This is a genomic window from Paenarthrobacter sp. PH39-S1 (assembly GCF_030063245.1).
Taxonomy (GTDB): Bacteria; Actinomycetota; Actinomycetes; order Actinomycetales; family Micrococcaceae; genus Arthrobacter_M.
Map to the genome: position 1 here is coordinate 1 of NZ_JASISR010000019.1, position 56,462 is coordinate 56,462.

Annotated in this window: 53 protein-coding genes, 4 tRNA genes and 1 pseudogene (1 of these 58 running past the window's edge); 33 read left to right on the top strand and 25 right to left on the bottom strand. The window is 64.6% G+C overall.

What is annotated here, in order from left to right; genetic code table 11:
* The 3 genes and pseudogenes from QMG52_RS13070 to valS all read left to right on the top strand — a co-directional run.
* Window positions 1-309, top strand: a 309-nt coding sequence (locus QMG52_RS13070; RefSeq protein ID WP_283560839.1) for a transposase, incomplete at its 5' end; no start/stop codon positions are given.
* Window positions 310-372: 63 nt separating this feature from the next.
* Window positions 373-1,812 (top strand): annotated as a pseudogene (locus tag QMG52_RS13075) (HNH endonuclease signature motif containing protein); the annotation flags it as partial.
* 125 nt (window positions 1,813-1,937) lie between these two features.
* Window positions 1,938-4,586 (top strand): valine--tRNA ligase, encoded by a 2,649-nt coding sequence (valS, locus tag QMG52_RS13080; RefSeq protein ID WP_283560840.1) that lies wholly within the window; start codon window positions 1,938-1,940, stop codon window positions 4,584-4,586.
* Window positions 4,587-4,676: 90 nt separating this feature from the next.
* Here valS and QMG52_RS13085 read toward each other — a convergent pair whose 3' ends face one another.
* From QMG52_RS13085 to QMG52_RS13110, 6 genes are all read right to left on the bottom strand, one after another.
* Window positions 4,677-5,249: a mycothiol-dependent nitroreductase Rv2466c family protein gene (locus tag QMG52_RS13085; protein ID WP_283560922.1), complete on the bottom strand. Its 573-nt coding sequence runs from the start codon at window positions 5,247-5,249 to the stop codon at window positions 4,677-4,679.
* Between the two features lie 283 nt (window positions 5,250-5,532).
* Window positions 5,533-6,822: an ATP-dependent Clp protease ATP-binding subunit ClpX gene (gene clpX, locus QMG52_RS13090; protein ID WP_283560841.1), complete on the bottom strand. Its 1,290-nt coding sequence runs from the start codon at window positions 6,820-6,822 to the stop codon at window positions 5,533-5,535.
* Between the two features lie 186 nt (window positions 6,823-7,008).
* A complete protein-coding gene (locus QMG52_RS13095; RefSeq protein WP_283560842.1) occupies window positions 7,009-7,680 on the bottom strand; it encodes an ATP-dependent Clp protease proteolytic subunit in 672 nt (223 codons plus the stop codon).
* Between the two features lie 52 nt (window positions 7,681-7,732).
* Complete coding sequence (locus QMG52_RS13100; protein ID WP_283560923.1) at window positions 7,733-8,329, bottom strand: ATP-dependent Clp protease proteolytic subunit; 597 nt, start codon at window positions 8,327-8,329, stop codon at window positions 7,733-7,735.
* 381 nt (window positions 8,330-8,710) lie between these two features.
* A complete protein-coding gene (tig, locus tag QMG52_RS13105; protein WP_283560843.1) occupies window positions 8,711-10,114 on the bottom strand; it encodes a trigger factor in 1,404 nt (467 codons plus the stop codon).
* Window positions 10,115-10,193: 79 nt separating this feature from the next.
* Window positions 10,194-10,266 (bottom strand) — tRNA-Pro (locus tag QMG52_RS13110).
* Between the two features lie 198 nt (window positions 10,267-10,464).
* Between QMG52_RS13110 and QMG52_RS13115 the strand changes: the two genes are divergently transcribed.
* A tRNA-Gly gene (locus tag QMG52_RS13115) sits at window positions 10,465-10,538 on the top strand.
* A gap of 148 nt (window positions 10,539-10,686) precedes the next feature.
* Here the strand turns inward: QMG52_RS13115 and QMG52_RS13120 are convergent.
* Genes QMG52_RS13120 through QMG52_RS13130 form a run of 3 tightly spaced genes read right to left on the bottom strand, consistent with a single transcriptional unit; the run spans window position 10,687 to window position 13,317 of the window.
* On the bottom strand, window positions 10,687-11,784 hold the full coding sequence (locus QMG52_RS13120; protein ID WP_283560844.1) for an Fpg/Nei family DNA glycosylase: 1,098 nt from the start codon (window positions 11,782-11,784) through the stop codon (window positions 10,687-10,689).
* Window positions 11,785-11,787: 3 nt separating this feature from the next.
* Window positions 11,788-12,270, bottom strand: coding sequence for a ribose-5-phosphate isomerase (locus QMG52_RS13125; RefSeq protein WP_283560845.1), 483 nt, complete (start codon window positions 12,268-12,270; stop codon window positions 11,788-11,790).
* Window positions 12,271-12,312: 42 nt separating this feature from the next.
* Window positions 12,313-13,317 (bottom strand): hypothetical protein, encoded by a 1,005-nt coding sequence (locus QMG52_RS13130; protein WP_283560846.1) that lies wholly within the window; start codon window positions 13,315-13,317, stop codon window positions 12,313-12,315.
* Window positions 13,318-13,579: 262 nt separating this feature from the next.
* Between QMG52_RS13130 and pepN the strand changes: the two genes are divergently transcribed.
* Together pepN and QMG52_RS13140 are read left to right on the top strand one after the other, a co-directional pair.
* Window positions 13,580-16,153, top strand: coding sequence for an aminopeptidase N (pepN, locus tag QMG52_RS13135; protein ID WP_283560847.1), 2,574 nt, complete (start codon window positions 13,580-13,582; stop codon window positions 16,151-16,153).
* Window positions 16,154-16,159: 6 nt separating this feature from the next.
* A complete protein-coding gene (locus QMG52_RS13140; RefSeq protein WP_283560848.1) occupies window positions 16,160-16,630 on the top strand; it encodes an OsmC family protein in 471 nt (156 codons plus the stop codon).
* Window positions 16,631-16,707: 77 nt separating this feature from the next.
* On the opposite strand, the gene QMG52_RS13145 is transcribed toward QMG52_RS13140, so the two are convergent.
* Window positions 16,708-17,148, bottom strand: coding sequence for a hypothetical protein (locus QMG52_RS13145; RefSeq protein ID WP_283560849.1), 441 nt, complete (start codon window positions 17,146-17,148; stop codon window positions 16,708-16,710).
* A 174-nt stretch (window positions 17,149-17,322) separates the two neighbouring features.
* On the opposite strand from QMG52_RS13145, the gene QMG52_RS13150 reads away from it, so the two are divergent.
* Together QMG52_RS13150 and QMG52_RS13155 are read left to right on the top strand one after the other, a co-directional pair.
* Complete coding sequence (locus QMG52_RS13150; RefSeq protein WP_283560850.1) at window positions 17,323-18,021, top strand: mechanosensitive ion channel family protein; 699 nt, start codon at window positions 17,323-17,325, stop codon at window positions 18,019-18,021.
* 14 nt (window positions 18,022-18,035) lie between these two features.
* Window positions 18,036-18,554: a globin gene (locus tag QMG52_RS13155; RefSeq protein WP_349361719.1), complete on the top strand. Its 519-nt coding sequence runs from the start codon at window positions 18,036-18,038 to the stop codon at window positions 18,552-18,554.
* Window positions 18,555-18,653: 99 nt separating this feature from the next.
* Here the strand turns inward: QMG52_RS13155 and QMG52_RS13160 are convergent, their stop codons facing one another.
* Complete coding sequence (locus QMG52_RS13160; protein ID WP_283560851.1) at window positions 18,654-19,322, bottom strand: DUF8185 domain-containing protein; 669 nt, start codon at window positions 19,320-19,322, stop codon at window positions 18,654-18,656.
* Entirely contained in the window at window positions 19,319-19,912 is a 594-nt protein-coding gene (locus QMG52_RS13165) for an acyl-CoA thioesterase (RefSeq protein WP_283560852.1), read from the bottom strand. The genes QMG52_RS13160 and QMG52_RS13165 overlap by 4 nt, the downstream gene beginning before the upstream one ends.
* Before the next feature lie 93 nt (window positions 19,913-20,005).
* Between QMG52_RS13165 and QMG52_RS13170 the strand changes: the two genes are divergently transcribed.
* The gene (locus QMG52_RS13170) at window positions 20,006-20,926 is read left to right on the top strand and encodes an acyl-CoA thioesterase (RefSeq protein ID WP_283560853.1); all 921 of its coding nucleotides are present in this window, start codon (window positions 20,006-20,008) and stop codon (window positions 20,924-20,926) included.
* A gap of 200 nt (window positions 20,927-21,126) precedes the next feature.
* Here QMG52_RS13170 and ettA read toward each other — a convergent pair whose 3' ends face one another.
* From ettA to QMG52_RS13190, 4 genes are all read right to left on the bottom strand, one after another.
* Window positions 21,127-22,809 carry an energy-dependent translational throttle protein EttA gene (gene ettA, locus QMG52_RS13175; RefSeq protein WP_283560854.1) on the bottom strand — a complete coding sequence of 561 codons (1,683 nt, stop codon included), beginning with the start codon at window positions 22,807-22,809 and terminating at the stop codon, window positions 21,127-21,129.
* A 119-nt stretch (window positions 22,810-22,928) separates the two neighbouring features.
* On the bottom strand, window positions 22,929-23,504 hold the full coding sequence (locus QMG52_RS13180; RefSeq protein ID WP_283560855.1) for a single-stranded DNA-binding protein: 576 nt from the start codon (window positions 23,502-23,504) through the stop codon (window positions 22,929-22,931).
* 250 nt (window positions 23,505-23,754) lie between these two features.
* Window positions 23,755-23,827 (bottom strand) — tRNA-Arg (locus tag QMG52_RS13185).
* Between the two features lie 805 nt (window positions 23,828-24,632).
* On the bottom strand, window positions 24,633-24,860 hold the full coding sequence (locus tag QMG52_RS13190; protein ID WP_283560856.1) for a VOC family protein: 228 nt from the start codon (window positions 24,858-24,860) through the stop codon (window positions 24,633-24,635).
* Window positions 24,861-24,967: 107 nt separating this feature from the next.
* Between QMG52_RS13190 and QMG52_RS13195 the strand changes: the two genes are divergently transcribed.
* The 6 genes from QMG52_RS13195 to QMG52_RS13220 all read left to right on the top strand — a co-directional run bounded on the left by QMG52_RS13195 (window position 24,968) and on the right by QMG52_RS13220 (window position 26,999).
* Entirely contained in the window at window positions 24,968-25,228 is a 261-nt protein-coding gene (locus QMG52_RS13195) for a hypothetical protein (protein ID WP_283560857.1), read from the top strand.
* Window positions 25,222-25,470 carry a hypothetical protein gene (locus QMG52_RS13200; RefSeq protein ID WP_283560858.1) on the top strand — a complete coding sequence of 83 codons (249 nt, stop codon included), beginning with the start codon at window positions 25,222-25,224 and terminating at the stop codon, window positions 25,468-25,470. Before QMG52_RS13195 ends, QMG52_RS13200 begins: the two co-directional genes overlap by 7 nt.
* Window positions 25,467-25,631, top strand: coding sequence for a hypothetical protein (locus tag QMG52_RS13205; RefSeq protein WP_283560859.1), 165 nt, complete (start codon window positions 25,467-25,469; stop codon window positions 25,629-25,631). Before QMG52_RS13200 ends, QMG52_RS13205 begins: the two co-directional genes overlap by 4 nt.
* The gene (locus tag QMG52_RS13210) at window positions 25,628-25,882 is read left to right on the top strand and encodes a hypothetical protein (RefSeq protein WP_283560860.1); all 255 of its coding nucleotides are present in this window, start codon (window positions 25,628-25,630) and stop codon (window positions 25,880-25,882) included. The genes QMG52_RS13205 and QMG52_RS13210 overlap by 4 nt, the downstream gene beginning before the upstream one ends.
* A gap of 102 nt (window positions 25,883-25,984) precedes the next feature.
* Entirely contained in the window at window positions 25,985-26,329 is a 345-nt protein-coding gene (locus QMG52_RS13215) for a hypothetical protein (RefSeq protein WP_283560861.1), read from the top strand.
* A gap of 247 nt (window positions 26,330-26,576) precedes the next feature.
* Window positions 26,577-26,999, top strand: a complete 423-nt coding sequence (locus QMG52_RS13220) for a hypothetical protein (RefSeq protein ID WP_283560862.1) — start codon at window positions 26,577-26,579, stop codon at window positions 26,997-26,999.
* A gap of 145 nt (window positions 27,000-27,144) precedes the next feature.
* On the opposite strand, the gene QMG52_RS13225 is transcribed toward QMG52_RS13220, so the two are convergent.
* A complete protein-coding gene (locus QMG52_RS13225) occupies window positions 27,145-29,352 on the bottom strand; it encodes a catalase (protein ID WP_283560863.1) in 2,208 nt (735 codons plus the stop codon).
* 499 nt (window positions 29,353-29,851) lie between these two features.
* Here QMG52_RS13225 and QMG52_RS13230 point away from each other — a divergent pair, with 499 nt between their 5' ends.
* The 7 genes from QMG52_RS13230 to QMG52_RS13260 all read left to right on the top strand — a co-directional run bounded on the left by QMG52_RS13230 (window position 29,852) and on the right by QMG52_RS13260 (window position 36,752).
* Window positions 29,852-30,145, top strand: a complete 294-nt coding sequence (locus QMG52_RS13230; protein WP_283560864.1) for a low affinity iron permease family protein — start codon at window positions 29,852-29,854, stop codon at window positions 30,143-30,145.
* Window positions 30,146-30,340: 195 nt separating this feature from the next.
* Window positions 30,341-32,869 (top strand): molybdopterin oxidoreductase family protein, encoded by a 2,529-nt coding sequence (locus tag QMG52_RS13235; protein WP_283560865.1) that lies wholly within the window; start codon window positions 30,341-30,343, stop codon window positions 32,867-32,869.
* Window positions 32,866-33,327, top strand: coding sequence for a hypothetical protein (locus QMG52_RS13240; RefSeq protein WP_283560866.1), 462 nt, complete (start codon window positions 32,866-32,868; stop codon window positions 33,325-33,327). Before QMG52_RS13235 ends, QMG52_RS13240 begins: the two co-directional genes overlap by 4 nt.
* A gap of 242 nt (window positions 33,328-33,569) precedes the next feature.
* Window positions 33,570-34,685, top strand: a complete 1,116-nt coding sequence (locus QMG52_RS13245; protein WP_283560867.1) for a YihY/virulence factor BrkB family protein — start codon at window positions 33,570-33,572, stop codon at window positions 34,683-34,685.
* 368 nt (window positions 34,686-35,053) lie between these two features.
* Window positions 35,054-35,716 carry a hypothetical protein gene (locus QMG52_RS13250; protein ID WP_283560868.1) on the top strand — a complete coding sequence of 221 codons (663 nt, stop codon included), beginning with the start codon at window positions 35,054-35,056 and terminating at the stop codon, window positions 35,714-35,716.
* Window positions 35,713-36,174 carry a phage holin family protein gene (locus tag QMG52_RS13255; protein ID WP_283560869.1) on the top strand — a complete coding sequence of 154 codons (462 nt, stop codon included), beginning with the start codon at window positions 35,713-35,715 and terminating at the stop codon, window positions 36,172-36,174. The genes QMG52_RS13250 and QMG52_RS13255 overlap by 4 nt, the downstream gene beginning before the upstream one ends.
* 2 nt (window positions 36,175-36,176) lie before the next feature.
* Window positions 36,177-36,752 carry a DUF3618 domain-containing protein gene (locus tag QMG52_RS13260; protein WP_283560870.1) on the top strand — a complete coding sequence of 192 codons (576 nt, stop codon included), beginning with the start codon at window positions 36,177-36,179 and terminating at the stop codon, window positions 36,750-36,752.
* A gap of 68 nt (window positions 36,753-36,820) precedes the next feature.
* On the opposite strand, the gene QMG52_RS13265 is transcribed toward QMG52_RS13260, so the two are convergent.
* A complete protein-coding gene (locus QMG52_RS13265; RefSeq protein WP_283560871.1) occupies window positions 36,821-38,014 on the bottom strand; it encodes a zinc-dependent alcohol dehydrogenase in 1,194 nt (397 codons plus the stop codon).
* A gap of 222 nt (window positions 38,015-38,236) precedes the next feature.
* On the opposite strand from QMG52_RS13265, the gene QMG52_RS13270 reads away from it, so the two are divergent.
* The gene (locus QMG52_RS13270) at window positions 38,237-38,758 is read left to right on the top strand and encodes a hypothetical protein (protein WP_283560872.1); all 522 of its coding nucleotides are present in this window, start codon (window positions 38,237-38,239) and stop codon (window positions 38,756-38,758) included.
* Here the strand turns inward: QMG52_RS13270 and malQ are convergent.
* Entirely contained in the window at window positions 38,721-40,994 is a 2,274-nt protein-coding gene (gene malQ, locus QMG52_RS13275) for a 4-alpha-glucanotransferase (protein WP_283560873.1), read from the bottom strand. The two genes, QMG52_RS13270 and malQ, sit on opposite strands and share 38 nt — an antisense overlap.
* A 119-nt stretch (window positions 40,995-41,113) precedes the next feature.
* Between malQ and QMG52_RS13280 the strand changes: the two genes are divergently transcribed.
* Window positions 41,114-41,767 (top strand): SDR family oxidoreductase, encoded by a 654-nt coding sequence (locus QMG52_RS13280; RefSeq protein WP_283560874.1) that lies wholly within the window; start codon window positions 41,114-41,116, stop codon window positions 41,765-41,767.
* A 255-nt stretch (window positions 41,768-42,022) separates the two neighbouring features.
* Window positions 42,023-42,241 (top strand): hypothetical protein, encoded by a 219-nt coding sequence (locus QMG52_RS13285; protein ID WP_283560875.1) that lies wholly within the window; start codon window positions 42,023-42,025, stop codon window positions 42,239-42,241.
* A 3-nt stretch (window positions 42,242-42,244) separates the two neighbouring features.
* Here QMG52_RS13285 and QMG52_RS13290 read toward each other — a convergent pair whose 3' ends face one another.
* On the bottom strand, window positions 42,245-42,808 hold the full coding sequence (locus tag QMG52_RS13290) for a GNAT family N-acetyltransferase (RefSeq protein ID WP_283560876.1): 564 nt from the start codon (window positions 42,806-42,808) through the stop codon (window positions 42,245-42,247).
* A gap of 83 nt (window positions 42,809-42,891) precedes the next feature.
* On the bottom strand, window positions 42,892-43,389 hold the full coding sequence (locus tag QMG52_RS13295; RefSeq protein WP_283560877.1) for an SRPBCC family protein: 498 nt from the start codon (window positions 43,387-43,389) through the stop codon (window positions 42,892-42,894).
* 289 nt (window positions 43,390-43,678) lie between these two features.
* Between QMG52_RS13295 and QMG52_RS13300 the strand changes: the two genes are divergently transcribed.
* Entirely contained in the window at window positions 43,679-44,524 is an 846-nt protein-coding gene (locus QMG52_RS13300) for an SDR family oxidoreductase (protein ID WP_283560878.1), read from the top strand.
* A 212-nt stretch (window positions 44,525-44,736) separates the two neighbouring features.
* Here the strand turns inward: QMG52_RS13300 and QMG52_RS13305 are convergent, their stop codons facing one another.
* The 3 genes from QMG52_RS13305 to mptB (QMG52_RS13315) all read right to left on the bottom strand — a co-directional run bounded on the left by QMG52_RS13305 (window position 44,737) and on the right by mptB (QMG52_RS13315) (window position 47,855).
* On the bottom strand, window positions 44,737-45,732 hold the full coding sequence (locus tag QMG52_RS13305) for an NAD-dependent epimerase/dehydratase family protein (protein WP_283560879.1): 996 nt from the start codon (window positions 45,730-45,732) through the stop codon (window positions 44,737-44,739).
* Window positions 45,733-45,834: 102 nt separating this feature from the next.
* A complete protein-coding gene (locus QMG52_RS13310) occupies window positions 45,835-46,032 on the bottom strand; it encodes a hypothetical protein (RefSeq protein ID WP_283560880.1) in 198 nt (65 codons plus the stop codon).
* 245 nt (window positions 46,033-46,277) lie between these two features.
* Window positions 46,278-47,855, bottom strand: a complete 1,578-nt coding sequence (gene mptB, locus QMG52_RS13315; protein WP_283560881.1) for a polyprenol phosphomannose-dependent alpha 1,6 mannosyltransferase MptB — start codon at window positions 47,853-47,855, stop codon at window positions 46,278-46,280.
* 280 nt (window positions 47,856-48,135) lie between these two features.
* Here mptB (QMG52_RS13315) and QMG52_RS13320 point away from each other — a divergent pair, with 280 nt between their 5' ends.
* Window positions 48,136-49,497 (top strand): glycosyltransferase 87 family protein, encoded by a 1,362-nt coding sequence (locus QMG52_RS13320; protein WP_502920525.1) that lies wholly within the window; start codon window positions 48,136-48,138, stop codon window positions 49,495-49,497.
* 25 nt (window positions 49,498-49,522) lie between these two features.
* Complete coding sequence (locus tag QMG52_RS13325; RefSeq protein WP_502920529.1) at window positions 49,523-50,794, top strand: glycosyltransferase 87 family protein; 1,272 nt, start codon at window positions 49,523-49,525, stop codon at window positions 50,792-50,794.
* Between the two features lie 59 nt (window positions 50,795-50,853).
* Here QMG52_RS13325 and mptB (QMG52_RS13330) read toward each other — a convergent pair whose 3' ends face one another.
* Complete coding sequence (mptB, locus tag QMG52_RS13330) at window positions 50,854-52,554, bottom strand: polyprenol phosphomannose-dependent alpha 1,6 mannosyltransferase MptB (RefSeq protein ID WP_502920530.1); 1,701 nt, start codon at window positions 52,552-52,554, stop codon at window positions 50,854-50,856.
* Between the two features lie 276 nt (window positions 52,555-52,830).
* Between mptB (QMG52_RS13330) and orn the strand changes: the two genes are divergently transcribed.
* The 5 genes from orn to QMG52_RS13355 form a co-directional block, all read left to right on the top strand.
* On the top strand, window positions 52,831-53,433 hold the full coding sequence (orn, locus tag QMG52_RS13335) for an oligoribonuclease (protein WP_283560882.1): 603 nt from the start codon (window positions 52,831-52,833) through the stop codon (window positions 53,431-53,433).
* 172 nt (window positions 53,434-53,605) lie between these two features.
* Window positions 53,606-53,681 (top strand) — tRNA-His (locus tag QMG52_RS13340).
* Between the two features lie 202 nt (window positions 53,682-53,883).
* The gene (locus QMG52_RS13345) at window positions 53,884-55,038 is read left to right on the top strand and encodes an acyl-CoA dehydrogenase family protein (protein ID WP_283560883.1); all 1,155 of its coding nucleotides are present in this window, start codon (window positions 53,884-53,886) and stop codon (window positions 55,036-55,038) included.
* A 51-nt stretch (window positions 55,039-55,089) separates the two neighbouring features.
* Window positions 55,090-55,662, top strand: a complete 573-nt coding sequence (gene def, locus QMG52_RS13350; protein WP_283560884.1) for a peptide deformylase — start codon at window positions 55,090-55,092, stop codon at window positions 55,660-55,662.
* Window positions 55,663-55,743: 81 nt separating this feature from the next.
* Window positions 55,744-56,462: the 5' portion of an acyltransferase domain-containing protein gene (locus QMG52_RS13355; protein ID WP_283560885.1), read on the top strand. The gene runs 154 nt beyond the window's last position; only the first 719 of its 873 coding nucleotides appear in the window; it begins with the start codon at window positions 55,744-55,746; its stop codon lies off the right edge, out of view.

The following is a 56,462-nucleotide window of genomic DNA, read 5'->3' on the forward strand; positions in this document are numbered from 1 at the left end:
GCCTTCCCCGCAGCAGTACGCCGCATCATTTACACGACCAACGCGATCGAGTCGCTGAATTACCAGCTGCGTAAAATCATCAAGAACCGCGGGCATTTCCCCAACGACACCGCGGTCGTGAAACTGCTCTGGCTGGCCATCCGCGACATCGAAGACAAACACGCCAGGCAACGAGGCAAGAAACAAAAGACCGACACGAACACGACCGGGCGGCACCTCGTTGAGGGGTCCTCCAGTCTCGGCTGGAACGCCGCCCTCGGCGCACTAGCCCTGGCCTACCCAGACCGGCTCGCCGGCCACCTGAACTAAACAAAAAATAAACTACTTACACAGAAAAATTGACAAGCTCCAGCGAGAACCCGCAACTGGCTCGACGCCCTTGAGGCCAGATTGTTGGCCAGGCTCAAGGACCAGGCGCTGAACGGGATCCGCACCGGTGACACCGGCCCCACCCAGGCCCACCTGAACCTGGCGGAGTCCGTGGCCATCATGGAAGCGGCGACCACACTCAAACTCTCCGAGGGCCAAACGCATAAACTCCTCGATACCTCCTGCGCCCTGGTCGACACGTTCCCGGCAACCCTGGCCCTGATGGAAACCGGGGCCCTCTCCCAGCCTTGCGCCGCCGTCCTGGTCGACCAGGGCCAGGGACTTGACGCCGCGGGCAGGGACATCTTCGAGACCCGGCTGCTCGAACGAGCCCCGGAACTGACCCGGGACCAGCTCAACGGCCGGGCGCACCGGCTGCGGTGCAGGCTCGACCCGGAATCCCTGAGCGTGCGCCACCGCAGGGCCCTCGCCGGACGGCGGATTTACCTGTCCCCGGGACCGGACGGGATGGCGTGGCTACATGCCCTGCTCCCGGCCGAGGCCGCGTTCTCCGCCCATAACCGGATCACCGCGGCCGCGGCCACCCTGCAGGGCCCCGACGAGGAACGCACCCCGGCCCAGCTGCGCGCCGATGTCCTCACCGACCTGCTCATCAACGCCGGGGTCAGCACGCTGGGCGCTGAAACCGTCCAGCTCCCCGAACCGTGCGGGAGCGCTCCGTCCAGAGGCGCGTTCCCGCGCTACCTGATCCGGCGGCCGGCCCCGAATCCCGGCCCGATCCCGGCCACAGGTCCCCGGATCCCGGCATCCCCACCCCATTTCCACAAGGACCAGCCCCCCGCCGGACACCCGCGCCCGGGCCGCTACCTACGCCCTGGCGCCCCCACCACGGCATCACGCAACAGCCCGCCACCGGGGACCAGCCCACCACCGGGGACCAGCCCACCACCGGGGACCGGTCCGGACCTGGGCCGGGAGAAGATTGACTACCGTAGGATCAAGGCCGAGGTATTCATCACCATCCCGGTCTGGACCGCGATGGGTAAATCCGACGAACCCGGATATATGGAGGGCTACGGACCCATCCCAGCCGAGACCGCCCGCAGGATCACCGCCGAACAACCGAGCTTCTACCGCGTCCTGACCCATCCCCACACCGGAGCCAGGCTTTCCGTGGGCCGAACAGCCTACCGGACCCCGGCCGATATACGCCGCGAAAACCGGCTCCGCCACCCCACCTGCGAATTCCCCGGCTGCCTGCGCCCGTCCCGGAACTGCGACAACGACCACATCTTCGACTGGTCCAAAAACGGTGTCTCCAGCGGCACCAACACCGGACCCAAATGCGGCCCCCACCACCTGATCAAACACAAGACCGGATGGGCCGACACCCGCCAGCCCGACGGCTCCCTGAAATGGCTCTCACCCGGCGGCAAAATCTACACCACCCGCACCGACGACCTCGACATCGCCCCCTTCTGAGAGACGGCCCCTGTCCTCACCTATCGGACGCTCTGATTGCAGCTCTGCCCGTCACCAGCCGTCCCGCCTGAATCCCGGATAGTCCGTGGTCCCTGGCCGAAGACAAACATGAAAGAATCTACGGTATGGCAGACCACATCCCGGGCACAGACACGCCCGCCACGACTTCGTCCAATGTTCCCGAGAAACCCGCATTGGAGGGGCTTGAAGCAGTCCTGAGCAAGCGCTGGCGTGAGGAGGGAACCTATAAGTTTGACCGGAACACCAGCCGGGAGCAGGTCTACTCGATCGACACTCCCCCGCCGACGGCCTCCGGATCCCTGCATGTAGGACATATGTTCTCCTACACCCAGACCGACGTACTGGCACGTTACCAGCGGATGCGCGGCAAGAACGTCTTCTATCCGATGGGCTGGGATGACAACGGGCTACCGACCGAACGGCGTGTACAGAACTATTACGGAGTCCGCTGCGACCCGAAACTGCCCTACGAAGCCGGTTTCACGCCGCCGGCCCAGCCGGCGAAGAATGAGCGCGACTTCATCCAGATCTCGCGGCGCAACTTCATTGAACTCTGCGAGGTCCTGGCGGTGGAGGACGAGAAGGTCTTCGAGGACCTGTTCAGCACCTTGGGGCTGTCGGTCGATTGGGAACTCACCTACCGCACCATTGATGATGCCTCCCGCGCCGTGAGCCAGCGCGCGTTCCTGGCCAACCTGGCCGCCGGCGACGCGTATATGGCCGAGGCCCCCACGCTCTGGGACGTCACGTTCCGGACCGCCGTGGCGCAGGCCGAGCTGGAGGACCGCGAGCGTCCCGGCGCCTTCCACCGCGTCGCGTTCCACCGGCACGACGGCGAAAAGGTCTTCATCGAGACCACCCGCCCGGAGCTGATTCCGGCCTGCGTTGCCCTGGTGGCGCACCCGGATGACGAGCGCTACCAGCCACTCTTCGGCACCACTGTCACCTCCCCGCTGTACGGCGTCGAGGTCGAGGTCAAGGCGCATCCGCTGGCCAAGCCCGACAAGGGCTCCGGCCTGGTCATGGTCTGCACGTTCGGCGACCTGACCGACGTCACCTGGTGGCGCGAGCTGCAGCTCCCCACGCGGGCGATTGTGGGCCGTGACGGGCGCATTCTGGCCGACACTCCGGCATGGGTTAAGGGCGACGGCGTCGCTCATTACGAGGCGCTGGCCGGCAAGACCACCTTCAGCGCCAAGGAGACGGTGGTCGCCCAACTGCGCGACAGCGGCGATCTGGACGGCGAACCGAAGCCGATCACGCATACAGTCAACTTCTATGAAAAAGGCGACAAACCACTGGAAGTCGTCACCAGCCGCCAATGGTATCTGCGCAATGGTGGCCGGGATGCGGACCGGCGTGAACGTCTGATCGGCCGGGGCAAGGAAGTCGCCTTCCACCCTGCGTTCATGCGCTCGCGCTATGAGAACTGGGTGCAGGGCCTCAACGGCGACTGGCTGGTGTCGCGGCAGCGCTTCTTCGGTGTGCCGATTCCGGTTTGGTACCCGCTCGACACCGCCGGCAATCCGGACTACGAGCAGCCGATCCTGCCCACGGACCAGGCGCTGCCCGTCGATCCGGCTGCCGAACCGGCCCCCGGTTATGAGGAGGCACAGCGCGATCAGCCCGGCGGATTCACCGGGGATGCCGATGTCTTGGACACCTGGGCCACGTCCTCGCTGACCCCGCAGATTGTGGGCGGCTGGAGCCGGGACGAGGACCTCTTCGCGAAAGTCTTTCCCTTCGACCTTCGCCCGCAGGGCCACGACATCATCCGGACCTGGTTGTTCTCCAGCGTGGTCCGGGCCGATGCCCTGCAGGGGGTTGCAGCGTGGAAGCACGCCGCCATTTCGGGCTGGATCCTGGACCCGGACCGCAAGAAGATGTCCAAGTCCAAGGGCAACGTGGTGGTTCCCACCGATGTTCTCAAGGACTTCGGCTCGGACGCGGTACGTTATTGGGCGGCTTCGGCCAAACTCGGCGCGGACACCGCCTACGAAATCGGACAGATGAAGATCGGTCGCCGGCTGGCGATAAAGCTGCTCAACGCCTCGAAGTTTGTGCTGAATCTGGGTGCCACCGAGGCCTCGGTACTCACCGGGACATGGGCGGCCGGTGACCATCCAGTGTCCAATCCGTTGGATGCTGCGCTGCTCGCTCAGCTGGCCGACGTCGTCGACCAGGCAACGTCGGCGTTCGAGACCTACGACTACGCCCGGGCGCTGCAGCTGACCGAAACGTTCTTCTGGTCATTCACCGACGATTATGTGGAACTCATCAAGGACCGTGCCTACGGTGCTGCCGGTGACGTGGAGCAGGCATCCGTGCTCGCGGCCCTCGCCACCACCTTGGAAGCACTACTGCGGCTGTTTGCCCCGTTCATCCCGTTTGCAACCGACGAGGTCTGGTCCTGGTGGCGCAAAGGGTCTGTGCACCGTGCACCGTGGCCGGCAGCCTACCGGCCCGCAACCGGCGCTGCGGGCGAGAGTGCCGGTGACATCACTATGCTGGCCACCGTCGGTGCGGCCCTCAGTGGGATCCGCAAGGCCAAGTCCGAGGCCAAGGTTAAGCAGCGCACAGAAGTCCTCAGCGCGACCATCGGCGCGCCGGCCGGTGCGCTGGCCCGACTGCAGGCAGGGATCGGCGACTTGAAGGCCGCCGGCAACGTCCGCGAACTCACGCTGATTGAGGGCGCCGAACTGTCCGTCGACGCCGTGGTCCTCGCACCGGCCGAAGAGCCCGCCCAGGCTTAGCCCACGCATCGACTAGGCAGTAGATGTCGTTCTCAGGCTCGAGAAGGACATCTACTGCGCGGTCGATGCGGTTTATGGGGCTAAACGGGCCTAACCGAACTGCGGGCTCTCCGTCCGGGTGCGCTTGATTTCAAAGAAGTATGGGAAGCCGGCCAGGGTGACCGTGGCATCCCAAAGACGCCCGGCATCCTCGCCACGCGGTATGCGGGTGATGACGGGGCCGAAGAATGCCGTCCGGTTGAAGGAAACAACCGGCGTTCCGACGTCCTGCCCGACCAGGTTGATCCCTGCTTCGTGGCTGGCACGCAGTTGCGCGTCGTAGCTGTCCTTCGAGGCATAACCGGCCAGGTCGGCCGGTAACCCTACCTCGGCAAGGGACTTGGAAATGACCTGATCCAGATCCTCAATGCCTTCGTGATGGATCAGCGTGCCCATGGCGTCGTAGAGCGGTTTGACCACCTGGTCGCCGTGGAGCTCTTGGGCGGCGATGACGACCCGGACCGGTCCCCACGCATTCTTCAGGAAATTCCGGTAGTCCTCCGAAAGCCCGTCGCGCCCATCGTTGAGGACGGCAAGGCTCATCACGTGCCACCGCGTGCTGATCCGCCGAACCTTCTCCACTTCGCCGATCCAGCGCGAGGTGGCCCAAGCGAACGGACCCATGGGATCAAACCAGAAATCAGCTGTATCGGTTCCGGGGTTGGCAGTACTGGCAGCTTCGGTCACAATTATCTCCTCGTCGGATGGTGGCGGGCAGGCAAACGCTTGTATCCCACCCGATTAAGAACAACCTTTCAGGACAACGTATTCCGGCGTGCCACGATTCCCCGTGCGGCGGGCCGGCTGTCATTTTCCGAAGGCGACCGCGCGGAATGCCCAAAGTCCGTCTGTCCCAAAGTCGTCTGTACTGATGCGAAGCGCGGGGCCAAAAAAAATCGAGACCGGATCAGGCGGATTTATTGCGGCGCTTGGCCACCACATCGTGCGGAATCAGCGTAGGCTCGGCCGACTTGTTGACCACCTCGGCGGTGATGACCACACTGGCAATGTCATCCCGGCCGGGCAGGTCAAACATCACCGGCTGCAGCACTTCTTCCATAATGGCCCGCAGCCCGCGGGCTCCGGTTCCGCGTTCCAACGCCTGGTCGGCAATGGAATCCAGTGCGTCGTTTTCAAAGACCAACTCCACGCCGTCGAGCATAAACATCTTCTGGTACTGCTTGACCAGGGCATTCTTGGGTTCGGAAAGGATCTGGATCAGGGCCGGCCGGTCCAGATGCGAGACCGTGGTGATCACCGGAAGGCGGCCGATGAATTCGGGGATGAGCCCGAACTTGAGCAAATCTTCCGGCATCACGTCGCCATAGCTGGCTTCCTCGCGCTTAAGCGCACTCAGCGGGGCGCCGAAGCCGATCCCCTTCTTGCCAGCCCGCGAGCCGATGATTTCCTCCAGCCCCGCGAAGGCCCCAGCCACGATGAACAGCACGTTGGTGGTATCGATCTGGATGAATTCCTGGTGCGGGTGCTTGCGGCCGCCCTGCGGCGGGACCGAGGCAACGGTTCCCTCGAGGATTTTCAGCAGTGCCTGCTGAACTCCTTCACCGGAGACATCCCGGGTGATGGACGGGTTTTCGCTCTTGCGTGAAATCTTGTCGATCTCATCGATATAGATGATGCCCTGCTCAGCCTTTTTGACATCGTAGTCGGCGGCCTGGATGAGCTTGAGCAGGATGTTTTCGACGTCCTCGCCGACGTAGCCGGCTTCCGTCAGCGCGGTGGCATCGGCGACGGCGAACGGCACGTTGAGCCGACGGGCCAGGGTCTGCGCGAGATAGGTTTTACCGCAGCCAGTCGGTCCGATCAGCAGGATATTGGATTTGGAGAGTTCGACGTCTTCGTGGGCGCCCCCCTCGGCCAGGGCATTGCCCTTGGAACTATGACCGGCTTGGATCCGCTTGTAATGGTTGTAGACCGCCACTGCCAGCGAACGCTTGGCGGGCTCCTGCCCAATGACGTATTCCTGCAGGAAGGCAAAGATTTCACGTGGCTTGGGCAGTTCAAAACTGCCCAGATCCGCCACCTCGGCCAGTTCCTCTTCGATGATTTCGTTGCAGAGTTCAATGCATTCATCGCAGATATAGACGCCCGGGCCGGCGATGAGCTTCCGGACCTGCTTCTGGCTCTTGCCACAAAAAGAACACTTCAGTAGATCAGTGCTCTCGCCCAATCGAGCCATCTGTGTTTCCCTTTCGTGTCTGGCACAAATACGCTTCCGGCCCGTCGCCGGACCTGCAGCCGGTGCGGTCAATCAAGCTCCCCACCATGCCTCCACTCTAAGCCACAAAGCCCGTCATGGCCGGAAACCAAACGCCGGGGCGGCGCACTTTTTGTCCGCTGCCCCGGCGCGCGGGATGTCCCGCCGCTATTTGGTGATGGCCTGCGGTTTGATCTTCCGCGGTGCCAGCACCTCGTCGATCAGACCGTATTCCTTGGCTTCCGCCGCGGTGAGGATCTTATCCCGCTCGATGTCGTTGTTGACCTGCGCCGGCGTCCTGCCGGAGTGATGGGCCAGCGTCTCTTCGAGCCAGGTCCGCATGCGCATAACCTCATTGGCCTGGATTTCAATGTCCGAGGCCTGGCCGCCGTCGCCGCCGGACAGCGCCGGCTGGTGGATCAGAACGCGGGCGTTGGGCAGCGCCAGGCGCTTGCCGGGGGCACCGGCAGCCAGCAGGACCGCTGCGGCGCTTGCCGCCTGGCCCAGGCACACGGTCTGGATCTCCGGACGAACAAACTGCATGGTGTCATAAATGGCGGTCATGGCTGTGAACGATCCGCCCGGCGAATTGATGTACAGCGTGATGTCGCGGTCCGGATCGGTTGACTCCAGCACCAGCAGCTGCGCCATCACATCGTCCGCCGACGCATCATCGACCTGCACGCCGAGGAAGATGATGCGGTCTTCAAACAGTTTGGTGTACGGATCCTGGCGCTTGAAACCGTAGGGCGTGCGCTCTTCAAACTGCGGCAGCACGTACCGGTCGGTGGGCATATTGGCGGCGAAGCCACCCGCTGACGCTCCGAAATTGTAGGTCATGATTCTCTAAGCTCCTGAAGTAAGTGGGGACGGCGTTGGACGGTGGGTTGGGCTATTCCTGTGCGGTACCGCCACCACCGGAGACGCTTCCCGCATGAGCTGCGATCTTGTCGAAGAAGCCGTATTCCAGCGCTTCCTCCGCCGTGAACCACTTGTCGCGGTCGTTGTCCTTGAGGATTTTGTCCACTGTCTGACCGGTCTGCTCGGCGGTCAGCTCCGACATGACCTTCTTCATGTGCAGAATCAGCTCCGCCTGGATCTTGATGTCCGACGCGGTGCCGCCGATGCCGCCGGAGGGCTGGTGCATCAGGATCCGCGCATGCGGAGTCGCATAACGCTTGCCCTTGGTGCCCGAGGAGAGGAGGAACTGGCCCATCGAAGCGGCCAGACCGGTCGCCACAGTGACCACATCATTGGGAATGAATTTCATCGTGTCGTAAATCGCCATGCCCGCGGTCACCGAGCCGCCAGGCGAGTTGATGTACAGGAAGATGTCCTTGTCCGGATCCTCCGCCGAGAGCAGCAGCAGCTGGGAGCAGATCACATTCGCGTTGTCATCGCGGACCTCGGAGCCCAGCCAGATGATCCGCTCCTTGAGCAGACGGTTGAAGATGTAGTCGTCGCGGCCGGCGGGGTCCGCAGTAGCCATCGTCGGGGCTGTGGTTTGCTGTGCCATGGTGAAATTGCCTCTCGCTCGTGACTGCGTGCCGGTTCCACAACTACGGAAACGAGGCACTGTCATCACTGTTATCGCTGAACGTCTCTGCTGAACATCTCTTCTTGGACAGTAGCCGTTTCGACCGACATTTTGTTTCGTGAAACCGTACTGTTCGCTGACGGCGCATCGTGGCCGGCAGGGCGGACGACGCCGCCGCACACCGGCTTAAAGCGCGGCGCCGCCGGTCCCCATAGGAACCAGCGGCGGCCGTCTTTGCTGCCATGCAGTTTCGGCTATGATTCGGCTCCCACGCCGACGGCCCGGATCAGCCGTAGTTCAAAGCGGCGGAATCACGCCGCTGGTGGCAGGGCGTCAGAAGCGGGCCGCGCCCGGATCGTCGACGGCGGGAGTCTCAGTGACATCTTCGGCCTCGGTGGATTCGACCGCTTCCAGCTCGGCGTCTTCCACCGTCTCCGACTCGGCGTCGCCGGCGCTGACAAAGCTGCTCAGGTCCACCGCGTCGCCGTTGGTGTCAGTGACCGTGGCCTGGGCCAGGACGGCCGCCAGCGCCTTACGGCGGCGCACCTCAGCGACAATCATCGGGACCTGACCGCTGGAGTCAAGCATCTGCGCGAACTGGTTCGGCTCCATGCCGTACTGGCTGGCCGAGGAAACGATGTAATCGATCAGCTCGGGCTGGCTGACGCCGATTTCCTCCTTGTCCGCGATGGTATCCAGGATGATCTCGTTGCGGAACGCACGCTCCGTGTTGGACTTAACCTCTGCGCGGTGCTCCTCGGTGTCGTGGCCTTCGCCGCCGTGGCCGCCTTCACCGTTAAAGTGCTGCTCGATCTGGTCGGAAATGACGGATTCGGGCACCGGAACATCGATCAGTTCGATGAGCTTGTCCAGGACCTTGTCCCGGGCCTCAATGCCCTGATCAACCGTCTTGGCTTCGGCCACCTGCTTGGCCAGGTTGGCGCGCAGCTCGGTCATGGTGTCGAACTCGCTGGCCAGCTGCGCAAAGTCATCGTTGGCCTCGGGAAGCTCGCGCTCCTTGACGGAGCGGACCGTCACCGTGACCTGGGCCGCCTCGCCGGCATGATCTCCGCCGGCCAGTTTGGTGTCGAACACGGTCTCTTCGTCAACACTGAGTCCGGCGACTGCGTCATCGAGGCCCTCGAGCATAGTTCCGGCGCCCACCTCGTAGGACAGGCCGGAAGCCGAATCCACGTCTTCGCCGTCAATCTTTGCGGCAATGTCAATGGAGAGGAAGTCCCCGGTGGCAGCCGGGCGGTCCAGCGGCTTAAGCGACCCAAACCGGCCACGCAGTTCGTTCAGGGCCTTCTCGAGGTCCTCATCTGCAGTCTCGGAGGCCTTCACCTCAACTTCGATTCCGCTGTAGTCCGGCAGCTCAATCTCCGGACGGACATCGACCTCGACGTGGAACTTCAGTTCCCCGTCGGTCGCACTCGGATCCGGAACTTCGGTGATTTCAACCTCGGGGCGGCTCAACGGATGGATGCCGGCTTCTTCAACGGCGGCCTGGTACCAGCCGTTAAGGCCGTCATTGACAGCTGTCTCCAACACGTAGCCGCGGCCCACGCGCTGGTCGATCAGGCGGTTGGGGACTTTGCCCTTACGGAATCCCGGCACCTGAACCTGAGTAGCAATCGTCTTGTAAGCCTCATCAATGCTGGGCTTCAATTCCTCGAGCGGAACCTCGACATTGAGCTTGACCCGAGTGGGTGTGAGGTTTTCGACGGCGCTCTTCACAGCATGTACTCCTGAATGGTCGATTTGTGAGTGGTGATCAGCAGCAAGTTCCGTCCTGTGTTTCCGGAACAATGCTGAGTCGGGGCGACAGGACTCGAACCTGCGGTCTCCTGCTCCCAAAGCAGGCGCGCTAGCCACTACGCTACGCCCCGTAGTGCACCGGCAAGTCTACGGCCAAAATCCCTCTCATGCACAATCCCCAATGCGGGCGCAGCGCAGACCCGGTGCACATTTGACAGTACCCGCCCCCCGTATGATGTAGTTGTACCCGGCGGAACGCTCCGCCGGCGGGAAAGCGGCCGGGCAGTGCGGCGGTACCGCCTTCCTTACTTCCCTTCGGCATCACTCCTGGGGGCGTAGCTTAATGGTAAAGCCTCAGTTTTCCAAACTGATGACGCGGGTTCGATTCCCGTCGCCCCCTCCATCCCAGTTTTGACCTCCCCCGGCGGCGCCGGGGGATTTTTTGCCTTCAGCAGGAAACGAGGGCGAGCCGTAGAACCATATGCGTATGACCAGCCACCGGAAGCGGAGTCCGCGTCAGCCCATTCAAGTCCGCGGGAGCCGCGTCTGCGTCAGCACTGGCAGGCCGGGCACCAGTACAATTTCCGGTTCCCTAGTTCCGTCATTGCTACCGGTGTTCGGCAGATCCGGCAGGGCAACCCCTCGCGCTTGTACACATAGTGCGCGTCGCCCACCGCCACCGGCAGGGTCGGCGATGTCCGGTCGGCGGAAGCGGTGGTAATGATCCGTCCGTCCCGGACGCCGTCGCCCATCACGGACAGGATGTCCCGCCACAAGCCGGCAAGCCGCTCCGACGGCAGCGCAGTGCCGGGCAGCCATGGATCGAGGCGCCGCCGGAAGAGCACCTCGGCACGGTAAACGTTTCCCACACCCGCAAGAACCTGCTGGTTCATCAGCAGCAACCCCACCGCCGCCCGGCTGGCACCGGCGCGACGGATAAACTCCAGCTCGTCGCCGGGACGATTGTGCAGCGGATCCGGCCCCAGCGCCGCGACGGCGGCCGCGGCTTCCACCGGCGTCAGCACCTCGCAGGCGGTGGGTCCGCGCAGGTCCGCCCAGCCATGGTCCGAGACGAGCCGGACGCGCACGGCGCCTTTGGGCTCCGGCGGACCCGCATACGCTGCGGAACCCACGGCTACAGCGGCGGCGGCACCAACGCTGCGTGCACGTCCCGCGGCGGCGGACATGCCCACGGCCGCAGCGGCCGCGGCGGCGGCACCAACGCTGCGTGCACGTCCCGCAGCGGCGGACATGCCCACGGCCGCAGCGGCCGCGGCGGCGGCACCAACGCTGCGTGCACGTCCCGCAGCGGCAGACGTGCCCACCGAGCCTGCGCCGGCGTCCGCGGCAGGAATCTCCCGCTCCCCGATCCGCCGCGGCGCGCCGATGCTGGACGCCCCCGTGAACGATTCATCCCCGCCGAAGTCCCACGCACCATACAGACCCAGGTGCACGCGGAGCACGAGCTCGTTCCCGAAGCTCAAAAACAGCTGCTTGCCGTGCGCGGCTGCGTGCTCCAGCACGTGACCGTCCAGCCGGGCCGCTCCGGCGGTGAAGCGCCCCTGTGGACTGGAGAGCCGAAGCCGGTGCCCCGCGAAGACGTCCTGGAATTGACGCGCCAGCCGATGGACGGAGTGACCTTCAGGCATGCCCTACCGGACAACCTCGCCGGTTGTTTCGTACGCGGTGATCTTGGCGATGCGGCGCACGTGGCGTTCGTCCCGGCTGAAAGGCTCCGCCAGGAATGCCTCAATGATCCGCGTGGCCTCGTCGACGCTGTGCTGGCGTCCACCCACCGCGACGACGTTCGCGTCATTGTGCTCGCGGGCCAGTTTCGCCGTGTCCAGGTTCCAGGCCAGCGCGGCCCGGACACCCTTGACCTTGTTGGCCGCGATCTGCTCCCCGTTACCGGAGCCGCCCAGCACAATGCCCAGCGCGTCAACGCCGGCTTCGATGTCCGTCACCACGGCACGGGCGGCATTGATGCAGAAGGCGGGATAGTCGTCCTGGGCATCGTAAATTTTTGGCCCATGATCCACCATCTCGTATCCGACGGCACCCAGATACTCGATCAGGTGCGCGCTCAGCTCCATGCCGGCATGGTCTGTGGCAATGTGGATGCGGGAGGGGCTCATGGCATGTCCTTTTCGTGGCTGTATCTGGTTCCGGCTTCCAGCCTACAAGTTTCCCGGACTACCTGACGGCGGCGCTCCCGGGCCCGCTCCCGGTTCCCAGCCGTGGAAACTCCCGTTGAGCAGCGCCGCTAGCGCTTCCGCCCGGTCGGTGTCCGGGGCACCGATAATGGCGGCGGTACCGCTTTCCAGACGGACGACGACGGCGGGGCCGCTGGCCGCCAGGTAAGACACCGTGCCGCCGCGCCGGCGCAGGCCCCAGCCGCCATAGTCCCGGGCCCGCGTATCCAACGCTGCCGCGGCCTGCACATCGGCGGCCCGGCAATGCAGGGCCGGAACCACCCCGGCTATCAGCACCGTGGCCCCGTCACGATCGGCATCCACGAGTGCCGTCAGGAAAACGACGGCGGCCAGAGCCAGCGCCAAGACCAGTGCCCCAAGCCAGGGCAATGCCAGCGCGATCAGCACACCCGGCAGGGCGCCAGCCAGCAGAATCATGATCAGCACCGAGCTTCGCGGATGCACCCAGTACATCAGCCGGTTACGGGCCAGGGCAGGATCCAGCTCCACCCGCAGCGCCTCCTCGTCGCGCTGCGTCCACTGTTCAGCCGGTTGGTACACCAACGCAATGACCACGCCCAGCGCCAACGCCGCGCCGCTGCCCATCGCGAGCACGATCGGATCCGGCTGCGGCCCTGGGTGCCGGCCGGCGCCGGCCTGCGCCACCAAGGTCGAGCCGAACAGGGACGTCAAAAACAGTTCCGCGGTGAACGCGGTCCCGAGCAGGGCCCTTCGCGCGGTACGCGGCAGGGACGTCCTGGCCGCCTGGCTGCCGAAGGCAATTCCCGCCAGTGCGATGCACCCGGCGCTGAACGCCAGATATCCGACGGCGGGCAGCGGAGAACCGCCGAACGGCAGGACCGCCCCGAGCGGGATTTCCCCGCGCAGCGTGTATCCGGCCAGACCAAAACTGATGGCGAGCAGCAGCGGGAAAATGATGGCAAACCGCAGCGCCCGGCGGTCGGTCCCCCGATTCTCCCCCGACTCCATGTGCGCTCCCTCACGATTTTTGCGGCTGTCGTTGCGGCCGTGCCGGATATTCTCCCGTTGGGCCACCGGTAAGTCACCGATTGCGCAGGTAAGCCCAGCCGGTTAGTTCCACCCTAGGCCTCGGAGTGCCCCGGCGGTTATGCCGTCGGCATGACAAATTTGACGCCCTCCCGCAGCAAAAGACATTCAGTGGAACAATGAGTCCACAATGCCGTGGTCCGACACACCGGGGGCATCACCGCCGAACAATGGAGCCGATACTATGTCTGACAACCAACCGTCCGGGATGAACCTGACCCGTGCCGAAGCCCGCGAACGGGCCGGTATTGTCGCCGTCGACTCCTACCACGTCACGCTCGATCTGACCCGCGGAGATGCGGTCTTCTCCTCGACCACCGTGGTGCATTTCCGCGCCACTGCCGGCGCGTCCACCTTCATCGACGCGATCACCGCCACTGTGCACTCGGTGACCTTGAACGGCGTCGAACTCGATGCAGCCGAGGTCTCCGACGGCGTGCGCATTCAGCTCCCCACCCTGGCTTTGACCAATATCCTGACCGTGGTGGCGGACGCCCCGTACATGAACACCGGCGAGGGCCTGCACCGCTTCGTGGACCCGGTGGACAACGAGGTCTACCTCTACAGCCAGTTCGAGGTCCCGGACAGCCGGCGTATGTTCGCCGTCTTCGAACAGCCGGACCTCAAAGCGCCCTTCAGCTTCAACATCACGGCCCCGGCCCACTGGGACGTCATCTCCAACTCTCCCACTCCGGCACCGCTCGCCGTCGGCACGTCCGCGACCTGGAACTTTGCACCCACCCCGGTGATCTCCTCCTACATCACCGCGCTGATCGCCGGACCCTACCAGAACGTCCGCGGCGAGCTCACCAGCTCCGACGGCCGGACGATCCCGTTGGGCGTCTTTGCGCGCAAATCCCTGATGCAGTACCTGGATGCCGAGAATATCTTTGAACTGACCCGCCAAGGCTTCGAATTCTATGAAAAGCAGTTCGGCACGCCGTATCCGTTCGCCAAGTACGACCAGCTCTTCGTCCCGGAATTCAACGCCGGCGCGATGGAAAACGCGGGAGCGGTGACGTTCCTGGAAACGTATGTATTCCGCTCCAAGGTGACCGATGCCGTCGTCGAACGCCGCGCCATCACCATCCTGCACGAGCTGGCCCACATGTGGTTCGGCGACCTGGTGACCATGCGCTGGTGGAACGATCTGTGGCTCAACGAGTCCTTCGCGGAATTCATGTCCACGCTCGCGGCGGCGGAAAACACCCGGTACACCAACGCCTGGACCACGTTCTCCTCGATGGAAAAGTCCTGGGCCTACCGGCAGGATCAGCTGCCCAGCACGCACCCCATCGTGGCGGAGATCAAGGATCTGGAAGATGTCCTGGTCAATTTCGACGGCATCACCTACGCCAAGGGCGCCTCGGTGCTCCGCCAGCTGGTGGCCTGGGTGGGCCAGGAGGAGTTCATGGCCGGGGTGCGCGCCTACTTCGGCAAACACGCCTGGGGCAACACCGAGCTGGCGGATCTGCTCCGTGAGCTGGAGATCTCCAGCGGCCGCGATCTGAAGGACTGGTCGTCGCTATGGTTGGAAACGGCCGGCGTGAACACCCTGCGCCCGGAAATAACCGTGGATGACGACGGCGTCATCACCGGCTTTGCCGTGCTGCAGTCGGCCGTTCCGGAGCACCCCACCATCCGCCCGCACCGGGCCGCGATCGGTTTCTATGATCTGGCCGGCGCAGATGAGAGTTATTGCGGCAAGCTGGTCCGTACGCACCGCGTGGAGCTGGATGTCGACGGCGAACGCACGGAGGTTGCCGAGCTGACCGGCCGCCGCCGCCCCGCCCTGGTACTGCTGAACGACGGCGATCTGGCCTACGCCAAGGTCCGTCTCGACGAGGCCTCGCTCAGCTTCGCAAAGGCGCATCTGAAGGACTTCGCCGACTCACTGCCGCGCACGCTGGTCTGGGGGTCGGCCTGGGACGCCGCGCGCGACGGCGAAACGCCGGCCCGCGAATACGTGGACCTCGTCCTGGCCAACATCGGTTCGGAATCCGACTCTTCCGTGGTTACCGTGCTGCTGCGCCAGCTGACCACGACCCTGATGTTTTACGTGGCCGAGGAGCACCGGGGGGCTGTCACGGTCCGGACCGGGGATGCGCTCTGGACGCTCGCGGGGCAGGCGGACGAGGGGTCTGATTCGCAGCTGCAGTTCGTGAAGGCCTTCGCCGCGCTGGCACGCACCGGTGAACAGCTGGACGCGGTGGCACGGCTGGTGGCGGGCGGCGGCGGTCCGGCCGGCGTTGAGGTCGATCAGGACTTGCGCTGGGAGCTGGTGTCCTCACTGGTGGCCGGCGGACGGATGGGAGAGGCAGACATCGATACCGAGCTGGGCCGCGACCGCACCCAGACCGGCCAGCTGGCGGCCGCCGGAGCCCGCGCTTCCATCCCCACGCCTGAGGCAAAAGCGGCCGTCTGGAACTCTGTCGTCGTTGACGGTGATATGCCCAATGCCGCCCAGCGGTCAGCAATCGGCGGCTTCACCCGGGTCAACGACACGAAGCTGCTCGAGCCTTTCGTGGCCAAGTATTTCGCCTCCATCCGCAAGGTCTGGGCCGCCAAGTCGCATGAGATCAGCTCCACCATCGTCACCGGTCTCTACCCGTCGCAGCTGGTCTCGCAAGGCACCATCGACGCCACGGACGCATTCCTGACCGAGTTGGGCAGCGACACGCCATCACTGCGCCGGCTGGTGCTGGAAAGCCGCGACGGCGTGGTGCGCGCGCTCAAGGCCCGGGCCGCGGACAAGTAGCCCTCCATGGCCCTGCATGAGCATCACTACGCAATTACCGTTTCGTGGACCGGCAACCGCGGCACCGGCACCTCCGGCTACCGCGAGTACGGACGCGGGCATGATGTCACCGCCGCCGGGCTGCCGACCCTGCACGGTTCCGCGGACCCGACCTTCCACGGCGACCGGGACCGTTGGAACCCTGAGCTGCTGCTGCTCACCGCCTTGGCCCAGTGCCACATGCTCTCTTACCTGCACGTCGCAGTGAACCACGGGATCGTGGTGACCAACTACCGCGACGAAGCTGTCGGGGTAATGCGGTTGAACGCGGATGGCAGCGGGCAGTTCATCTCCGCGACACTACGGCCGGTGCTGACGGTGACGGACCCAGCACACCTCGGGCTGGCCGCCGCGCTGCACGAGGAAGCCGCGCAGAAGTGCTTTATCGCCCGCAGCGTCAACTTCCCAGTGCACCACGCACCCACCGTCACCGCCTGACCCCTGCCCCCTCCTTCGGGTGAGTGGGGAGATATACCCCTCTAAACGGGGCGTATCTCCCCCACCCACCCGAAAGGTTATGCGGTGGTATGTTGGGTGGCCTTCCACGCCAGGACCAGCCGCCGCTCCTTGTCTGCGCTCAACCCGGCCCGACGGTCCCGGTCGAGACCGCGGGCACGTTCGTCGGCCAGAGTGTCTTCCCTCGTTAGGTCAAAAGGCCGCGGCGCCAGCCCGCGGGCCAGCGCCGGCCAGTAGCCGAACCAGTCGCTGACGTCCCCCGGTCCGGCGATCAGGCACGGACGGCAGATATGAAGCCGGGGCTCAACGGCGTCTGAACTCAGCCGCTCACAGGTGACCTTGGCCTCCCCGTAGTCGCGGACCTGATCCAAACTCCAGGAGACGTCGACCACTTCATCCCACTCGCCGTCGAGCCCTCGATAGACCTCGATGCCGAGCGAGCGGTCCGCCTGCACAAAACCAACCCCCGCCGGCGGCTGTCCCGCCGTCCCCCTGGCCACGCAGGTCACCTCATGTCCGCGTTCCACCACCTGCCGGGCGAGCTCCGCGGAGAGGGAAACCGTTCCGCCCAGAATGAGAATGCGCGTACTGTCTCCCTACGGCGCTAGGCTTGACAGCAGGGGAAATCTGCAGGACAAGCTCTGCAGAACAAGCAACGGGAAGGCACAATCGTAGTGACGTGGAATTGGGACCTGGTCTGGAGCCGGCTGCTGGCTGTCGGGTTCGTTGTACTGGTCAGCTTAATCATCTGGGCCGTCTTGACGCTCATCATTTCGCGCATTGTCCGGCGGATCCGCATCGGCAGCAGCATCCTGAATGTCCGCGGCCTGAAATGGGCCCAGCCGGTGCTGCGCACCCTCGACAGCGAACGCAGGGTTAAGCGCGCGGAGACCATCGGTTCACTGCTCAACTCCGTAGTGACGGTGGTGATCGTGGTCATCGCCGTCATTTACGTGTTGCAGAGTCTGGGCGTCAATATCGCCCCGGTCCTGACCAGCGTCGGCATTTTTGGCATCGCTATCGGCTTCGGCTGCCAGCAGCTGATCCGGGACTTTCTGGCCGGCATCTTCATCACCATGGAGGACCAGTACGGAATCGGCGACGTGATCGAGACAAGTGAGGTGGTCGGCGTGGTGGAGTCCGTGGGACTGCGGATCACGCGGGTCCGCGCCGTGGACGGCGCTATCTGGTATCTGCGCAATGGCGAGATCCTGCGGTTAGGCAACCGCTCCCAAGGCGATTTCATTGCTACCGCTGCCGAGGGTCCGGCCGATGCCGCCGGCCAGACGGCGGTCGACGCTCACGACAATGCCCGTGACGAAATGGCACACCAGTCCGACGGCGGCGCAGCCATTGCGCGTCGGGTTCAGTAGGAGGCGGGCGGCTCATGGCCGGCGATACCAGCACAGCAGATAATTCCGTCCCCGTTCGGGCAGCGGTGGATTCCAACGTGCCCGCCGTCCCTCTGGTGACGACTGAGCGGCAGCACGCACCGGCGGCCCGGACCAGCGCGGGCACCGGGACGCCCGCCAGCGGGGAGAGTTTCTACGCCGCCGTCGGCGGTCACGAAACCTTCGTGAAACTGGTGCATGTCTTCTATCAGGGCATTGCACAGGACCCGCTGTTGCGGCCGATGTACCCGGAAGACGATCTGGGCCCCGCGGAGGAACGGATGCGCATGTTCCTCGAGCAGTATTGGGGTGGTCCGAGAACGTATCTGGAACAGCGCGGCCACCCTCGGCTGCGGATGCGCCACATCCCGTTCGCCGTGACGCCGCAGGCCCGCGACCGCTGGCTGCTGCACATGCGCGCCGGCGTGGACGCGGTGAATCTACCCCCACTTTACGAGGCAACACTTTGGGACTATCTGGAACGCGCGGCCCACTCCATGGTGAACTCGGCGTAAGGGCTCCACCCTCCCCTTCGCCACAGTCCGGCGGGCGGCCGGCAGTCCTCGCGCGCCGCGGGCAACCGTTTGACGGCCCTGCTCCTGTGCTGGGACCGGTCAGATGATTGCTGCCGGCCGGATCAACACATGCCCGCGTCCGGTGCTCAGGCGCAGCCAACGCTCGGAGCCGAACAACACCGCAGTTTCGTCCGGTGCCACGAATCCCAGCGCGTACGCTGCAAAGGCCGCACCCGCGGGCAGGGCCGGGGCGATGCCGGGAACAGGCCGCCCCCAAACGGCTGCCCGTGCATTGTTGACGATCATCGCCCCCGGATTCACGGGAATTATCTGTGCCACCTCCCGGACACCGTCCTTGGCCACCCGGATGAGGGTTTCGGCATCGATTTCCTGCAGCCGGTCCCAACCTCCGCGCGGTGCGCTGATACCGGCCCAGGATTCGTGGACCGTCATCGGGGGCACCGCCAGCCGGACGTCGTCGGCCGCCATTCGCGCCAGACGGTCGGAGACCGCGGCCAACGGCACGGTCACGTCCACGTCAGACGGGGTGTGCAGGGCCATCGTTCGCAGCCCCAGAACCGTCGGGGTTCCCTCGCCCAGCAGCTTCGGCCGCATCACGCACACATACGCCGCCAGCACGGAACCGACGGCCTGCAGCCGGACGGCGCCGTCGTCGGCCGCTCGTGCGCGGGAAATGAAGGTGCGCAGATCCGCTACGGTTCCCGCGTCGGCAAGCTCTAGGGTCTGCTGCGCTGTCGACGTTGTCATGAGCGGACCCGTGCCGTGGAGCCCGCTGCCCTAGAATCCGCTGCAGTAGAGCGCGCCGTCGCAGAGCCCCCTGTCGGGGAGAAATTTGGAGCCGCTTCCACTGCGGCGTCCGGCCAAGGCCGGCGGCGAAAGGACACCGGATCGCCGAGCCACGTTTCCAGGGCATGGCGCTGGTGGGCACTGAGCCGGACCGGACGCCCCGTCAGGCGGGAAACCATGACCACACCCGAGCTGGCTTGGGCGTAGATCACGGAGTCATCCTTCTCCCCCACGGTGTAGCCGAATTCGAAGCTGGAGCCTCCCAGCCGGGTGACCCAGATGTTGACGAAGACCGGCTCCGGCCGGAACACCAACGGCGCCAGGTACTCGATCTCATGCCGGCCCACCAAGGTATACAGATCCTCGCCGACCAGATCGTCAAACGACTCGTCGGGGCCCGTCCCGGGCGCAGCCGCGGCTCCCAGCGGCGTGTGGAAAAGCTGCACCCGTCCGTCCTCCAGATACTGCAGATACGTCACGTTATTCACATGTCCGTAGGAATCAATATCGCCGAAGCGGATCTGCACGGGAATCTGGATCATTGTTGCCATTCATCCATCATCCCGCAGCCGCCCGAAGCCAACCAATCGTGTTTCCTGCCACGAATGTTTGAGCACCTCGGGATTGACACATAGAGTCTTTTCATGACTGACTCCCCCGCGGTACAGGACCCAATGACCACTCTGCTGGAGCTGCTGGATCTCAGTGAGGCCGATGGAGCCCATACCGACGAGGAGATCTTCGTTGGCGTCTCGCAACCGCAGCCCGCCCAGCGTGTTTTTGGCGGCCAGGTCCTCTCCCAGTCCCTGATTGCAGCCATCCGGACCGTGGACGAGAATCGGCCGGTGCATTCGATGCACGGATACTTCCTGCGTCCGGGCGATGCGGACCAGCCGATCACCTTCGGCGTACAGCGGCTGCGCGACGGGCGGTCATTCTCGGCCCGCCGCACCCACGCCTATCAGAACGGCGTCCCGATCCTGTCCATGATCGCGTCCTTCCAGGTTCCCGATATCGGCATCGACCATCAGGACCAGATGCCGCAGGATGTTCCCGACCCCGATTCCCTGCCCAGTGCCGCGGAATTGCTGGGCAAATTCGACCACCCGGTCGCTCAGTCCTGGGCCTTCGGGCGTCCGTTTGATATCAGGCACGTCGAGAGCAGCATTTATCTGAGCGTGGACGGCATCCGCGCGCCTCATCAGGGTGTGTGGATCAAAACCGTTGGTGCCATGCCCGACGACGCCAATCTGCACCGGGCGGCGCTGGCCTATGCCAGCGACTACACGCTGCTGGAGCCGACCCTGCGCCGGCACGGCATCAGCTGGATTTCCAAGGGCCTGAGCATCGCCAGCCTGGACCACGCCATGTGGTGGCACCGCCCGGTCCGCGTTGATGACTGGCTGCTGTATGTCACCGAATCCCCCAGCGCTTCCGGGGCACGCGGACTTAACACCGGTAAAATCTTCAACCGCGCCGGACAGTTGGTGGCCTCCGTGGCGCAGGAGGGCATGATCCGGGTCCCCGTGGAAACCATTACGGCCGGGGACCAGGGCGCGCCGTGATCTGCCTCCGTCGCTTCATATGGTGCGGACAAGTCGTGGCCGACGAGTCAGTGCCGTCGAGTCAGTTCCGATAACGCAGAGCCGATAACGCAGTGCAAAGAAAGCAATGCGGAGAACGCAATGGCCGGTCCACGGGACCGGCCATTGCTGTCGCCGGCTACGTTCGCCGTCGTACTCCTCCAGCGGAGTACCCCGCTGGCCTAGCCGCGGGTGAGCCGGCGATGCGTCACACTGTGCGGCCGGGCGGCGTCGGCACCGAGGCGCTCGATCTTATTGGCCTCATACGAGTCGAAGTTCCCCTCGAACCAGTACCAGCTGGCCGGACTGTCATCGGTGCCTTCATAGGCCAGGATGTGGGTTGCCACCCGGTCCAGGAACCAACGATCGTGCGAGACGACGACGGCGCAACCGGGGAAATCGAGCAGCGCATTTTCCAGGCTGCTCAGCGTTTCGACGTCCAGGTCGTTAGTGGGCTCATCGAGCAGCAGCAGGTTTCCGCCCTGCTTCAGGGTCATCGCCAGGTTCAGCCGGTTGCGTTCACCACCGGAGAGCACGCCTGCCTTCTTCTGCTGGTCAGGTCCCTTGAAACCGAAGGCGGCAACATAGGCACGGGAGGGCATCTCCACCTGGCCCACTTGGATGTAGTCCAGGCCGTCGGAAACAACCTCCCACAAGGTCTTGTTCGGGTCGATCCCGCCGCGGCTCTGGTCCACGTACGAGACCTTCACGGAGTCGCCGACCTTGAGTTCGCCGCCGTCGAGCGGTTCCAGACCGACAATCGTCTTGAACAACGTCGTCTTGCCAACGCCGTTGGGCCCGATGACGCCGACGATTCCGTTGCGCGGCAGGCTGAAGGACAGCCCGTCGATCAGCACGCGGTCCTCATACCCCTTCTGCAGGTTCTTCGCCTCAAGCACCACGCCGCCCAAGCGCGGGCCGGGCGGAATCTGGATCTCCTCGAAGTCCAGTTTCCTGGTACGGTCCGCCTCGGCGGCCATCTCCTCGTACCGGGCCAGACGCGCCTTGGACTTGGTCTGGCGGCCCTTGGCGTTGGAACGGACCCAATCCAATTCCTCCGTCAGACGCTTCGCCTGCTTCGCGTCCTTCTTGCCCTGGACCTCCAGACGAGCACGCTTCTTCTCCAGATAGGTGGAGTAGTTGCCCTCATAGGGGTACAGATGGCCGCGGTCAACCTCGGCGATCCACTGCGCCACGTGGTCCAGGAAGTACCTGTCGTGGGTGACGGCAAGCACGGCGCCGGCGTAGCTGGTCAGATGCTGCTCCAGCCACAACACACTTTCCGCATCCAAGTGGTTGGTTGGCTCGTCCAGCAGCAGCAGGTCCGGATTCTGCAGCAGCAGCTTGCACAAGGCCACGCGGCGGCGCTCACCACCGGAGAGCACCGTGACATCCGCGTCACCCGGGGGGCAGCGCAACGCATCCATGGCCTGTTCCAGCTGAGAATCCAGATCCCAGGCATCCGCCGCGTCAATGGCCTCCTGCAGCTTGCCCATCTCCTCGAGCAGCACATCAAAGTCAGCGTCAGGGCTGGCCATCTCTTCGGAAATCTCGTTAAAACGCTGAATCTTGCCGTGGATCTCGGCGACGCCTTCCTGGACATTGCCCAGAACGGTCTTTTCCTCATTTAATGGCGGCTCCTGCAGCAGAATCCCCACCGTGTATCCGGGGCTCAGCCGCGCCTCACCATTGGAAGGCGTATCGAGTCCGGCCATAATCTTCAAAATGGTGGACTTACCCGCACCGTTCGGCCCCACGACGCCGATCTTGGCGCCGGGGAAGAACGACATGCTTACGTCGTCAAGGATTACTTTTTCGCCAACAGCCTTACGGGCCTTGGTCATTGTGTAGATAAATTCCGCCATGCATCAAGGCTAGCCGGTGCCGGAGCATAACTCACATTCCCCGCACCTGACGGTCCCGGTCTGCGGCCGGCCCAGTCCCGGTCTGCGGCCGGCCCAGTCCCGGTCTGCGGCCGGCCCTACTAATAAGGCGGGTCAGCCGCCAGAACCTCCCCCGTTGACTCGTTCACCAGTCCGACACCGTCCAGGGCGGACACATCATCAGGAACGTCCAACGCCCCCGTTCCCTGCTCGTCAGTAGAGTCCGTCGCCGATCCGGACCCACCGTCCTGACCAGGGCCACCGCCCTCCTTCAGCCCACCGTCGTCCTCTGCGGGAGCAGCCGCCTCCTTGCGTGGCGCGGTACTGCGCTGGAAAACCGCAGTTCCCCAGAACAAGTCGTGGCCCAACGTGTCGGCATCAAGGTCGGCCGATGTCCCGGTCTTCCCGTCGTCCTTGATCCACTGCCGCAGTTTCAGCCTGCCGGTCACGATGACCCGCTGACCCTTATTGACGCTGAAGGCCGTGTTCTGGGCCAGCTGGCGGAACGTGGAGACGTGATACCAATTGGTGTCTCCGTCCACCCACTCGTTGGTGGCTTTGTCCTGCTTCCGCTCAACGGACCCCAGCTCAAAGCTCGCTATACATACGCCCGCGTCTGTGGTGAAGCGCCGAACCTCGGTTGCAACGAACCCCCGGACCGTAATCACATCGCTCATCGCTATGCCTTTCCTCGTGCCACCGATGGCGGCCCTGTGCAGATGCTTCAAGCAAACTGTGCGGCAGACTTGTTGGCCAGAGGCGACGCACCTTCTGTGTGGATGCTGCTCGGCATCTTGGCCTGTGGAGGAGGGAACGTGATAATGGAGCTTGAGGAAAAGCGGGGACGGCTGCCCCGTGCGCGGGACACAGCCTCCCTGACAATGGCCGGACCGCTGATCAGCCCAATCACTGTTGCTGGCCGGAAAGTGCCCCCGACGCGACTCGAACGCGTAACCTACGGATTAGAAGGCCGTTGCTCTATCCATTGAGCTACGGGGGCGACCTTGAAATACTACTACGTGGCCCCGCCCACCACGCTCACGACAGGCGGCGGCAGCAGGGCAGCTTTCACCGGTCCCCTGAATAATTCCCGTTGATGGCGCTACAGCGCGCCATCGGCTGACCTCTTGAGTCTGGGCAATCCGTAAACGTAAGCCGCCCTTGCACTTGACCGGATCGGTGGCCCCGACACCAGCACCACATCTGGGACAGGACAATGACCATGTTGACCGGTGGACAGCAGAGCCCGAACGAACCGGACGCTAACGGAATCACTTATACAGGCCCAGCTAGGCCGCCAACTGGTTCCTCGAATTCGCGGGCTCCGGTGATCCAGGGGAGGCCAGGAAAGACGGAACCGTAGCTGTCGGCTGGATCCTCCAGAACGGTAGCGCTCACCGAATTCAAACGCAGACCCGGACGCTCCGGGCCTGCAGGCTCGAATCGAAGGGCGGATGAGCTTGCGTTCAAGCGTCACCATGTATGGGTCAATGGTTACGTCCAGGCCAGAACCCACGGGGATGTCGCTGGTAGAAGCACATGATCCGCTGCTTGCCGAGGACTTCACTGCCGTCGGTCCGCTCGGCATTGTCCTCAGCAAGCAGGACTGACTGCGGCGCTACGCCAACGGCCGACGGAATAGTCCGGCTAACCCTGATAGTGGACGGCGATGGAAAACTGGCGGGCGCACATGTGAGCGCGATCGGCGCGCGGCCCACCCGAATTTATCCTTCAGGCAGCCGCTGGGTCCTTCCTGGCCGCCGGCGGAAAGGCTGTCCCAGAACCTGTCGACCTCTTCCTGCGTTTCAACAACTGATGTGGAACGATATGGCCTCGCTGAACGTGAATTCCGGACCACCGTTGAGTGCCACGAATTCCTGCCCCTCAAGTACAAAGTTAATGGTCATCGCCTGCCCTTCCGGCCCCGGCCCGACCTTGCCGTACCGGGCAACACTCAAGATCTCTGAATTCCTGAATATCGACGTATAGAACTGCGCCACAACCGGCGGGAATTCGCCCGGAACCAACCGCACTGCCGGCTGCACCTCTTTAGGGTGGCGCCGGCGCAGCGGAAAGGAAATACGTCAGCACGACGGCGGCGCGCCGGTGTAGGCGCTACCCACCGTCGTCGCTCGTCCTCATGAGCACCGCGGTTTCGGGCCGCCACGGTGCCGAGGCCGGGTCCGCCGGCGGTTCGCGGGCCGGACACAACAGGATCAGCGGCGGCGCCTTGATCAGAACCGTCACGGCTGTGCCGGCGGAGGTTTTCAGGGTCCCAGCCGACGAGGTTAAGGCAGTGGTAGCCGACGACGGCGGGCCGGGGCTGAGCCTATGCGTTCCCATCGTGGTTCCCACGCTCGTGGAGGTGGCCCGTGATCCCGGTCTGGTCCGGGCGTGGTGATCCTCCTTATTCTCCTCTGGATCGGCACCGAGACCGTGTTGTCAATGACCGGCCGCACGGCGCTGCTGGTGTCGCCGCCGACGATCGGTCCTTGGCTGTCCGGACTTCCCGGGTCGGGTCTGGCCGCGCGGCGCCGGCTGGACGACACCGGGGACACCCTCGCCGGGGTGGTGATCGGAAGATATCGTCTGCAGGGGAACTCGAGGTGCCCGGCGCCCCCATCGGTGCTGAAGTCAACATGACAGCGTTCTGGGGTCACCACCTGCCCAGCCTGTCCGCCGGACTCCGACAAACGCTGGCGGATGCCTTGGCCACCCACACCAAACTGAATTTCGCAGCCATCGATATCGGCATCACCGACCTGCGGGAGGACTCCGGCCCAGATGAAGGGACGAGCGCATGAGGATTACCGATGAGCTGCACCGGCTGATCCTTGGGCTGGACGGCGTCAGCACCGTCTACCCGGCCGATCCGTCGCGGCGAACCGCGGACGGCCGCCTGGCCGCAACCCTGACGCCCGGAGCCTCGGCGCCGGAGCCGGCCATCGTGGATCTGCGGATCGCTGATTCCCTGGCCACCGTGCGAATCCAGGCCGGACCGATGGGGGCCCCTGCCGGGTCGTGTGGTAATCACCGTTTCGCAGCAAGCCGCTGAAATGCTTTGGAAATCCTGATGCCGGCGGCCGGTCTGCCCGTCAGGCCGCCGGAACGGGATCGTTTGGCTATATCGAAGAGCGCCGAACGGATGGAACCCGGGGTGAGGATCGATGAATGTGTTCCCACAGACATATCGTCCGCGGACTACTTGCAAAACCTCATTCTCGACAGTAAGGATGTTGAGGATCTCCTGAACGGCTTCGCCGGATTCTCGGCGCGGAGCCTGTCCTTCCCGGAGTGCGAGGTGGTCTGCGGCGTCACGCTCCTGCGAAGGAAACGGGCGAGGACCGTGGCCAGCAGCGGCCAACGAGCACTCGAGATGGACGAAATCCAGTACAGCTACGACGACGGGCCGTGTCTTAGCGCTTCCCGGGAACGCATCACCCAGCCGGAATCAGCCTGGCCGAGAATTATGTGTCGCAGACCGCCACCGCACTGCGGTTGATGGTGCGTTTTGCCCAGCGTGCTGCCAGAACGGTGGCTGAAGATCCGCCCGGCAGCGCCCGGGGAATCCCCCGTGGAATCCCCCCGGGAAATCATGTCGACGGGAATGCCGCGGCGACTTATCATTGGAAGACACGGTCGGTGAAGGTGAATGCACCTGCCGCGTGAGTTTCATGCAACACGGAAGGTGGCCGGCGCTGCCGGATTCGAGGGCGCAGTCGACCGCGGGTAATGCCGAGGAGGATCCCATGGCTGAGACGAACGCGCCGAAAGGCGACCGCATAGGCAACGATTACCAGCGTGGCCCGAATCCCGATCCGGGCGGCGCGATCGATACGGGCGACAGCGCGGTGCCGCCGTATGAGGACAGAAGCGACGGGAACAACCGACCTAGGGACGGAACTGCCCGGGCCATGGGCAGCAAGGCGCCGCTGAAAGAGCCCGCTCAGCCCGGATCGGATACAACGCCGGAGGACGCTGCAATGGCTCCCAAAGATGTGGGCGAGAGCATCGGGCGGCGCGGCGAGGACGCGGCGGACAAGGACGGCAAAGAGTCGGGCAGGGAAGATACCGGCCGCAAGGGCAAGACAGCGCGCCCAACGGGGACGTCCGGGCCGCGTGACGAGACCAGCATCCAGCCTCAGGAGGGCAATACCGGAAAGTCCAACTGATGTCCTGAGCTGCTGTCTGTCCGGAGCCACCCTCGGACGTGAGTCACTGTCGGGCGGGCGCGAGGCACTGTCGGGTGGGCCGACGCAAAGTCGGCCCCCCCGACGGCAGGTGCGATCAGCCGCTGCCTCGCTCTGTCCGCTGGCCTCACTCCTCGCTAACGCGGAACCGGTTCCAGACACGGTGTTCGGTGAGCAGTTCGCCCACGGCCGTCACCACGTCGTCGGACTCACCGAGCACTAGGCCCTCCGCGGCTCCGTCGATTCCGGCCGCGGCCAGAATCGCTGCAGCGCTTCCCCAGCCGCCGATGGCTTTGGCATGGCGGAAGGCCTCGGTGACCATAAGGAGTATCCGGGGATCCACGGGACCGCGGGGAATTCCGGCCGTGGCAGGCTCGACGGGCACTGCGCCCGCGGCAGGTTCCGCCGAGGCGGAGGTAGCCAGCAGAATCGCGTCAAACTCAGTGGATCTCGCCGTCAGATAAGTCCGCTGCACCGGCTCTTCGGTGTTTCCCAGTGTGCCCGCGGCCGGAGCGATAATCAGCGGCACCATGCCGGCTGCCGCTATCGCGTCCCGGGCCGTGATCACTTTGTCCGTGTCGGTGCCGTCATCGGTCAGTATGCCGATGACGCGCCCGTCCGTCGGCCATTTCCGGCCGATTTGCGATACGGCCGGGCTCGGCTGCGGATTCCCCGGCTGCTGCTCCGGCTCGGGCGCGGGGAGGCCCAACCCGGCGGCCACACCGGCGCAGAGCCCGGCATCGATGTTCGCCAGCGACTTCAGCTGCCGTTCCCGGATTGCTGTTTCATAGCACTTACCAAGTTCGAAGGTGTACGCGTCGATAGTGTGTCGCTGTTCCACTGCGGTCAGGCTCCGGTACAACAGCGTGGCCTGACTATAGTGGTCATCAAAAGTGGCGGGCGCTTGTCGAACGTTGATACCCGCGGCAACTTCCTGCGGGATGTCGATGAACGCGGCATCCGCTACTCCGGCGTGGAAGGGACAGCCGCCGTCGAGGGAGTTGGGACGGTACGGAGCAACGCCTGCGTGATCCGCCTGCTGGTACATGCCATCACGGAACATATCGTTAATCGGGGCCTGGGGCCGGTTGATGGGGAGCTGGGCAAAATTCGGGCCACCAAGGCGGCTGATCTGAGTGTCCAAGTAAGAGAATAGGCGCGCCTGAAGCAACGGATCGTTGGTGACATCTATCCCGGGCACCAGGTGGCCCGGATGAAACGCCACCTGCTCCGTTTCCGCGAAGTAGTTCACCGGGTTGGCATTGAGCGTCATCAACCCGACGGCTTGAACCGGGGCCAGTTCTTCCGGAATGAATTTCGTGGGATCCAGCAGATCGATCCCCTCGAACATTTCGTCTTCGCTGTCCGGGAAGACCTGCAGCCCCAGCTCCCACTCCGGGAACGCGCCGGATTCGATGGCATCGGCCAGGTCCCGGCGGTGGTAGTCCGGGTCCATGCCGTTGATGATCTGTGCTTCCTCCCATACCAGTGAGTGCACGCCCAGCCGTGGTTTCCAGTGGAACTTCACCAGAGACGTCGTGCCCTCGGCGTTGATCAGCCGGAAGGTATGCACCCCGAAGCCTTCCATCATCCGGTACGAACGCGGAATACCACGATCGGCCATGAACCACAGCGTATGGGCCTGGGCCTCGGTGTGAAGCGACACGAAGTCCCAAAACGTATCGTGGGCACTCTGCGCTTGCGGAATTTCCCGGTCCGGGTGTGGCTTCGCCGCATGCACCACATCAGGGAACTTAATGCCGTCCTGTATGAAAAACACCGGGATGTTGTTCCCGACCAGGTCAAAGGTTCCCTCATCGGTATAGAACTTCGTAGCGAAACCCCTGGTATCCCGGACGGTATCCGCAGAGCCGCGGGAACCTACTACGTTAGAGAACCGGACAAAAACGGGTGTCTCTACGTCAGCGGCCAGAAAGCCTGCCCGAGTTATGTTCGCCGCTGAACCATACGACCGGAACACCCCATGCGCTCCGGCCCCGCGCGCGTGAACCACCCGCTCAGGAATACGTTCGTGATCGAAGTGCGTGATCTTTTCGCGCAGGTGGTGGTCCTGCAGCAGGGTGGGACCTCGCGTACCTGCCTTCAGGGAATGGTCCGTGTCGCTGATCCGGGTGCCCTGCGCCGTCGTTAGATATGCGCCTGACTGCGACCTGGATCCCTCCGGCTCGCCGGTTGGGGTACCCGTGGGCGAAACCAGCTCCGGCCCGTGCTGATCCGGTTTCGGAGGCAGAGGGCTGTGCGGGACGGTTTGCTCTTGAACCTGCGGCGGCTCCGCAGACGGTGCCCCGGGAATGGGCTTCTGAGATGGCGACATGTTTCCTCCTCGGTGCTTACTTCTTGGACGCGTCCTAACCCCCGTATGATCAGCGTGCTTATCACCCTAAGGCTCGGGGCGGCGCAGATTCAAGGACCCGTAACTGTTGCAGGAGCCGCGCTGGTGTACGACAAGTCACGGCCCGTGCTCTCCCCGTCGGATACGGCGAGGTTATACGAAACATATCAGCTTGCTTACTAAAAGAGGCATAATCCCCAGCGGGACCCTCGAAGCCCGGACGAAGGGGCCCGAGGCGGCTGACGAGCTTTTTGGAAGGACATGTTCATGAAAGCAGTAGTGTTCAAAGCCCCTTACCAGCTTGCCGTGGAAAACGTGGCGGACCCTAAGATCGCCGGATTCCGGCATGGTTTTGGGCCACGAGAACATGAGCAGCATCGCCGGCGGAAATGTCCCGTGAAGAAATACAACCGGGAACTCCGCCCTCTGATCATCAGGGGCAAAGCCAAACCGTCGTGGATCGAAGCGCACGAACTCTGCAGTGGCCTTGCTCGCGATCTGGGCTGCGACAGGACCGTTGCTCGGCTTCTCCGACACCTGGCAGCTGATCATCAACACGGGAACCACGATGATCACGTTCCTCATGGTTTTCATCATTCAAAACACGCAGACCCGTGACGCCGCCGCCGTTCAGGTAAAGCTCGATGCGATCATGCTCGAGCTTCAAATCAGCAACGCCAAGCTATACGACGCCGAGCACGAGGGGGAAGAACAGCTCGAAAAACAGCGCCAGCACCTTCGGGACGAGGCCAAAAACGGTTCAAACCATTCGTAGTCCGGGATTTCATACCCCGCGGCGCAGGCCGCTGAGGGACGAAGCCGGCAGCAGAGACCCAAGGAACGGAGCATCAGGTATAGCCTGATCGGAACCGGTGCCGTCACGAAGGTGTAGAGGGCGCCGTCACGAAGGTGGAACCGGTGCCGTCACGACGGTGCAGGAGGCCCGTCACGACGGTGGAGAGGTTGAGCGATGGTTGACCGGATTACGGACATTTGGGGCACACGGACACCGTTTGCCCGCGGCGAGAGTTGGCCGGTCAGGGTCGACCAGCTGCTGGCCGACGGCGTCGGCGAAGCGGATGTGGACCGGTGGGTCCAGTCCGCATGCGTCTTGTGCAGCAATGGTTGCGGCATGGACATCGCTGTGAAGGACGGTGCCATGGTCGGCGTCCGGGGCCGGGCTGTCGACGCCGTCAACCAGGGCCGGCTGGGACCTAAAGGACTCCTTGCCAGCTGGCAGGGTGTTGCCACCAAGGAACGCCTGACCCGCCCCATGATCCGGGAAAACGGCCGGCTCGTCGAGACCGACTGGGACACCGCGATGGAACGCATCGTTGCCAGAAGCCGGTCGCTGCTGGCAGATAAGGGCCCGCTCTCACACGCCTTTTACACCAGCGGTCAGCTCTTCATCGAGGAGTACTACGCACTGGGCGTGATCGGCAAGGGTGGCATCGGGACCCCGCATATGGACGGCAACACCAGGCTGTGCACCGCCACTGCCGCCGCGGCGATGAAGGAGTCCTTCGGATCCGACGGGCAGCCCGGCTGCTATACCGACATCGACGAATGCGATGCCTTGTTCCTCTACGGCCACAATATGGCCGAAACGCAGACCGTGCTGTGGTCCCGCGTACTGGACCGGGTCACCGGTCCGGACCGGCCCGCCGTCGTCTGCGTTGATCCGCGGGAAACGGAAGTCGCACGCCTCGCGGACGTACATCTGGCGCTGAAACCCGGGACCAACCTTGCCCTGATGCACGGCCTGGTCCGCGAACTGTTTGCCCACGGTTGGAACGATGAGGATTTCGTCGCCCACCACACGCTCAATGTCGAGGAGCTCAGCGCCGCGGTGCAGCCATGGACGCCCGAGGAGGTGGCACGGACCTGCGGGGTGGAAGCCGACGACGTCCGCCGCGCCGCGGGGATCTTCGGAACCTCGCGGCGGGTTGTATCCACCGTGCTGCAGGGATTTTACCAGTCATCGCAGGCCACCGCCTCGTCCTGCCAGGTCAACAATCTGCACCTGCTGCGCGGCATGATCGGCCGGCCCGGCTGCGGGATACTGCAGATGAACGGTCAGCCCACCGCGCAGAACAACCGCGAGTGCGGGGCCGACGGCGATCTGCCGGGCTTCCGAAACTGGGAAAACCCCGACCACGTCAACGAACTGGCGGCCCTGTGGAATGTGGATCCGCAGGTGATCCCGCACTGGGCCCCGCCCACCCATGCAATGCAGATCTTCCGCTACGCGGAGCAGGGATCCATCGGTTTTCTGTGGATCTCTGCGACCAATCCGGCCGTTTCCATGCCGGAGCTCCCCCGGATCCGGAAAATCCTGGCCAGTCCCGGGCTCTTTGTGGTCGTGCAGGACTTGTATATGACCGAAACCGCGCAGTATGCGGACGTGGTGCTGCCCGCCGCAGGCTGGGGCGAAAAGACCGGGACTTTCACCAACGCCAGCCGCACGGTGCACCTGTCGGACCAGGCGGTTGAACCGCCCGGGGAAGCACGCAGCGATCTGGATATTTTCCTGGATTACTCCCGCCGGATGGATTTCCGGAACAAGGGCGGAGCCCCGCTGCTGGACTGGGTTGGTCCGGAAGACGCCTACCGGGCTTGGCAGGACTGCAGCCGGGGCCGGCCGTGCGACTACACGGGGATCAGCTATTCGAAGCTCCGCGGGGGAAGTGGCATTCAATGGCCCTGCAACGAGGAGCATCCCGGCGGCACGAAGCGGCTCTACGGAGACGGTATTTTCCCCTCAAACCCGGACTATTGCGAAACGTATGGTCATGACCTGCTGACCGGCGCCACGGTGGGACCGCAGGCGTTCCGTGCCATGGCTCCGGCCGGGCGGGCCCTGTTCAAGACGGCGCCGTACTCGCCCCCTCATGAAGAACCCGATGCGGACTATCCCTTCCGCTACACCACAGGCCGCACCGTCTACCACTTCCATACCCGGACCAAAACCGCCCGCTCAAAGCCGTTGAACCGGGCCGCGCCGGATGCCTGGGTTGAGCTGTCGGTGTCGGATGCCGGACGGCTGGGGGTCGCCGAAGGCGACATTGTTTCGGTCCGTTCGCGTCGCGGGGAAATCGTGGTCCCGGCGCGCGTCGGTGATATCCGCTCGGGAACCGTCTTCGCGCCCTTTCACTACGGATACTGGGACGAATGCGGCAGCCCGGACGGACGTCCGCGCGCAGCCAACGAGCTGACCATGACTGATTGGGACCCCGTTTCCAAGCAGCCCGTATTCAAAAGTGCGGCTGTACACGTTGAAAGGGTGGCCGCAGGAGCGGGACCCTCCGCTGCTCCGACGACGACGGCGTCCCGGCCGGCGTCGGCGGGTAGCGTTCCGGTGACGGTTGGCGGGCCGGAGGCACAGGCGCAGGAGACGTTCGCGCCGGAAGCCCTGCCCGCTGGTTCCGCAGGCACGGTTTCCGCAGGCCCAGTCCTCGGAGCCGCAGTTCCCGCAACCACAGTCGGGGAGCTGTCATGAAACTTCCCATGTATCTGGGTCTCCTGCACAAGGCCGAAGCCACGCTGGCCCGATCCTACCGCCAAATTGCCGAGGGCCACGGGGCGGAACCCGATATTCATTTCCTCTGCCTGACGTTGGCCAAGCAATGCGACGCCCATCAGCAGGCGCTGCAGCCCGTCGTCGCGCGCTACGGGGAGGTGAGCGAGGACGACGAGCCAGAGCGGCTGCATGCTGATGGCCTGACCGAAACCCGCAGCGGGCCCGTCGGCCTGCTGCGGGACCTGCAGGACCTGTACCTGCTGGCCAACCTGGTGGACATCACCTGGACCATGGTCCAGCAGGCCGCTCAGGGGCTGCGGGACACCGAACTGCTGGACGTCGTCGGCCGCTGTGAAAGCGAAGCCAGCACCCAGCTGCGCTGGCTGACAACAAGGATGAAGCAGGCTGCGCCGCAGGCCCTGATCGCGGCCGACTAGGCCGGCCAGATCCGGCCGCAGAAAAGCGACGGCGGCCGCGTTCTGTCACGGCGCCTTGCGTCACGTCACCGGGACCGTCGGCCTCACCGGGCTGCACCTCCCAGCGCCCTTATTGAGGCACTGCATTGAAGCACTGTCCGGTCCCGGCTGCAGTTGCTCAGGTCACTTAGCAGTTGACCAGCGGCCGGATCCAGACCACAGTTAAGGGCACCACCAGTGTCGCGGCCGTACGGAGGACTCAGATGAGCACGGAAAAAACGGATTCCAGCGCCGACAGGGCCCGCACAGCACCCGCCCCTGACGACGCCCGGAAACCCGATTCGCCGACAAAAGTCAGCAAACAATCCTGGGCTTTCATTGGAAAAAAGACCCTGCGTGAGTTCACCAAGGACCAGTGTCCGGACCTTGCCGCCGGACTTACCTATTATGCGGTCCTTGCGGTTTTCCCCGCCCTGCTCGCCCTGATTTCACTGCTGGGAATCGTGGGGGAGGCCGAGAAGACCACGGCGGCGGCGCTGGAAATTGTGCAGAAAATTGCCCCCGGATCCACGGTGGAGATGATCAGAGGTCCACTCACTGCGCTCACACATTCGTCCGCTGCCGGATTCGCCTTGATCAGCGGGATTGTGGTTGCACTGTGGTCCGCCTCCGGTTATGTGGGTGCGTTCGGGCGGGGCATGAACCGGATCTACGAGATTGACGAGGGGCGCCCGTTCTGGAAGCTGCGCCCGACCATGCTTGCCGTGACGGCCCTGGCCATCCTCCTGGTGGCACTGATGGGCCTCATGCTGGTCCTGTCCGGACCGGTGGCACAGGCCGTGGGAGACGCCATAGGACTTGGCGGCGCCGCGGTGTTGGTGTGGAACATTGTCAAATGGCCGGTGCTCGTCTTCCTCGTCATCGTCGTCATCGCGATTTTGTACTACGCCACCCCCAACGTGAAGCAGCCGAAATTCCGGTGGATGAGCCTGGGCTCGCTGATCAGCCTGATCATTTTCGTTCTCGCTTCGCTCGGCTTTGCCTTTTATGTGGCCAATTTTAGCCATTATGACAAAACCTATGGGACCATCGGCGGTGTAATCGTTGCCCTGCTCTGGCTCTGGATTCTTAACATGTCTTTGCTCTTCGGAGCCGAGTTCGACGCCGAAGTTGAGCGCGGGAGGGAGCTGCAGGCAGGCATTGCAGCGGAAGAGTCGATCCAGCTGCCGCCCCGCGATACCAGGCAAAGCGAGAAAAGGGAGGAAAAAATTGCCGACGACGTCGCGCAGGGCCGCGCACTCCGCCGTTCGCAGCCGCAGCAGAAGCAGGAGGGCGCGAATCGGAAAGGGGCGGACCACGGCGGCCGCAAAAACGGATAACCGAAAATCCGCTTCCGGTCTTGATTAAATAAGTACGCTTATGGTTAGCATTTGAGTACGCGCAGAACGGTGTCGGCGTCTTTCGCCGATCTTCAATCCAGCCGCTCAAAGCCCGCTGCACGGTAACCACCCGGTTGCCGGCGTCGGCTCATTCCAACGGAGGAATCAAGATGAACAGCAGTAATTGGCCAGCAGATTCAACCGCAGATACTCCGACCTCGCCTGCAAGTACCCCGACTTCACCTGCAAACACCCCGGCTTCGCCTTCATATACTCCGAGCGCCAAGAACGAGGCGCAGGAAGTCGGCCGCGAGGGCGCCGAAGCCGGGGCGCACGTCGCGCAAGTTGCCGGCGAAGAGGCTAAGAACGTGGCACAGGAAGCAGGCCGGCAGGCGAAGAACCTGGTCGGCGAACTTGGCGATGACCTTAGAACCCAGGCCGGAGCGCAGCAGCAAAAAGTCGCCGAAGGGCTGCGTTCCATCAGTGACGAACTACGAGGCATGGCCGACAATAATACGCAGGAGGCCGGCACCGCGACGCGCTGGGTCCACGAGGCGGCCCGCAGGGCTGGCGACGCCGCGGGCTGGCTGGACGAACGGGACCCGGGATCCCTGGTGGACGAGGTAAAGCGCTTTGCCCGGCGTCGCCCGGGGATGTTCCTGGCCGTGGCAGCAGGCGCAGGGCTGCTCGCAGGGCGGATGACCCGCGGCCTGGCGGGAGGTTCCAATGATCAGGATGCCGGCTACGGACGCCGAACGGGCACGACGCTGCCCCCGGCTCCCAGGGTTGCGCCGCCTGAGGCCATCAAGGTGCCCCCGACCGCCGAGTACCATCTGACTTCGGGATATCCGGCCGGAGCGGGGACCCCCGGAACGGCCGATGCCGGGTTGTATGAATCCTCCGCGTCCCTGGAGACCTTCGCGGACGACGATACCACGATCGGCTACGATCCGGCGTCCGGTGGGGTTCCACCCACGGTGTATCCGCCGCTGCCGGAGGGCCCCGACGGCACCGAGGGGCGGTTGCCATGACCGACCCGCTGCACTCCTCTTCGGGAGCAACGGCCGCCGGTGGTCAGATACCTGAACGTACGAGCGCGGCCGAGGCCAAGGCCACATCGACGTCGCTCGGCGATCTGCTCGGCGAAGTCAGCCAGGATATTTCCACCCTGATGAGGCAGGAGGTGGAACTCGCCAAGGCCGAACTCCGCGAGTCGGCCAGCCGGGCGGGAAAAGGCGCGGGAATGTTCGCCGGCGCGTCGGAGGCCGCACGGTTCTGCCTGCTCTTCCTCTCCGTTGCGCTGTGGGCAGCCCTGGCACAACCGCTCAGCGCGGGATGGTCGGCCGTGATTGTGGCCGTCATTTGGGCCATCATCGCCGCCATTCTGGCATTCATGGGTAAGCGCGAGATATCAGCCATCCGCGGGCTTCCCCGCACCACCGAAACCGTTCAAGAAATCCCCGCGGCGCTGAAGCCCGGAAAGGACTAGTCATGAGCCAGACACCTGAGGAAATCCGACGGGAAATTGACAACACCCGAGGCCGGTTGAGCACCGACGTCGACGCAATGGCCGACAAGGTCAATCCGGCCAACGTGGCCCACCGCCAGACCGAGAAGGTCCGCAACACGCTCCGCCAGACCAAGGAGCGGATCATGGGGGCTGCTGATGACACCTCGGATTCAGCGCAGCAGACGGCACAGGACGCCGGCGAGACCGTCCGTTCGATGCCCGGCAAAATCAGCTCACAAACCCAAGGCAATCCCTTGGCCGCGGGTCTGATCGCCTTCGGCGCCGGTTGGCTGTTGTCGGCACTGATTCCGGCCAGCGATGCCGAAAAGCACCTCGCCTCGGTTGCAAAGGACAAAGCACAGCCGTTGATCGACGAGGTCACGGATGCGGCGAAACAGGTCGCGGGCGATATGCAGGAGCCAGCTCGGAATGCCGTGGAGGAGGTTAAGGGCACGGCTCAGCATTCCGCGGAAACGATCAAATCGGAGGCCACCTCCGCTGCCTCTGATGTGGGCGACCGCGCCCAGGAGGCACGCGACAACCTGCAGTCCAGCTAGGCCTTACGGATCTGCGCTTGGGGCCCGGCTAGTGCCGGGCCCCGGCGGAGTTCCGCTGTAGGCCCCTGTCAGTTCACTGTAGGCTGCCAGGGCCGCAGTACCACCTTGATGCAGCCGCCTTCTTTCTTTTGGAACTTCTCATACATGGCAGGCGCCTCGTCCAGTCCGACCGTGTCAGTCACCAGATCCGTCACACCCAGCGGGTCCGAAGCGTCTTCGACCAAGGGCAGCAACTCGTCAATCCAGCGTTTGACGTTGCACTGTCCCATCCGCAGCTGGACCTGCTTATCGAACATGGTCATCAGCGGCATGGGGCTGATCCGGCCTCCGTAGACTCCGCTCAAGGACACCGTTCCACCGCGGCGGACCGCCTCCAGCGCGGCATGGAGTGCGCTCATCCGGTCCACTCCGACCGTTTCGATGGCCTTTCTGGCCAGTTTGTCCGGCAGCAGTCCGGCGGCGGTCTGTGCGAAGGCCTCCAAGGGTGCGCCGTGGGCTTCCATGCCAACGGCGTCCACCACCGCGTCGGGGCCTCTCCCGTCTGTCAGGTCACGGAGCCTGTCGCCGATGTCCTGGGCATAATCGAGCGTCTGCACTCCGTGCCGGCCAGCCATGGTCCGGCGTTCGGTGACCGGATCGACGCCAATGACCCGAAAGCCGAGGTGCCTGCCGATGCGGGTGGCGAACTGGCCCACCGGTCCCAGCCCAAGAACGGCCAAGGTGCCGCCGTCGGGTACATCGGCATACTGCACAGCCTGCCACGCCGTGGGGAGAATGTCGGAGAGGAAAAGATACCGTTCGTCCGGAAGCTCCTGCCCCACCTTGATCGGACCGTAGTCGGCGTGCGGGACGCGCAGGTACTGCGCCTGGCCGCCAGGGACGGAACCGTAGAGTTCGGAATAGCCAAAAATCGCCGCACCAGTGCCCTGCTTGCGGACCTGCGTCACTTCGCACTGTGACTGCAGCCCCTTTGAGCACATGTAACAGTGCCCGCAGGAAATATTGAAGGGAATGACGACGCGGTCGCCCTTGTGCAGGTTCGTGATGCCGGTGCCCAGCTCCTCCACGATTCCGATGGGTTCGTGGCCCAGCACGTCGCCTTTATGCATATATGGACCCAGCACCTCGTACAGATGCAGATCGGAGCCACAGACTGCACTGGAGGTGACTCGGATCACCGCATCCGTCGGTTCCTGGATGACCGGATCCGGCACCTCCTCCACACTCAGTGATCGCCGTCCCTGCCATGTCAAAGCCTTCACCACAACCTCCTCGTTGCCCCCGGCATGCGACCGGTCCATTGGGATACATCGACCTGTCGCCCGGTTGCATCGTCCGGTTTGGCATGCCCATGCATCCGGCCGAAATCCGGCCTGAGCCTAAACCTAACCCCTCCGGCCGCCAGGTGCTAAGCATGCTGGCGAAACGGGCGGGTTGGCGGGATACTGGATAGCGATAAGCGCAACGTCACTCAAGGAGACCACATGGACAGCAATCAGCCTTCCAAGGGCGGGACGGACGACGACGTCCTGGCCGGCTACCTGCACATCCACCTGGTGGCGGCATCCTCCGGCGAGCGGTTGTTCGAACAATCGGTGAAAACGTGGAACGGAACCGGCCTCGAAGAGCAGCTCACGCGGATGACGGCGGACGTGGCCGCTGACAAGGAATCGCTGGAAACCATCAGCCACGAGCTGGGCCTGCACATGCCAGCGTACAAGGAGGCCGCGGCTTGGGTTGGCGCGCAGGCCTCCAAGCTGGGTCCGCTGAACCCGCTGCACCGCAGGGGCGGTCTGGGCAGTCAGCTGGAATTGGAGGCGCTGTTGAGCGCGGTGACCGGAAAATCCCTGCTCTGGAAGACGCTGCTCACCCTCGCGCAGGAAGACCAGCGCATTGACAAAGACCGGGTCGGAGCCCTGCTGGAGCGGGCGCAGAGACAAATTGCCGGGCTTGACGAAATGCTCAGGGCTACGGTCCCGGAACGCTTCCGGGTTTCGGATCACTGACGGGCTCCTGCACCGCCGCCACCAGTGCGGCAAAGCGCCGGTTATCGGCCAGTTCGTCGATCAGAACAGCCTTTCCGTCCGGACCTGCCAGCGGGATGCGCCAGTTCGGATATTCGTCGTGGGTGCCAGGTTGGTTCTGCGTCCGCCGCTCGCCGACGGCGTCCACCAGTGCGACACCGAGCAATGACGACGGCGTCGCAGCGGTGAAGGCGTACAGTGCCTCCACGGTCCGCTGCACGCGGGCTTCCTCAGGAACCGGGGCCCGTCCTTCGTCGTTGGCTCCCGCGTCTGCTGCAGGCCTGTCCCGGGCACCGTCGCCGGCCGCATCGGCCTCGTGCTCATCCACCGGCAGGAATCCGCGCGCGCGCAGGAGGGCAAAAACGGCTTCCTGCGAGGCTGCGTCCGCGGCGCGCTCCAGTTCCACCGGCCGGCTGAGCAGCCCCAACGATTCCCGCAGCGCCACGTGTTCGCCTGCCAAATACCCGGCCGTGGGCGGGAGGTCGTGGGTGTTGACGCTGGTGAGGCAGGCCTGTCGGTATTTCTCCGGCGGCAACGGTGCCCCGTGCTCGCTTTCGAACCATAGGATGGACGTCCCGAAGATTCCGCGCTCGGCCAGGTAGTCCTGGACGGAGGGCTCAAAGACTCCCAGATCCTCGCCGATCACGACCGCCCCCGCCCGCTGGGCCTCCAGCGCGAGTATCCCGATCAGCGCCTCATGATTGTAATAGACGTAGGCGCCCTCGCCCGGGCCGGTTCCCGCCGGGATCCACCAGAGCCGGAAAAGCCCCAGAATGTGGTCCACCCGGATGCCGCCGGCGTGCCGGAGAATGGTGCGGAGCATGTCCCGGTACGGGAGGTAGCCGGCTTCCTCCAGCCGCGCGGGATGCCATGGGGGCTGGCTCCAGTTCTGTCCCTGCTGGTTGAACATGTCCGGTGGCGCACCCACCGTGACGCCGTGGGCCAGCACGCCGTTGAGGGTCCACGCATCGGCCCCGCGGGCATCCACCCCCACGGCCAGATCATGCACGACGCCGATCCGCATCCCCGCGTCCTTCGCTGCCCGCTGCGCCGTCTGGAGCTGCTGATCGCAGATCCACTGCAGCCAGCGGTAAAAACCTATCCGCTCTCCCAATTCCTCCCGCTGCGCCTCTGCGTAGACCGTCTGCGGACCTGCGAGCCGATCCGCCCACTCCGGAGCACCCGGGGGGAACTTCTCGGTAAGGGCGCACCAGAGCGCAAAATCCTCCAAGCCCTGTCCGTGGAACGTCACGAATGTCTTGAATTCACGCGCCCGCGCCGGACCGAGTTTGACTGCGTGGATATGTTCCAGCGCGGCGAGCTTCGCCGCATACGTGGCATCGCGGTCCAACATGTCCGCCTCATGGTTTGACCGATGGAGGCGTTCGGCGAGCAACTCGACCTCGGCCCTGGGACCGGCCGGGAGGTAGCCGTACTCCTGGATATTCTCGACGCGGATGTACAGCGGATGAAAGAATCGCCGGGTGCTGGGCAGGTAGGGTGAGGGTTCCACCGGAGGCACCGGCCCGCCAGCGTGCAGCGGGTTGACCAGCACAAATCCGGCTCCGTGCTGCGCACCGGAAATCACCGCCAGGTCCGCCAGGTCGGCGAAATCGCCGATCCCCCAGGAACGCGTGGACCGGACGGAATACAGCTGTGCGGTCAGACCCCAGCTGCGGTGCCCGGCCAGTTCCGCCGTCGTGCCCAGCCGCCGCGGCGTGATCACCAGAGCGCACTCGGCCCAATCGCCGTCGTTCTGAGCATGCAGTACGTGCCATCCCAGCGGCAGGTCCTCCGGCACAGCGAAGGTGGCCCGGCCGGTGAGGACGCCGTCAATTTCCCGAGGCTCCACCCAGTCGTCGCGCTGCAGCACATCGCGGTGGCCGCCGTCCTCGGCGGTAATCCAGACGCTGACCTCGCTGCCATGGGTGACGTGGACGGGGACATGGAATTCCTGTCCTTCCTGAAGAACGACGACGGGAGGCAGCAAGCGCCGCCACGGCACCTGGTCCTGCTTCAACAGGGAGCTGCGGATTTCCTCCGGCGTGTCCGCCGGAACATCCAGGGCCCGCAGGATCCGGCGCAGGGTGGCGGCCGCGACCTGCCGCTCAATGCCGTCCCAGCCGCGCTGGGACGTGCCCACTCCGTGCCCCCGTGCCAGCCGCAGCAGCGCCTGCGAATGTAGTGCGGTCGGGTCGGAATCCGGAGCATCAGTCATGCGCCCTACTCTATTGGGTCTGCGGTCGTCAGCGGCACCGAGAATGGAAGACAACGAGAATGGTTAAGCGCGGACCAGTGTTATTAGAGTGGCTCATGGAAGCAACGGAAGGAACCACAATGTCTCGCATTGCCATCATCGGAGGCCACGGCAAGATCGCCCTGGAACTCGCCCGGATTCTCACCGGCGCAGGACACGAAGTAAGCTCCCTGTTCCGCAACCCCGCGCACGGCGACGACGTCACGGCAACGGGCGCCACCGCCGTCATCGCCGACATCGAGAACCTTTCCGTTGCGCAGCTGACGGACAAACTCGCCGGACACGATGCCATTGTCTTTTCCGCCGGAGCGGGCGGCGGCTCGGCGCCCCGCACGTACGCCGTGGACCGGGACGCGGCGATCCGGACCATGGATGCCGCGGCGGAAGCGGGCGTGCGGCGCTATGTCATGGTGTCCTACCTGGGCGCCCGGCCGGACCACGGCGTGCCCGAAGACAACAGCTTCTTCGCCTATGCCGAGGCCAAGGCAGCCGCGGACAGCTACCTGCGGGGCACGTCTCTCGCATGGACCATTCTGGCTCCCAGCACGCTGACCCTGGCCGAGGGCACCGGATCAATCGACACAGGACCGGACCTCGAAGGCACGGACGTGGCTCGCCAGGACGTGGCACGCGTGGCGGCCGGCGTACTGCACCGACCCGGGACCGCCGGCAGGACAATTGAGTTCAACAAGGGTGGCACGCCGATTGATCAGGCGCTGGACGCTCTCGGGTAAGCGCTCCGGACTTAGGAGCGCTTACCGGACCGGGCGTGCGGGCAGCGGTGGACGGGCATGGGGTGGGCCGAAGTCGTGGGGCATTCTCATCCCTGTTTGCTTTTTGGGTTGGGCGTCCTGCACACTTTTAACGGTCCGCCACGGCGGACCGCCTGCTTTAAACCCTCGACAGTTTCGCCCCAGTCAAGGGATAAAGCCCAACGGCGGCGTCGGCCACAGATCGGCGCGGACACAACGATCAGAATCGGAAACACCATGATTGAAACCACTTCAGACCATACCCTGCGGGTAACGGTCAACGACAAAGCCAACATGGACGACGAAATCAGCGCGGCCGTCGACATGGCGCGGGAGAACGCGATGAAGGACCGCCGGCGTGGCATCCTGGTCACCCGAGAGGGCTTGGCTTCCTTTACGGTCGCCGTCAGCGATGAGGTCCCATATGGGATTACCCAAGAAAAGTACGCTTGCTGACGCTCAGTGAGCCTTCCAGTCCCTGGCCAGCACCGCGTAAATCAACTCGGTGGTCCACTCACCCTTGAGGAAATAGTTCTCCGCCAGCCGGGCTTCGCGGAGCATCCCCAAGCGCTCGCAGACGGCCGTCGAGGCAGTGTTACGTTCGTCCAATCGGGCCTGTACCCGGTGGAAATTCAGCTGACCAAAGGCCAGGTCAAGCACGGCCGCCGCAGCCTCGGTCGCGTAACCATTGCCCCGTCCTGCCGGGGTTAACGTCCAGCCGATCTCGCCGGTTTTGGGCTCTTTGTCCGCGCCCAGATCCCATTTCAGGGCGATCTCGCCGAGAAACCCGGGTTTGTCGGCCGCCTCGATGGCAAACGCCGCCCAATCACCGGGCTTGCTGAATCCGGCGTCGACGTACATCGCGATCCGTGCCATGCACTCGGTGTAGCTCCTCGGCTCGTTCAGTAAGTACCGCGCGGTATCCGGCAGCGACTGGTATGCGAAGAACGGATCAAGATCGGCGGCCGTGAAGCGGCGGAGCCGCAACCGTTGGGTGGCCGGGGGAAGGGGAAATTCAGCCATGGTCAGAGCGTACTCTCCGCTCTGCAGCACTACGCCCGTGCCGTGCCGTGCGCTACCGTGCCCTGCCCTGCTCTGCCCTTGCATCAACCCTCGGCGGCGGTTTTGAGGTTCTGCAGTGTCCTGCGGATGTTGCCACGTTGAAATCCGGCGAAAGTCCGGCCGCGGGTGACGACCGCGTCGAATATCAGGGCGGCCACATCGGGCCAGGCCCGCCTGTCGTCGGTCCAGGTTTCCGTTACCCGCGTCCCCGCGTCCGCGGGCTCAAAACGATACTCCCAGGTGGCAATTGGTCCGCGCAGCCGCGGAGTCTCGAGCCCGATGGCATGCACCCTGAAACGGAATTGCCGTCCCCGCTCCGCCGCGGTCACGGTGCACTGGGTCGTCCATCCAAACCGCCCGCGCTTGTTGCGCCCGTCGAAGACCATGCCCACATACGCATTCGCGCGCTCGTCATGGACGGTCGCGCCACGGTTTTCCGGGCTCCACTCCCCCATCCGCGCCACGTCGCTGATCCGGTCGTAGAGCGCGGCCGGACCGGCGCCGATGATGATGCTCTCTGAGACGCTGAACGTGCGTTTCACGCGGTGACTCCCTCCATAGGCCTGCCAGGGCGCAGAGCTGCGAAGGCCTACGCTACCGCCTCTGGTTGCCGCCGTGGGCAAGAGGACCAGGACCGGACGCCGGGCCCGCCGCCGCCCGCGCCTGGTCGGAACTTGGGTACCCGCCGCCACGACGCGGCCGCGTACACGGTCCGGCACTATTGACGGTGGTCCTCCCGGAGACGGCATAGAATTGCGAGACTACGACATCAGCGGAACCGGGTCGCCGCACAAGCCGGCACCGGGGCGCGGGAGGGGATGCGGGACAGACATGACGGTGCTTATTGCCGGCTGCGGTGACCTCGGCACGGAGGCGGGCCTGCGGTTTGCTGCGGCAGGCCACCGGGTCGTGGGATGGCGGCGTCGGCCGCAGAACCTGCCGTCGGGCATCGAAGGGGAGGCCGTGGACCTGACCGGGGAGCTGCCGGCGGTTCCCGCAGACGCCCGGATTGTCGTCTTCACCACCGCGGCTGGTGAGCGGACCGAGGCGGCGTACCGTGCCAGCTACGTGGACGTCGTGGCAAAGGTGCTCGGTGCCTTCGAGCGCGACGTCGTCCGGCCGGAGCGGGTCCTCTTCGTTTCCTCCACGGCGGTCTACGGTCGATCCGGCGGCGGGAGTGTTGATGAACAGACCCCGCCCGAGCCGGCGACGGCGACCGCCCGGATCCTGCGCGAAGCCGAGGAACTGCTGCACGCAATCCGGCCCGACGCCGTCGTACTGCGTTTGGCCGGAATTTACGGACCAGGACGCACGATGCTGATCGACCAGGTGTCCAGTGGCAGCGCCCGGATCCCCGAGGGGCCGCAGTGCACCAACCGCATCCACCGTGACGACGCCGCCGCCGCAATCGTTCACCTGACCACCGCGGTGCCGTCCCCCGGCACCATCTATCTCGGCACCGACGACTCCCCGGCGGAGCTCGGCGACGTCCTGACCTTTTTGGCCGGCGAACTCGGGCTGCCGCAGCCTCCCGTCGGAGCCGCCGGTGCTGCCGTGCGCGCCAGCAAGCGCTGCAGCAATGCCCTGCTGCGCGCCACCGGATTTAACTTCATGTATCCCAGCTACCGCGAGGGATATCGGGCGGTGCTGGCCGGCCACGGAGTGCGCCACGGGTGAGGGCCGGTCGCAGCGCGCGCCCGGACGGCGGTCGGATGGTCGTTATGTGCCGGGGCGGGCGGATCCGCCGGCTGGTCTTCGGGCGCCTCGAAGCGCTCCACCGAAGGTGCGCAGGAGCCGACCCCCGGCCGCGAGCGCTGCAGGCGAAACGGTGACGACGTCGTCAATGGCGGCGGAGCCCTTTGTGCCCGACGGGGCTGCCAGCGGGACCGTTAGTCGGCTTCCGGCTGGGCCTCGGGCCAGTGGGCGGCCACCGGGCCGAGGTCCAGCCGGCCATTGCGGTGCAGCCAATGCACCGCTTCCGCCACCGCCTGCAGCGAGGTGTACCGCGGCGCGTAGCCCAGAAGGTCGCCGGCCTTGGCGATGCTCATGGATGGACTGCGCGAGATGTGCTCGTAGGTAACGTCAGCGTGCTCGGTTGCCGTCATCTGCCGGAACTGTTCAAACGGCACACAGTTCAGGTTCGCCTCGCGTCCGAACCAGCCCGCCGCAGCTTCGGCGAAACCGCGCAGGGTCAACGCCCGCGGCGACACTACATGGAAGCTCTCCCCGATGGCTGCCTCCGGCGGGTCCAGGGCGAGCTGGAAGGCCTGCGCAACATCGTCGGCATGGACATGATGGACGGTTTCCAGCCCGAAATTGGGCAGCGTGACCCGCTCGCCGCGCGCCAGTTGCCGCCAGACGCCCGGATCCAGGTTGCCCGCAGGATTGATTACCGGCCACCCGGGACCGCTGATATGCCCGGGATGAAGGATGACCGCGCGCAGTCCGGATCGGGACTCACGCCATAGGAGTTCCTCGATCGCGGCTTTGCCGATGCCGTAACTGCCGCTCGGGCGCCGGGCGGCATCCTCGGTCACCGGGACCTCCACCGCCGGCCCGTGCACCCAAATGCTTCCGCAGTGGATCAGCAGGCTGCCGGCGCGGCGGAGCGCGTCCGCAAGCTGCTGCGCGGAGGATGGGGTAAAGCAGATCATGTCAATCACGACGGCGGCATGCAGATCAGCGATCCGGGCGCCGAAGGTGCCGGCGTCGTCGTCGGCCTCCCGGTCTGCGGTAATCCGGGTAACCTCGGCCCACGCGGGATGCTCATGGTACGGCGAGCGCAGTCCCCTGCTGACGGCGATAACCTCATGGCCTGCTTGAACCAGCCGCGGGATCAAGTACCCGCCGACATGCCCGGTGGCACCAATGACGACCACACGCACTTTCCGCTCCTGTCTGCCGGAGGACTCCGGCGATCGCCATCCGAACGCGGTCCGGCTCAGCCGGTAACGTCGGCGGCGTAGTATGTCCGGCTCCGTTAGCCCCTAGACGACGACCTCTTCGCTGTCCAGGAAGCCATCTTCGATGTCCCAGTCCACTACCGGAATCCTCACATGGGCATAATCGTCGGCGGGATCGTTATCCCGCACATGCCCCGGAGGGAGGTACCGGCGGGTCGCGGGGACCACGGCCGGGTTCAGTTCTGCAGACTGTTGGGGGTGGTCATTCATTCCAGGGGTCATGTGCATCTCCTTCATTGGTGGGGCGATGGTGTTCACCCCACAGCGCGGTACGGCCTGTGGCTCGACCATCCGGTACGGATCAGCACACCACGGCTCCCCGAAACCGTCAACCCCCACGCTGGCCCATCCGCGCATCCCCTCCCGACCCAAGTAGGTAGCAGATACTGCACTCAAACGGCCGAATGGGTGCATCTGCTGCTACCCAGTTGGGACGGGGCGGAGGAGGCGGAACGGGCCGGGTCCGTTTAGAGCAGCTCGCCGGGGCGCAGGAACAGCACGCGGGTTTTGCGGTCGATGAAGACCATGTACAACGCGAACGACACGCCCACCACGATCGCCACCGCGCGCACAATTCCAATCGGGATCCATTGAAAGACGCTCAGCTGGTCCGTCAGGGCGATCAGCATGAAAAACGCGGTCAGGAACAGCACCATGCGCAGCTGCCAGTTTTCCTTGATACCGACGACGCCGAACAACACGAGCAGCCAGACCATGTACCACGGCTGGATCATCGGTGCCAGGAGCACGACGGCGGCGAAGCCCCACGCCATCCGGCTTAGGATGGTAGCGCTATAGGTGCTTCCCAACGGGCCTCGGAACGCAAGCCAAACGACGGCGAACACGGACAGCACGGTCCCTACCAGGTCGACGGCGGACGTCACTGCGCTGCCCGGGGCACCGAACAGACCGGCCAAAAAGCCCAGCACCGCCCCCAGCATTCCTACCGGTGCGTACCAAATCCACACTGTCGAGGAGGTGCGCAGTGCGGCCACCCAGCCGAAGCCCAGACCGTTGACCATTCCGGCGACCCACAACAGGCCCATGGATAGTACAAAGGTGAGCGCCCAGCACCAGAATTTGCGTCCCCAGCCGGCCTTGGAGCCAGCCCACAGCAGGCCAACGAACGGCAGCGCAATCAGCGTGATTGGTTTAATCGCGATGGACGCCGTGACCAGCACGATGCCCAGGAACGGTCTCTTGACAGCGGCAAAATACACCCCGGCCACCACCAGCCCGAGCATGAGGGAATCATTGTGGGCGCTGGCAATGAAGTTGATCAGCAGGACAGGGTTCAGGACAGTCAGCCAGAGAGTGCGTTCGGCGTTGATCCCGTGCAGCGCCGCGAGCTTGGGCACAAAGACGGCCAGCAGCAGCACGCCGGCCACCGCCGCCAGCCGGAACGCGATGAGGGAAACCTCGGGAATTCCAAACCCCATCCAGACGGCGAACTGCTCGATCCACAGAAACAGCGGGCCATAAGGTGTGGGAGCCTCCGTCCAGAGCGTGTCCGGGCCAAGCTGGTAGTAGTTGTTCAGCGCCGAGATTCCGTTGGTGTACGGGTTAAGCCCCTGGCTCATCAGCCGGCCCTGGCCTATGTAGGCGTAAACGTCCCGGCTGAACAACGGAAGGGCGACGACGAGTGGCAGCGCCCAGAGCAGCAGCGCCTTGCGCAGCACGGGACGGGCGGACTCATCCCAGACACTGATCCGCTGTGCCAGCCGCAGCCACGAGCGCACCAACAGAAGAGCCCCGAAACACAGCATCACGGTACAGCTGATGACTCCAACCGGCGTCGTCCGCGCTGCAATGAATACCGGCGTCCGGATCAGCGCGGAACTGCCCGCAAGCCAACCGACGCCAATTGACCCCAGCACCATCAGGATGGACGCAACAAAGCCCTGTACCAAGGCAACCTTCGTGGTCCCGGCTGCGCCGGCGTCGCCCTTGTGTGACCAGGCCACCAGCAGACCAACGATCCCGGACCGCCCGCCACTAACCGCCGAGCTAAGAGCCGGGGTCCCGCGCGGTTTGTCGGTCAACATCGATGAAGAGTCCTCTTCGGTAAGGAGATACGCGCTGCCTTTGGGGGCTCGCGGCAGGCAACGGTTGGCCTCGATATCGGCTGATCCCGCCACCCGAAGATGATGCTCGGGACCACGGCGATTCTAACACCGCGGGCGTGCGCCCACACGGTCCCGGCGCCCACCTGCGGTAATATCAAGGGGCGGGAACTTTCCGTGCGCGGTTTTATCCCGCACCCCCGGCCTGCCGGCGGTCCCCTCCGCGGCGGCTGCACGAACCCGCCGGACACCGATCCGCTCCATGGCCAGCCACGGAGATCCATATTTGAGAAGGACTGCTCACATTTCTACGGACTCTTTCTTCGGCGCCTTGACGCGGGCCCGGCAACGTCTGCTGTCAGGCCCGGCGGCGGCGCGGCTCAATACCCCCCGGGGCCTGCTCTGGGGCTTTATAGCCATCCACCTGTTCTTCATCGGGTTCATGATGATCTGGGTCGTGCAGGGCCAGGCGTTCAGCGATACGTTCATTTACCGGGAATGGGCCGCCGCCGGGTTCCGTGATGAAAATCTCTCCAGCGGTCCCAGCCCGTGGGTTTATCCGATCCTCGCGCTGCTGCCCATAGCGATCGCCGGAATCGCGGGCAAAGGGCTGTTTCTGCTGATCTGGGTCCTGATGATCACCGTCCTCAACGGCCTGGCGGTGGGTAAGCTCACCAACTGGGGCAAGAACCGCGGTACCATCCGGGCTGCTTGGTGGTGGCTGGTGTTCGTCCTCCTGATGGGCTGGCTCGGCTTTGCACGCGTGGACGGCCTGACGGCACCTCTCGTGCTCATTGCGCTCGTCTACGGCGTCGCCAACCCGTTTGTGGCCTCCGTGCTGCTCAGCATCGCGACATGGGTCAAGGTCTGGCCCGCCGCCGTCGTGCTGGCGCTGTTCACCGTCGTGAGGGAGCGACTTCGCGTTCTGGCTGCCGGCATTCTGGTCACCGCTGTGGTGGCGGCCGCGGCGCTGTCCCTGGGCGCCCTGCCCAAGCTGTTCCATTTCCTGACTGAACAAGGCGATCGCGGCATGCAGCTGGAGGCCACGTTCACCACGCCATGGCTCTGGCTGTCCGTGCTGAACGCCGGCGGCACACGGATGTACATGAATACGGACATCAACTCCATGCAGGTCGACGGGCCCGGAACGGCCCTGATGTCCTACCTGATGCAGCCGCTGCTCATTGTTGCCGCCCTCCTGGTGGCCGGTCTGATCTTCTGGGCGCTGCATAACGGCAACCGGCACGGCGGACAAGGCGGCGGCGCGGACCGCACCGAGCTGCTGCTGGCCGGTTCGCTGACCATGGCGACGGCGTTCGTCGTCTTTAATAAGGTCGGCTCGCCTCAGTTCATGGTCTGGCTGGCCCCGGCCGTCGCCGTCGGCCTGGCGCACTGCTGGAAGGAATGGCGCGTTCCTGCCGCCATGCTGACCGGCATTGCCGTGGCCACGTTCTTTGTGTACCCGCTGTTTTATGACGCGCTGAGCCACAACAACCCGGTGATGGCGCTGGTGCTGACGATCCGGAACGTGCTGCTGGTCGTGCTGTTCTGCTGGTCCGTTCGTAGGCTCGTTGTGCTGGGCAAGCGGGCTGAAAAGCCTGTCGACGCCATCAAGGAGTCCTAAGATTTCCGTCAAATTCTTTGACCTGCTGCTTCGCGTCCGCGGTGCCCTGCTCCCGCCGGCCGCCGTGGCGTGGTTTTCACGCCCCGCCAGTGTCTGGTGGGGCTTTGCCGTGGTCCATCTGTATTTCCTTGCCTGGATGATGTCGTTCGTCATCCACGGCACTACGTTCAGCGACACGGAGCAGTACCGCCAATGGGCCCTGGCTGGTTTTAATCCGGCGGACATGGAAGGGAGCATCAGCCCCTGGGTCTATCCTGTTCTGGCGCAGATCCCCATTTTCCTTGCCAATGTTGCCGGCCCGGACGTCTATTTGCTGATGTGGATGCTGATCATCACGGCGCTCAACGCCGGGGCCATGCTGTATCTGACCCGCGGTCCCCGCCGGAGGACCGGCATCGCGCCGGCCTGGTGGTGGCTGGTCTTCCTGATCTTTATGGGCTACCTCGGGTTTGCCCGGGTGGAAGGCATCACCGCCCCGATTGTCCTGGTGGCGCTTCTCTTTGCCGCCAGGCGGCCGCTGGTGGCTACGGTGCTGCTGAGCATCGCGACCTGGATCAAGGTCTGGCCCGCGGCCGTCATCGCGCCGATTGTGATCGTCAGCCGGAAGCGGGTGAAAATCATCGCCACCGGTGTCCTGGTCAGCGCCGTCGTGCTGCTGGGCACGTATCTGGCCGGCGGTGGAAAGTATCTGTTCGATTTTCTGACCAACCAAGGCGAGCGGGGCATGCAGTTGGAGGCTACCTTCTCCACGCCGTGGGTCTGGCTGAGCGTCTTCCATCTGGGCGGATCAAAGATCGCGGATAATCTTGCCATCAATTCAACCGAGGTCTACGGGCCGGGCGCATCCGCCGCGGCGTTTCTGATGCAGCCGCTGTTCCTGCTGGCGGCGCTGGTGGCGGCGCTGCTGCTCGTCTGGGCGCTGCACCAGGGTGCCGAACGCGAGGAACTGTTCCTGGAGGGCGCCCTGATGATGACCACCGCGTTCATCGTGTTCAACAAGGTGGGATCACCGCAGTTCATTATCTGGCTGGCGCCGGTGGTCATCGCGGGGCTGACGCACGACTGGGCCCGCTGGAAGGTCCCCGCCGCGCTGCTGATGGCCATTGCCATCACCACATTCGTGATCTATCCGCTGTTTTATACACCGCTGATCCACGCGAACCCCGTGATGGCGGCAGTGCTGAGTACCCGCAATGTACTCCTGGTGGTGTTGTTGTACTGGTCCGTGCGCCGCACGGTTGAGCTGGCCCGCAGGCCGCGACCGGTTTCCGGCGCCCTCACCGCCGCGGCCAATTGAGCCGCACATTCCGGGCATCCAGTCAGGCGGCCCAACCATGTGGCCGCAATCAGACGGCCTTAGTCAGAACGCCGTGCGGGTGGACGCGGCTCGACGGACACGCCGCCCTTGGAGGCCAGCGGCACCAGTGTGATGGCCTCGGTCGCCGGCGCCTCCAACACCGCCGCCGGGGCAACCCAGGCCTTCGTGCCGCGCAGCAGAGCGGACAGCCCCCTATGCAGGAGCAGTTTCCTGGTGTGCACATCGATGAAGAGCAGATAGAAGATGAAGCCCAGCGCCACCAAGTACGCCAGCGTGGAGGCATGGAACTGCAGTTGCACGAAGGACCAAACCGAGAGCTGGTCCTGGGCCCCGAACACCACGAAGAACGTGATGATCACGTACAGGGACTTGATCTGCCAGTCATTGCGGATACCCGTGACGGCGAGGAACGGGATGAACCAGAGAACGTACCAAGGCTGGATGATCGGCGACAGCATCACCACCGCGGCAAAGGCCAGTGCCATCCGGCGGATCAGCTTTGAGTAGTCACCGCGGAACATCAGGAGAACCACCAGCCCGACGCCGGCATATTTGAGCCCCGTCCGCAGAATCCCAGCCAGCATCCCCCCGTGCAGACCGAGCACGTTGGCCAGAGCCTCCACCCGTTGCCCGAGGAACCCGGACGGTGAATAGCCGGTGTAGCCGGGGGTGGGATCCAGGATGGCCCAGACCCAGCCCAGTCCCAGGTTGTAAGGGATGCCGCTGAGCGCCAGCACGCCGAAGCTGATCGCCGCCGTCGCCCCCCAGAAGAGGAACTTCCTGCCCAGCGACGCGGCGGGACCGGCCCACAGCAGCGCGATGAAGGGCAGCAGCAGCACGGTGATCGGCTTGACACCGATGGACGCGGTCACCAGCAGGATGCCCCAGATCGGGCGTTTGGTGGCGGCGAGATAGGTGCCAGCGACGGCGAGCCCCACCATCAGCGCGTCATTGTGCGCACTGGCGACAAAGCTGATCAGGAAAAGCGGGTTTGCCACCGATATCCACAACGCGCGGGCGCCGCTGAGACCGTGCAGGCGCGCCAGCTTGGGCACGTAAAGCACACACAGGGCGACGCCGGCCACGGCGAGTAGCCGGAACAGGAAGACCGAGGTGTCGGGCTGGGCGCCGGTGAACTGCACGACGGCGCGTTCGAGCCAGAGGAAGTAGGGCCCGTACGGGGTCTTCGCTTCCGCCCAAGCCGGGTCCGCGCCGAGGGCAAACCAGTTGCTGAGCGCGGAAATACCCGTGGTGTAAGGGTTCAGGCCCTCCAGAACCAGCCTGCCCTGCCCGGTATAGGCGTAGACATCGCGGGAAAAGATCGGCACGGCGAAGAGCATCGGCGCCGACCACGCCCCGATCGCGATCACCACCGAGCGTAGGGCGCCCGGTCCCCAGTTCTGCAGCCGCTGACCCAGCCGGAGCCACGACCGCATCAGCAGCATCGCACCTAGGGTCAACAGCACCGTGGAGGTCGTGACGCCCCACCCCTCGGTCCGCAACGAGATGACCACGGGGTTGCGGACCATCGGCGAGCCGTTGGCAATCCAGCCGGCGCCGATGGAGCCGACAAACATCATCAGCGATCCGACAAAGCCCTCAACGATGGCGAAGTAGGCCTTCGGCTTGACGGGTTCGCCGGTCCCGCCCGCAGGCGAACCGGCCGGGCCCGACGGTGCAGCCACGGATGTGGCGTGCGATGCCGCCGCAGCCGGAGCTGTCGACGTAGGCTCGGGCACGGCCCCCACGACGCCGGGCTGCGGGGCCGACGGGTCGCCGTCGACCCCCGTCTCGGGCCGGTCTCCCGTGCTCACGCGCGAATCGCCTGCCGTCATTTTTCTACAGTCCTCTGGTGCCCTAAGGCGATCGTTCGCAGCTGGTCAATGGAGGGTCAGGGTTGAGTCAAGTGATGAGCCATTTTAGCACCGGGACACGCACGGGTCCGGGATCCAACGGGCATGTGACCAGCACCATCCGCCCGAGGTCCGGCGCCGGCGTCACGGTACATTTGACTGGTGCCTATATCAAACGAACGAATTGTATGGATTGACTGCGAGATGACGGGCCTGGACCTGAAGGCGGATGCCCTCATTGAGGTGGCGGTCCTGGTCACCGACTCGGAACTGAACATCCTGGGCGAAGGCCTGGACGTCGTGATCCGGCCGGAAGCCGAAGCGCTGGCCCAGATGAACGACTTTGTCAGGGACATGCACACCACCTCCAAGCTGCTCGACGAGCTCCCGCATGGCCTGTCCATGGCGGAGGCCGAGGCGCAGGTGCTCGCCTACATCAAGATGTATGTGCCGGAGCCAAAAAAGGCACCGCTGGGCGGCAACTCCGTCGGGACGGACAGGATGTTCCTGGCACGCGACATGCCCGCCGTCGTCGAGCATCTGCATTACCGCGTCGTTGACGTATCCACCATCAAGGAACTTTCCCGGCGCTGGTATGCCCGGGCCTACTTCCAGTCCCCGCCGAAGTTCGGCGGCCACCGTGCCCTGGGCGACATCCAGGACTCCATCAACGAACTGAAGTACTACCGCGAGGCGGTCTTCGTCCCGGCCCCGGGCCCCGATTCTGCCACCGCCAAAAAGATTTCGCAGCGGTTCAAGGGCTGATAGACGGCCTATTAACGGCTCTTTTTCGGCCGGAAAGCCCGGAATCCCGGGCATCGGGCAGAGCTAGCTGGGAACGGTCCGCAGAATATGTCACGAGTACCCCAAAACAGCAGGTAGACTATTTGCCGTTGCCTTATCCATTTCGGAGTCATCCGGAGCGGAACGGCGCATGGTGGGATTAGCTCAGTTGGCAGAGCGCCTGGTTGTGGTCCAGGAGGTCGCGGGTTCAACCCCCGTATCTCACCCCAAAGGTTGTGAGGGTGCTGCGAAAATGTGCCGCTCATGTCGACAAAGGCCGCGCTGGAAGTATCCGGTGCGGCCTTCGTCATGCCGAGGTGTTGTCTCAGTTTCATGGTTACGTGTTATCCCGAAGTGTCATCTGACGGTGGCCCTGTCCCGCGGCCGCCGGCCAGGAACCCCCCGTCCCGGAATGCAGGAGGAGCCTCCGACATGCAGCGCCATCTCTATGAGGAAGACCATGAACATTTCCGCGGCGTGGCGCAGGAGTTCAACGCGCGCGAAATTGCCCCGCACTACGCACAATGGGACGCTGACCATCTGATCTCCCGCCGGATGTGGACGGCAGCGGGCGACCAGGGGCTGCTGGGCCTGGCTGTCCCGGAGGATTTCGGCGGGATGGGCCTGACGGACTACCGGTTCCGCTCCGTGCTGGATGAGGAATTTGCCAATGCCAACCATCTCGCCGTCTCGCTGGCGTTCCACCTGCACGATGACATGGTGCTCCCACATCTGCTGGCCTACGGCTCGGAGGATCTGAAGGGCCGCTGGCTGCCCGGCATGGTCACCGGAGAGACGGTCACCGCAATCGCCATGACCGAGCCGGGTGCCGGCAGCGACCTGCGGGGGGTGCGCACCAAGGCTGTGCGGGACGGAGATGACTGGCTGATTTCCGGCCAAAAATCCTTCATTGGCAACGGAATTTCCGGCGACGCTGCACTGGTGCTGGCGCGGACCGACGGCGGCACCGGCCGCGGCGCCCGCGATTCCTATTCGTTGTTTATGGTTGGCAAGGGCGAGGGCTTCAGCACCGGCAATCAGCTGGACAAGATGGGCCTGAAGGCCTCCGATACCGCCGAGCTGTTCTTTGACAGCGTACGGGTGCCGGCCGGCGACCTGGTCGGCCAGCCCGGCCGGGGACTCGAATATGCGACCGCCCAGCTCCCACAGGGCCGGCTGGCGATCGCCGTGGCCGCCGCCGCCGTCGCCCGTTCCGTCTACCAAGCCACGGTGACCTATACCAAGGACCGCAACGCCTTTGGCGAGCGGATCATTGACTTCCAGAACACGCGGTTTGCAATGGCGGACATCCTGACGGAGGTCGAGGTCACCGAAGGCTATGTCGACAGGGCCATGCTGGCATTCAACGACGGCGGCCTGGACGCGGCGTCGGCGGCGCGCGTCAAGCTCTGGGCCAGCGAGCGGGTCAAGTCCATCACAGACCGCTGTCTGCAGCTGCACGGCGGCTACGGCTACATCCTGGAATACCCGGTGGCGCAGGCGTTCCTGGCGTCCCGGCTGCTGACCATTTTCGGCGGCACCAACGAGATCATGCGCGACGTCGTCGGGCGTGAGATTGCCCGCTGACCCCGCCGCCGTCCTCCGCTCACGCTCACCTTCACGCTCCAAGGGACCACAATGACCGTTCAGCCCATTACCATTTTGGGCGAGCCCGTCCTGCACCGCCGTGCCGACGAGGTCCGCACCTTCGACGACGCGCTCAAGTCCCTGGTTGCGGACATGTTCGAGACCATGGACGTGGCAAATGGCGTGGGGCTGGCCGCCCCGCAGATCGGGGTGGGGCTTCGGATCTTCACCTACCACATGGAGAATAACGACGGCGTTCCCGACCGTGGCGTGCTGGTTAACCCCTCGATTTCCCTCGGCAGGATCTCCGGCAAGGCCCCCGATCCGGAGGAGGAAACCGAAGGCTGTCTTTCCGTTCCCGGCGATCACTTTCCGCTTAAACGGGCCGAGTGGGCGCGGATCACGGGTTTCGACGCCGGCGGCAACCTGCTCGAGTTCGAGGCGACCGGGTGGTTCGCCCGCTGCATGCAGCACGAGTACGATCACTTGGACGGCAAACTGTACGTGGACCGGCTCAACGACCGTTATGCCCGCAAGGCCAAGCGGCTGACGAAGGAGCAGGGCTGGGGCGTCCCGGGGCTGACGTGGATGCCGGGCGTGGATCCGGACCCGTTCGGGCACTGAGGGAGTCCGTCCAGCCCATCCATCCCGGCGAGACCGCCGATCCCGTCTGGATTGGCGATCCCGTTGGATAGGCTGAGGACCATGACTTCCCCGCCGTCGCTGACCACCGACCAGATTCTGTCGTACCTGGCGGTGGAACCGGCCGACCGCCGCGACTGCGTGGCGCTGCTGCAGGGCTCTCCCGGCCCGGGCGCCGTCGTGGTTCTGGCTGCGCTGAACGAACGACTGGGCACGGCTTCCGGGGAGCCGCCCCGCCTCGAGGTGGCCGAGACAGACTGGATCGAAGGATTCCTCCGCTTCACCCCCGAGCTCGTCCAATGGCATGCGGAGCTCGGGATTCCGGATGGGGTCACCCGCGCGACGCTCGCCGATGTCGGCCGGAACCTGGACATCAACCGCCGTGTGCACGGGCGCTTCGGCCTGGACACCTTCCGCTGGCTCACGCATCATTACGCCGGAAGCATCTTCCAGCTCGGGCGGCTGCAGTACCTGATGCACCAGGGCCAGGACAGTCCTCCGGAAGCCGCGGCCGGCACCGGCGGGATTCCGGGGGCAGCCGCGGGCGAGTGGCTGCTGGGCATACATATTCCGGAATCCGGCGGCCTGGCTCCGCTCGCGGTGCAGGCAAGCCTGGAGCAGGCACGGCCGTTCTTCGCCCGTTATTTCCCGGAGCGGCCGGTCCGGATCGCCGACTGCGCTTCCTGGCTGCTGGACCCCTACATTCCCACCCACCTCGACGCGGACTCGAACATTGTCCGCTTCGCCCGCCGCTTCACCCCCTACTGCCGGCCCATTGACAC

What these genes read in the sequence shown, in the direction of transcription:
- QMG52_RS13255 (WP_283560869.1), top strand. Translation starts at nt 35,713, where the DNA reads ATGACCGACCCGCTGCACTCCTCTTCGGGAGCAACGGCCGCCGGTGGT.
- QMG52_RS13270 (WP_283560872.1), top strand. Translation starts at nt 38,237, where the DNA reads ATGGACAGCAATCAGCCTTCCAAGGGCGGGACGGACGACGACGTCCTG.
- QMG52_RS13180 (WP_283560855.1), bottom strand. Translation starts at nt 23,504, where the DNA reads ATGAGCGATGTGATTACGGTCCGGGGGTTCGTTGCAACCGAGGTTCGG.
- QMG52_RS13290 (WP_283560876.1), bottom strand. Translation starts at nt 42,808, where the DNA reads ATGGCTGAATTTCCCCTTCCCCCGGCCACCCAACGGTTGCGGCTCCGC.
- QMG52_RS13170 (WP_283560853.1), top strand. Translation starts at nt 20,006, where the DNA reads ATGACTGACTCCCCCGCGGTACAGGACCCAATGACCACTCTGCTGGAG.
- QMG52_RS13095 (WP_283560842.1), bottom strand. Translation starts at nt 7,680, where the DNA reads ATGACCTACAATTTCGGAGCGTCAGCGGGTGGCTTCGCCGCCAATATG.
- QMG52_RS13160 (WP_283560851.1), bottom strand. Translation starts at nt 19,322, where the DNA reads ATGACAACGTCGACAGCGCAGCAGACCCTAGAGCTTGCCGACGCGGGA.
- def (WP_283560884.1), top strand. Translation starts at nt 55,090, where the DNA reads ATGACCGTTCAGCCCATTACCATTTTGGGCGAGCCCGTCCTGCACCGC.
- QMG52_RS13140 (WP_283560848.1), top strand. Translation starts at nt 16,160, where the DNA reads ATGGCCCTGCATGAGCATCACTACGCAATTACCGTTTCGTGGACCGGC.
- QMG52_RS13210 (WP_283560860.1), top strand. Translation starts at nt 25,628, where the DNA reads ATGAGGATTACCGATGAGCTGCACCGGCTGATCCTTGGGCTGGACGGC.
- QMG52_RS13320 (WP_502920525.1), top strand. Translation starts at nt 48,136, where the DNA reads ATGGCCAGCCACGGAGATCCATATTTGAGAAGGACTGCTCACATTTCT.
- pepN (WP_283560847.1), top strand. Translation starts at nt 13,580, where the DNA reads ATGTCTGACAACCAACCGTCCGGGATGAACCTGACCCGTGCCGAAGCC.
- QMG52_RS13130 (WP_283560846.1), bottom strand. Translation starts at nt 13,317, where the DNA reads ATGGAGTCGGGGGAGAATCGGGGGACCGACCGCCGGGCGCTGCGGTTT.
- QMG52_RS13245 (WP_283560867.1), top strand. Translation starts at nt 33,570, where the DNA reads ATGAGCACGGAAAAAACGGATTCCAGCGCCGACAGGGCCCGCACAGCA.
- QMG52_RS13240 (WP_283560866.1), top strand. Translation starts at nt 32,866, where the DNA reads ATGAAACTTCCCATGTATCTGGGTCTCCTGCACAAGGCCGAAGCCACG.
- QMG52_RS13235 (WP_283560865.1), top strand. Translation starts at nt 30,341, where the DNA reads ATGGTTGACCGGATTACGGACATTTGGGGCACACGGACACCGTTTGCC.
- QMG52_RS13220 (WP_283560862.1), top strand. Translation starts at nt 26,577, where the DNA reads ATGGCTGAGACGAACGCGCCGAAAGGCGACCGCATAGGCAACGATTAC.
- clpX (WP_283560841.1), bottom strand. Translation starts at nt 6,822, where the DNA reads ATGGCTCGATTGGGCGAGAGCACTGATCTACTGAAGTGTTCTTTTTGT.
- QMG52_RS13260 (WP_283560870.1), top strand. Translation starts at nt 36,177, where the DNA reads ATGAGCCAGACACCTGAGGAAATCCGACGGGAAATTGACAACACCCGA.
- QMG52_RS13125 (WP_283560845.1), bottom strand. Translation starts at nt 12,270, where the DNA reads ATGAGCCCCTCCCGCATCCACATTGCCACAGACCATGCCGGCATGGAG.
- QMG52_RS13310 (WP_283560880.1), bottom strand. Translation starts at nt 46,032, where the DNA reads ATGACCCCTGGAATGAATGACCACCCCCAACAGTCTGCAGAACTGAAC.
- QMG52_RS13205 (WP_283560859.1), top strand. Translation starts at nt 25,467, where the DNA reads ATGACAGCGTTCTGGGGTCACCACCTGCCCAGCCTGTCCGCCGGACTC.
- QMG52_RS13300 (WP_283560878.1), top strand. Translation starts at nt 43,679, where the DNA reads ATGACGGTGCTTATTGCCGGCTGCGGTGACCTCGGCACGGAGGCGGGC.
- QMG52_RS13120 (WP_283560844.1), bottom strand. Translation starts at nt 11,784, where the DNA reads ATGCCTGAAGGTCACTCCGTCCATCGGCTGGCGCGTCAATTCCAGGAC.
- QMG52_RS13195 (WP_283560857.1), top strand. Translation starts at nt 24,968, where the DNA reads ATGAGCACCGCGGTTTCGGGCCGCCACGGTGCCGAGGCCGGGTCCGCC.
- ettA (WP_283560854.1), bottom strand. Translation starts at nt 22,809, where the DNA reads ATGGCGGAATTTATCTACACAATGACCAAGGCCCGTAAGGCTGTTGGC.
- QMG52_RS13345 (WP_283560883.1), top strand. Translation starts at nt 53,884, where the DNA reads ATGCAGCGCCATCTCTATGAGGAAGACCATGAACATTTCCGCGGCGTG.
- QMG52_RS13165 (WP_283560852.1), bottom strand. Translation starts at nt 19,912, where the DNA reads ATGGCAACAATGATCCAGATTCCCGTGCAGATCCGCTTCGGCGATATT.
- QMG52_RS13155 (WP_349361719.1), top strand. Translation starts at nt 18,036, where the DNA reads ATGGCCGGCGATACCAGCACAGCAGATAATTCCGTCCCCGTTCGGGCA.
- QMG52_RS13225 (WP_283560863.1), bottom strand. Translation starts at nt 29,352, where the DNA reads ATGTCGCCATCTCAGAAGCCCATTCCCGGGGCACCGTCTGCGGAGCCG.
- QMG52_RS13085 (WP_283560922.1), bottom strand. Translation starts at nt 5,249, where the DNA reads ATGGGTCCGTTCGCTTGGGCCACCTCGCGCTGGATCGGCGAAGTGGAG.
- malQ (WP_283560873.1), bottom strand. Translation starts at nt 40,994, where the DNA reads ATGACTGATGCTCCGGATTCCGACCCGACCGCACTACATTCGCAGGCG.
- QMG52_RS13280 (WP_283560874.1), top strand. Translation starts at nt 41,114, where the DNA reads ATGTCTCGCATTGCCATCATCGGAGGCCACGGCAAGATCGCCCTGGAA.
- QMG52_RS13100 (WP_283560923.1), bottom strand. Translation starts at nt 8,329, where the DNA reads ATGGCTACTGCGGACCCCGCCGGCCGCGACGACTACATCTTCAACCGT.
- valS (WP_283560840.1), top strand. Translation starts at nt 1,938, where the DNA reads ATGGCAGACCACATCCCGGGCACAGACACGCCCGCCACGACTTCGTCC.
- mptB (WP_283560881.1), bottom strand. Translation starts at nt 47,855, where the DNA reads ATGTTGACCGACAAACCGCGCGGGACCCCGGCTCTTAGCTCGGCGGTT.
- QMG52_RS13285 (WP_283560875.1), top strand. Translation starts at nt 42,023, where the DNA reads ATGATTGAAACCACTTCAGACCATACCCTGCGGGTAACGGTCAACGAC.